Raw genomic sequence first — 57,356 nt, forward strand, 5'->3', positions numbered from 1 at the left:
ATGCCGGCGACGACGCCGGACACCAGATGCCTGGTCTTGGGATGCTCCGGGGCGCCGAACGACAGCGCGTTCAGGCAGGCGATCGGGCGCGCGCCCATGGTGAAGACGTCGCGCAGGATGCCGCCCACGCCCGTGGTGGCACCCTGGTACGGCTCGATGTAGCTCGGATGGTTGTGGCTCTCCATCTTGAACACGACGGCCTGGCCGTCGCCGATGTCGATCACGCCGGCATTCTCGCCCGGGCCCTGGATCACCCACGGCGCCTTGGTCGGCAACCCCTTGAGATGGATGCGCGACGACTTGTACGAGCAATGCTCGTTCCACATCGCCGAGAAGATGCCGAGCTCGGTGAAGGTCGGCTCCCGGCCGATCAGCTTCAGGATGCGCTCATATTCGTCGGGCTTCAGGCCGTGGGCGGCGACGAGCTCGGGGGTGATCTGCGGTTCATTGCGCATGGAGAAATGCCTTTGCCCCGTGGGCCGCTGGTCCCTTAAACCCTGCTTCATAGAAAGCCGGGCCTGATGCGAAAAGGCCTTTTACGGCCCTCATCCGCCCTGTCCAGAGCTTTGGCCCGGACCGCGTGGCGGGATATTTGCAGATTATGGATTGATCGGATTTAAGACGGTCAATCAACAGTTAAAGGCCCCGTCACGTGCACGATCTGTCCCGTTCCGCCTTCGAGAACCGCCCCGGCATCCACATCCCGACCGACGGCGAGTTCGCCGGCTGGCGCACCTGGATGCGCGACAGCTACGAATCCCACACCGGGCCGTTCTGGCACCGCATGGAGGACGACGGCTCGATCCGCTGCGCCTTCCGGGTCGAGAAGAAGCACCTGAACGGCGGCGGCAACGTCCATGGCGGCTGCCTGATGACCTTCGCCGACTATTGCCTGTTCGCGTTTGCCGCGCCGATCATGCAGGGACCGGGCGTGACCGTGTCGTTCTCGAGCGAGTTCCTCGATGCCGCGCGAGAGGGCGAGCTGATCGAAGCCACCGGCGAGGTCACCCGCGCCGGCGCCTCGCTGATCTTCCTGCGCGGCATGCTGCACTCAGGCCCGAAGCCGCTGTTCTCGTTTTCCGGGACGATCAAGCGGATCAAGCGGCGGACGCCGGAGACGGCGAGCTCGCCGTAGTCTCGGTGGAGAGGGGTTCGAGCATTCACCACGAAGGCGGTGCACTCCCTCTCCCCGTTCTTCACGGGGAGAGGGTTGGGGTAAGGGGCAGCCGATGCAATCCGGCCTCTCCCCGCTTGCGGGGAGAGGCGAAGACCTCGCTCGCTGCTCACGGTGTCCCGTACAACAGCTAACCCGCGATCTGCTTCTCGGCGATCGCGATCCACTCGGCCTGGGCCTTGCGGACGTGGCGGGGTGAGCGCTTCATCTGGATCAGGAGCTCGGTGAAGACGACCTTGGCCTCGTCGACGCGCCCGACCGATTTGAGCAAGGTGCCGTAGCGCGCCTTCACCTCGCTGCTCGGCGCGTAGTCCAACAGCGCCTGGTATTCCTCCAGCGCCTCCTCGGTACGGCCGGCGTCCTGCAAGGCCCGCGCATACAACAGATGCGCCTCAGTTGAATTGTAGTCCGGCCACGTCTTCTGCAGCTCATCGAGCGTCGCCAGTGCGTCGGCCGGACGGCGCCGCGCGAACTGCGCCTTGGCCTTACCGAGCGCGAAGATCGTCTCATGGCCCATCGGCAGGCTCAGGATGTGGTCGTAATGCTGCTCGGCCTCGTCATAGCGACCGACCACGACGCATTCCTCGGCGAGCGCGGCGCGGTTGGCGATCGTATCCGTCACCGCAACGCGGTCCGACAACTCGCGGTAGTACTTCTCGGGATCGAGCTTGTTGGCGACGCGCTTGCGCGCCTTCTGCACGTCGTGGCTCCCGAGCCACTCGGGCATCAGCTCGACGACGATATAGGCCAGCGCACCGATCATCGGGACCATCAGGATGATGAAAGCCCAGGGCTGCAAGCGGCCGGTGCGGGAGGCATGATAGATCAGGGAGATGTCGAGCAACAGAACGACAAGTGCAATCGGCACGGCAGACCCCCACCCCACAACCAACAACGCTACACGCCCGCGTTGATAGCGTGGCCATGCGCGATGGACAATCCTGCGGCCGGCGCCGGCTCACGCGTCCTGCTGGTTTGACGCATGACTGCAACGGCGGGTTCAAGCCGTCGCGGCAATCGCGTTCGCTGGGCGGACGGCGATCGCCTTCATCGCGAGGGCACAAGACAAAGGGCGGAAGCGCTCTGCGCTCCCGCCCTTCCGTCACGCACTTAGGGTCACAGCATTACTGCTGCTGCTGATCGATGACCTGCACCACCTTCTGGTCGCGCGGATCGACCAGGACGACCTGCTCGCCGATCGCCAGATACTGGTAGTTGGCAAGCTCCGGATTGGCGCGCGCGAGCTCATCGGGCACTCGGCGCAGGCTCAGGCAGCTCGAGCCGGATGAGGCCGAGGACGACGACGTCGTCGAACCGACCGTACCGCTCTCGGTCGCCGCACGGCGCAGAATCTGACGCTGGTCGTCCGACAGCACGATCCGCGTCGAGCTCACACCGTAGCCGCCGCGATCATAGCCGCGATCGGCACGCCGGCCGTCCGGCGAGATGACGTCGACGATCTCACGGCTGCGCGGATCGACAATGGCGATCTCGTCATGCACCACCGTATACTCGTAACCGCGATATTCCGGCACGACAGTGACGATGTCCGACGGCAGCGGACGCGGCCGCACGCGCTCCGGCAGGCGCTCGCCGACATTGACGTTGATGTTGATATCGGTGCGCGCGCGGTCGAAGTCGTGATCGCGGCGGAGCTGATCGACCACGCGGGTCTTCTGCTGCTCGTTGACCTGGACCTGCGCGTTGGTGCGGTTGCCATTGGGTTGGGTCTGGGTGCTGGCCTGTCCGGTCTGCTGACCAGTACCGGTCGGAGCGGTTTGCGGGTTCTGCTGCGCGGTCGAGCTCTTGGTGTCCGCGCCAGCCGGCTGGTTGGCCTGCTTGTTGCGATCGTTGTCCTGCTTGTCGCCGGTCTTGTCAGCCGCCGTGCCGGACGTACCGGACTTGCGCTCGTCCTGGCTCTGCCGGGTCTTGTCCTTGTCCGGGCTGTTGCGGTCGTTGCGATCCGCCTCGCGGTCGGACTTGCGATCCGTCGCGCCAGACTTGGACTCGGCGGCGCGATCCTGCTCCTGCTTGGACTCGGCCTTGTTGGTCGACTCGGCCTTGGCCTTGCTCTCCGACTGCTTGCTGTCCGTGGCCGACTTCGTCTCAGCGCTTTCCTTGGCGCTCTCTTTGGCATCGCGGCCGCGCTCGGCGGCGGCGCCGCCCTTGCTCTCGGCGCTCTGCTTGGCGTCATGCGCCGGCCGTTCAGCCGCGCGCTCCTGCGCCTGCTCGCGCCCGCCGGTTGCCGGCTCGCCGCGACGCTGCTCCTGCGCGCTTTGCTTGGCCTCGGACGCGCCGCGCTCAGCGGCCGCCGCGCCGCCCTTCACCTCGCTCTTGGCCTCGCCAGCAGGGCGTGTCGCCTCCCGCGCAGTCGGGGCAGCCGCCCCGCCTTCACGCTTCATGTCGCCCTGGGCCGATGCCGCACCTGATGCCGTGCCGATCGCCAGGATGATTGCGGCCGTTCCCAGCCAATGTTTCGTCGTCATGAGAGAACCTCCTTGGTTCCCTGCCCCATTCGCGGGCGGACAACGCAAACATCGGCCCGGCGTTGCCGGAGGCCGGATAAAAATCGCGCGGAACGATTTCGATGAACGGCCTCTTCATCGAAGCCGAGATGCACGGTCGGAAGGCGCGCGGCGGCGCCTCCTCAGAGCGCCGTCGCGCTCACAATCATTGTCGCGGCGGCAGCCCGAGCAGGACCATGACAGGGATCGCGAACTGCGCGAAGTTGGTGGTGCTGCCTTTCTCGCTATCCGCCGAGCTGATCAGGCTCGCACTGCCCTTCAGCCCGAACAGCACGCCACTGACCTGATATTCCTTGGTCCCATCAGGCGCCACCTTCAGGCGCCGCACGCGAAACACACGCGGCAACTTGGTGCCCTTGTCGCCGTCGACGCCCAGGATCGTGGTGGTCTGGCCGGGTACGCGTTGGTCCAGCAGCTTGACGGTCTGCTCTTGGGAGGCGCGAAATTGCTCGATCGTCATCGTCGTATTCGGCGGATACAGCCGATAACTGACCTTCGAGCCGGGACCGCATTTGGCGTCGTCGCACAGGAAGAAGGTCACGTCGGTGCCGTTCGGCCGCTGCGGCTTCCAGCCGCTCACCGAGAACGGCGCAGCGGCGGCCGGCGGCGCTGCCGCCGGTGTCTCGGCTCGCGCCGCGCCAACGCCCGGGATGACTGCGAGCAACGCGGACAAGAGCAGCCAACGCGGGGCGCGCCGAGTGAGAGGCAGCATCGACATCAAGGCACCGTCGGGATCGAGGCAAAAGCGGACGTCAGGGACGATCCGGGAGATGGAGGAACGTCCCAGACCCTCGATCGCCAATCGGTCGTTTATAGGTCCGGCCTATGAGTGGCCGAATGACACGTGATGGAGCGCTACCAGCCGATCAGGCGGCGCGGTCGAGATGGGCGACAAGGCCGGCGAATAGGCCGCGGCCGTCGGTGCAGCCCATGATGTCCTCGACGTGATTCTCGGGATGCGGCATCATGCCGAGCACATTCCCGCTCTCGTTGACGATGCCGGCGATCGAATGCGCAGCGCCATTGATGTTGCTGAGGTCGCCGACCTCGCCATCGGCGGAACAGTAGCGATACAGCACGCGCCCATCGCCGTTGAGCCGCTTCAAGGTCTCCTCGTCAGCCGCATAGTTACCCTCGCCATGGGCGACCGGCACGCGGATGACCTGGCCGGCATTGTAGCCGCGGGTGAATGGCGAATCCGAGCGCTCGACGCGCAGATGCACATCCTTGCAGATGAACTTCAGCCGGTCGTTGCGCATCAGCACGCCCGGCAGCAGGCCAGATTCGCACAGGATCTGGAAGCCGTTGCAGACGCCGAGCACGAGCCCGCCCTTGGCGGCATGATCGCGCACGGCGTCCATCACGGGGGCGCGGGCCGCGATCGCGCCACAGCGCAGGTAATCGCCATAGGAGAAGCCGCCGGGGACGACGACGAGATCGGTGCCCTTGGGCAGCGAGGTCTCGGCGTGCCAGACCATCGCCGGCTCATGGCCGGAGATCATGCGCAGCGCCCGCGCCATGTCGCGTTCGCGGTTGATGCCGGGGAAGACGAGGATGGCGGATTTCATAGCGAAGGCACATCGTTGAGTTCAAGGCGCCGGTCGATGCGATCGAGACGGCCCTCGTGGCGAACCAAGGTGGCGTGAATGCCGGAGAGCTCCTGGTGAATACCAGTGATCTCCTGACGAAGAGCGATCTGAGCAGTGCGGGAGGCTTGCTCCGCCAACTTGAGCTCGTCGATTTTTCCGTCGACCTGCGCGAGCCGCGCCTGGATCGACTTCAAAACCTCATACATCAGCTCGTTGGTGACAGCAGCCATTGCCCTACCCCAATAGCTCCAACTACCCCAGCAGCTCCACCCGGTAATTCTCGATCACCGTGTTGGCGAGCAGCTTGTCGGCGGCGGCCTTCAGGGCCGCCTCCGCCTGGGCCTTGTCGGCCCCGGCGAGCTCGATGTCGAACACCTTGCCCTGCCGGACCGACGCGACGCCGTCGACGCCGAGCGATTTGAGGGCGCCCTCGATCGCCTTGCCCTGGGGATCGAGGATGCCGGTTTTCAGTGTCACCGTGACACGCGCTTTCACGTCAGTATTCCCTTTAGCTCTTGACCAGGACGGGGCCGGAGCCCGCCGGACGCTCGTTCTCCATGAGAATGCCGAGCCGCTTGGCGACCTCGGTATAGGCCTCCAGCAGGCCGCCAAGATCACGACGGAAGCGGTCCTTGTCGAGCTTCTCGTTCGACTTGATGTCCCACAGCCGGCACGAATCGGGGGAAATCTCGTCGGCGACGATGATCCGCATCATCTCGTTCTCGAACAGCCGGCCGCATTCCATCTTGAAATCGACGAGGCGGATGCCAATGCCGAGGAAAAGGCCGGTCAGGAAGTCGTTGACGCGGATGGCGAGCGCCATGATGTCGTCGATCTCCTGGGGGGTCGCCCAGCCGAACGCGGTGATGTGCTCCTCCGACACCATGGGGTCGTTGAGCTGGTCGTTCTTGTAATAGAATTCGATGATCGAACGCGGCAGCTGGGTGCCCTCCTCGATGCCGAGGCGCTGCGAGAGCGAGCCCGCCGCCACGTTGCGCACCACGACCTCGAGCGGGACGATCTCGACCTCACGAATCAGCTGCTCGCGCATGTTGAGCCGGCGGATGAAGTGGGTCGGCACCCCGATGTCGTTGAGGTGCTGAAACAGGTACTCCGAGATCCGGTTGTTGAGGACGCCCTTGCCTTCGATCACCTGGTGCTTCTTGGCATTGAAGGCGGTGGCGTCGTCCTTGAAGTGCTGGATCAGGGTGCCCGGCTCCGGACCTTCGTAAAGGACCTTGGCCTTGCCTTCATAAATGCGACGCCGACGGCTCATTGGGATGTACCGTGTTTTGTTGAAATCCATGAAATGGTGGGCTCCGGATGACTTTGGACAGGACCACGACGGAGCTGCCGCGAGGGCCCGGGTCGACGGAAACAGAACAAGAACCGGGCCAATTTGAACCTATCCCATTGGGGTCCCGAGCACAATCGATCCGGACCTCCGGACCTTAGTTTTACCGGCCTTCCCTGCGGCCTCGTGCCCGTTGTATTGGCTTTGTGTTCCAATTATTTAGGCATGCGGAAACCGCCCCGCAACCGCCTGCGCGGTTAACCCTTTTCGGCAACACTGGAAGTTCCGGCCATGACCACGTTCGACAAGCGCGAGGACGCGTTCGAGAAGCAATTCGCCCATGACGAGGAATTGAAGTTCAAGGCGGAAGCCCGCCGTAACAAGCTCCTCGGCCTGTGGGCAGCCGACAAGCTCGGCAAGTCCGGCGCTGACGCCGACGCCTACGCGAAGGAGGTCATCGCCGCCGATTTCGAGGAGGCCGGCGACGCCGACGTCGTGCGCAAGGTGCTGGGCGATCTCTCGGCCAAGGGCGTCAGCGAGGCCGAGATCCGGGCCAAGATGAGCGAGCTGCTGGCGACGGCGGTCGCGCAGATCAAGGCCGGGCAGTAACAGCAGGCAAATAGCGGATTGGGAGTAGCGAACGGGGAGAGCCCTGTTCGCTACTCGCCCTCGTCTACTCTTCCTTGAATCCGTACTCCGGCACATTGCCGCTGGCGCCGTAATATTTGTACGGCAGGAACTTGCCCGACATCGAGATCTTGACGCGGTCGCCCTTCGGATTGGGCAGGCGCTCCATCACCATGTCGAAGTCGATCGCCGACATGATGCCGTCGCCGAACTCCTCCTGGATCAGCTCCTTCCAGGCCGGGCCGTTGATCATCACGAGCTCGTAGAAGCGGTAGATCAGCGGATCGGTCGGCGGCATCTGCACGCCCTCGCCGCGCATCGGCGTCTCGTTCAGCATCGAGATCTCGCTCTTGGAGAGACCGAACAGCTCGCCGGCATTCGCCGCCTGCGGCTTGGTCAGCTTCATCTGGCCGAGAATGGCGCCGACGATCAGCACCTCGGAATAGCCGCCGATCTTCTCGCAGATGTATTTCCAGCTCCAGCCCTTCTCGCGCTTGATGTCGAGCAGCTTCTCGGTGAGGTCGGATCGCTTCATGCTTGGTCTCCCTTGATGGGCCTTCGTTGAGGGTTTCTTCTGAGCGTCAGCGCGCGGCCGCCTGCGGCGTATCGCTGCCGGCCGAATTGGAGGCGACGATGGTCGGCTCAGTGCGACCGATCTTCACCACCGGCACCTTGCGCGGATCATGATCCGGAGTCTCGGCGGTGAAAGTCTTGCTGCGGCTGACCAGGAAGTCGATGATATGGTTGCGCAGCGCGTAGTACAGCGGGTGACGGTGCAGATCGCCGCGCAGCCGGTCCTTCGGCAGCGGGTTCTCGACGATCTCGGCCAGCACCGCACCGGGGCCGTTGGTCATCAGCACGATCTTGTCGGCGAGATAGATCGCCTCGTCGACGTCGTGGGTGATCATGAACACGGTCTGCCCGGTCTCGACGCAGATGCGCCGGACTTCGTCCTGCAGGGTGCCGCGGGTCAGCGCGTCCAGCGCCGAGAACGGCTCGTCCATCAGCATGATCTTCGGCGTGATCGACAGCGCCCGCGCAATGCCGACGCGCTGCTTCATGCCCCCGGAGAGCTCCGAGGGCCGCTTGTGCTCGGAGCCGGAGAGCCCAACCAGTTCGATGTATTTCAGCGCATGCGCCTTGACCTTGGCGCGATCCCATTTGCGCCATTTCGACGAGACCGCATAGGCGACGTTGCCGAGCACCGTCCGCCACGGCAGCAGCGCATGGCTCTGGAAGATCACGGCGCGATCGAGGCTCGGCCCCTCGATGGCCTGGCCATCGACGATCACCGCGCCCTCGCTCGGCACATCGAGCCCGGCGAGAATGTTGAGCACCGTCGTCTTGCCGCACCCGGAATGCCCGATCACGCAAACGAACTCTCCGCGCGCCATGCCGAGCCAGAGATTTTCGAAAATCGTCGTGCTCCGCGCGCCCTCATAACGCTTGGCGATACCCTCGATGGAGATGAACTTGTCAGCGGTCATGCTCGCTGTCTCCACGATTCCGGCGCGCTCCCTCTCCCCGTCCTTACGGGGAGAGGGCTGGGGTGAGGGGCAGCGGCACGGGAGGTGCGAGCCGCGGGCTGAGATAAGGGGCACGCGCGCGAGGAGTGAGTGTCGAGAGACCTGTACCCCCTCACCCGGATTGCATCTTCGACGCAATCCGACCTCTCAGCGCGAGCGAAGCTCGTCGCGCCCCCGCAAGCGGGGCGAGGTAAGAGGGCAGCGTCGCTCTTGATCAGCATCACCGCCCTACTCCGGAAACGTTACGAGCCACGACACGCGGGCGAGCAGTTGGTCCAGCACCATGCCGACCGCACCGATCAGCAGGATCGCAATGATCACATTGGTGATCGACAGGTTATTCCACTCGTTCCAGACGAAGTAGCCGATGCCGGTGCCGCCGACGAGCATCTCGGCCGCCACGATCACGAGCCAGGCGATGCCGATCGAGATCCGCATGCCCGTCAGGATCGTCGGCGCCGCCGCCGGCAGGATGACCGTGAAGGCACGGCGGAAATTCCCGACCTCCAAGGTGCGCGCGACGTTGATCCACTCCTTGCGCACACTGGCGACGCCGAACGCGGTGTTGATCAGCATCGGCCAGACCGAGCAGATGAAGATCACGAAGATCGCCGACAGGCTGGAATCCTTGATCGTGTAGAGCGCCAGCGGCATCCAGGCGAGCGGCGAGATGGGTTTAAGGATCTGGATGAACGGATCGAGCGCCTTGCTCATCAACGGCGACATGCCGATCAGGAAGCCGAGCGGGATCGCGAGCGCAACCGCGATCAGGTAGCCGAGCATCACCCGCCCGAGCGAAAAGGCGAGCTGGATTCCGAGGCCCTTGTCGTTCGGGCCGTTGTCGTAGAACGGCCGCCTGAGGTGCTCCCACAGCTTGGCGCCGACCGCGAGCGGCCCGGGCATGGCGGATTTGCCTTGCGTCGCCGTCATGCCCATCAGCTTGGCGTATTCGGGGCTCATGTTGGCAGCCGTGCCGGTGCTGCGCGTGGCGATATGCCAGGCGCCGAGGAACACGGCGAGCAGGACGATCGAGACGACGGCGGCGCGGAGACGGAGTGAGGTGGTCATCCCTCACCCCACCAACAGCTGTCGTCCCTGCGAACGCAGGGACCCATAACCACCGTCGGCAGCTGGTAAAAACGATTGGCGCTGCCATCCCTGGCCCACGCAAAGTCACGGCGTATGGGTCCCCGCGTTCGCGGGGACGACACCGGTATTTTGGCCAGCAGCGTCGCGTCCCTGGCCTTCATCACGACGCCTTCTTGATCTTGAAGCTCGCCACGTAGTCGTCCGGCTTGGTCGGATCGAAGCTCTTGCCCATCACCGAGAACGACTTGTACGAGTCTTTCGGCGGCGTCAGCCCCATCTCGGTCATGACCTTGCGGGTGTCGGTGGCAAGATAGATCTGCTCGGCGACCACCTTGTAGTCGACGTCGCCCTTGATCTGGCCCCAGCGCTTCATTTGGGTCAGCATCCACACTGCGAATGACTGCCACGGGAACGGATCGAAATCGACGCGCTTCGGGTCGGTCTTCACGCCGCCCAAGCCATCGGCATACGTGCCAGTCAGCACCTGCTCCAGCACCGTCACGGGCGCATTGATGTAGTTGGCCGGCGCGATCGCCTCCGCGATCTGCTTGCGGTTCTCCGCCTTCGACGCATAGGCGGTCGCATCGACGATGGCGCGGGTCAACGCGGCGAAGCTGTTGGGCGCCGCCGTGATGAACTCGCGGCTCGCGGCGAAGCTGCAGCAGGGATGACCGTCCCAGATCTCCTTGGAGAGGATGTGCAGGAAGCCGACGCCATCATAGATCGCGCGCTGGCAGATGTTGTCGGGCGCGAGGAAGCCGTCGATGTTGTCAGCCCTGAGATTGGCGACCATCTCCGGCGGCGGCACCGAGCGCAGCTGTACGTCAGTGTCCGGATCGATGCCATGCTCGGCGAGATAATAGCGCAGCAGATAATTGTGCATCGAATAGTCGAACGGAATGGCGAACTTCAGCCCCTTCCAGTCCTTCGGATCTCGCTTGTCCTTGTGCTTCATCGACAGCACGATGCCCTGCCCGTTGATGTTCTCGATCGCGGGCACGGTGAACGGAATCGGCTGCGCCCCGAGGCCCAGCGAGATCGCGATCGGCATCGGCGCCAGCATGTGCGAGGCGTCGTATTCCTTGTTGATGGTCTTGTCGCGGATCACGGCCCAGCCCGCTGTCTTCACGACCTCGACGTTCAGCCCGGCCTTGGAATAGAAGCCGAGCGGCGCGGCCATGATGATCGGCGTCGCGCATGTGATCGGGATGAAACCGACCTTGAGATCCTTCTTCTCCGGCGTGCCGGACTGCGCGAATGCTTCGGTTGCCGTCTTCAGCGGGAAGAACTGCGAGACGGCCGCGAGCGCGGTGGCGGCTCCAACGGTTTTGAGGAAAGCACGGCGCGTAGTCACTTCCGGGAACACGGCGCGCAGCACGGCGGACGCGACGACGTTCTCGTAGCGCTCCTCGTCGCTGTCGCCGACCGGCTCGCAGCGCAGCGCCAACATCGCGTGCTCATGTTCGGCCGGGCTCTGATGCTGCCCGCAAATACAACCGGCATTCACGCGAGACTCGGCATCGAACGGATCATCGAAAATCGACATGTGCTGCGCCCCTTTGTCACACCTGCGCTATCAGCGCCCTCAAACTGCTCGTCCGGCCGCAATTTTCAGCGGCCGGACGTGCATCTCATGCAGCTTCTATGCCGCTTTGCTGGTCAGCGCCGGCATCGGCAGGCCTTCCTCGATCGGCAGCGAGGGATCGCGCGACCACTCGTTCCACGAGCCAAAGTACATCCGCACATCCCTCACACCGGCGTTCTTCAGCGCGAGGAACGTGTTCGACGCGCGCGCCCCCTTGAAGCAATAGAGATAGACCGGCGTATCGACGGTGATGCCGACGGTGGCGCATTCGGCGAGGATCTCGTCCTTCGACTTGAAGCGCGGGCCTTCCGCGGTCGGCTTCATCATGCGGTACCACTCAAGCCAGACGGCGCCGGGGATGCGACCCTTGCGCGGGCAGAAATCCTTGCCGTAGGGCGAGGAGGAATCACCGATCCACTCGTCGACGTCGCGCACGTCGAGGATGGCGATCGCCGGATTGCCGACCGCCGACAGCATGGCCTTCGCATCGATCAGGATGCTGCCCGCCTCCGGCACGATGGTGAATGAGGCCTTGGCCGGCGACGGCACGTCCGTCGTAACCGGCATGCCGGCCGCGGCCCAGGCGTCGTAGCCGCCATGCAGCACCTTCACCTTGGGATAACCGAGCATGGTGAGCAGAAAGTAGCCGCGGCACGACTGGCCGAAGCCTGAATTCATGGACTGCTCGTAGACCACGGCGGTCTCCGCGCCTGACAGGCCGGCGGCGCCGAACGCGTCGGCGAACTTGGTCTTCAACTCCGCGATCCCTTCCGGCGTCGACGTCGCGAGATAGGTGAAGATCTCATGGACGTTCACGGCGCCCGGAAGATGGCCCGCAGCGTAGGCATCGGGATTGCGGGTGTCGATGACGACACACGGCTCGGTCTTGATGAAGTCAGCGAGTTCGCCGGCAGTAATCAGTACGTCCGTCATGGCAGGCCTCTCCTGGTCTAAACTTCGTTGTTTGCCGTTCTCGCCGGCGTCAGCCGTCGGCGAGCATCTTGCGGAGCTGCTTGGTCGCGGGGGTGACGATCGCGACGAAATAGGCCTCGCGCAGGCGACGTTCGGCGCGATTGCCCTTGATGTAGCCGCGCGCTCCGCAATGGAGCATCGCGGCGTGAGCCGCGGCGACGCTGGCCTCGCCGGCCCGCAGGCGCAGCGCAACGACCTTTCGCCAATAGGTCTCGTCCGTGTTGTAGGGATCACGGGCGATCTCGGCCGTCTCGCGGGCGAGCTCGTCGGCGAGCGCGCTGAAATCGACCGGCTGTTGCGGCAAATAGCGGTTGATGTGGCCGAGCGGCGCCTCGACCTCCTGCATGATCTTGATGCAGTCCTTGATCAGGCCGAGCGCCATGCCGGCCTGCAACAGGATGAAGCCGGCGCGGATTGTCTTGACGAACGGTCCCGCGGGATCGGCAAGGATCAGCTCGTTTGGTACGAACAGATCGCGAAACTGGATGCCGTAGGTGCCGGTGCCGTCCATCGCCAGGAACGGCTGGCAGGGCTGCAACGTCACCGCCGGATCCGCGCAGTCGGCCACGAACATCACGATCTCGCCGGGCGCATCCTCGCGCTCGAAGATCGTACCGAACATGTGGTCCGGCCCGAGATTGGAGACCCAGGGCAGCGCGCCGCGCACGACATAGCCGCCCTCGACCTTCTTCCCCTTGAGCTTGAGCTTCTCGATGCCGAAGAAGCTCTTCATCGGATTCGACAGCCCGGTGCCGCCGAGCAGCTTGCCGCTGGCGGCGTCATCGAGCAGGCGATCCTTCAACGCCTCATTGCTCGAATTGGCGATGTACCAGACCAGCGTGTTCTGGCACCACGCCATAAAGGCGGAGGCGCCGCAGACCTCGCCGATCGCTGCGATCGAGCCGATGGCGCAGTTGAGATCGGCCGCGCCATCCTCCGGCACATGGCTGCTCCACGCACCGACCTCGCCGAAGCGGCGGAGCACGTCAGCCGGGTACACCGTGCCGGCGTCGATGCCAGAGGCCAGCGGCGCGAGCTCGTTGCGCGCGATCGCCGCGACCTGCTCCACGGTCGACGGCACAGGCATCACGCCTGCACGATCGACCGCCAGATGCTGTCCGAGTGAACCCATGATGACGCCCTCCGCTGCGCGTGGTCAGATCAGATCCCGACTTCGAGATTGACCGGGCGCGTGAAGGTGTTGGCGACCGGCGACCACTTCTTGACGTGATCGATCAACGCCTGAACCTCCTCCTTGGAGATGCCCTCGCACTCCATGTCGACCTTGACGCGCACATCGGTGAAGCCGACCGGCTTCTCGGAGACGTCACCCGTGCCCCACACAGCGGTGATGTTGAGGTCGCCCTCGAGCTCCAGCTCGAGCTTGTTGACGATCCAGCCGCGATGCACCGCGTTGGCGTGCAGGCCGACCGCAAGGCACGAGCCGAGCGCGGCGAGCGAGGCTTCCGACGGATTCGGCGCGGTGTCGTCGCCGAGCAGCCCCGGCGGCTCGTCGACGATGTAGGGCGCGAGGTTGCGGATGTAGTTGGCGTGGCGGAACTTGCCTTCCGCGACGGTCTTGCACTTCAGGGTCTTGATGACCTTGGGGTTGGCCTTGCCGTTGACGATGAGCTGTTCGAGGCCGCCTCTGTCGATAGGCGCGAGGCAGCCCGTCAGCGCCGTCTTCTGAACCACAGCGGTCATCTCTTTTCTCTCCCTGGGATCGAGGATACCGAACGGTCTGTTTCCTGCACGAAGCGTGCCAGGGACCCAGGAAATCAAAAGGCGGAATGATCCTCGCGGCTTAGAAGAAGATGGCGGGATCTGGCCCGCCCTCGCCTGCTCACATGCGATGCAGGATGCTGCCATCAGCGATGAAATTGAGCGCAGCGCTGCCTCATCCGCATCAGCGGTCTTGCTGACTCACGCGCACCGCGATTAAGCTTGCGCGCATGGGCAAGAAAGAGATCAAGCCGGCCGCGGGCAAACAGTCAGCCAAGAAGCAGGCAGTCGCGCGACCGATCGCCGCTGCTGATGACGAGTCGGCGCGCGGCCGCCTGTTGGGTGCGGCGACGCATCTGTTCTGCAAGAACGGCATCAACGCCACCGGAATCGACGCGATCATCAGCGAGGCCGGCACGGCGAAGACCACGCTGTACAAACTCTTCGGGTCGAAGACCGCGCTCGTCACCGCCGTGCTGGAGAGCGAAGGCAAGCAGTGGCGCGAATGGTTCATCGGCGCGATGGAGAGCGGCGGCGGTGACGCCGAGACCAAGCTGTCACGCATCTTCCCGGCGCTGAAGAGCTGGTTCAGCGAGGAGCGCTTCTACGGCTGCCCCTTCATCAACGCGGTCGGCGAGCACGACAAGGACCAGAAGCAGTTCCGCACCATCGCGCTGCGCCACAAGAAGGTGGTGCTGGCGCATATCGAGAAGCTGGCGCGTGAGATGGGCGCAGCCGAGCCGGAGAGTTTTGCGCATCAGCTGGCCCTGCTGATCGACGGCGCGATCGTCGCCGCCATGGTGTCGCGCAATCCGGAGGTCGCGGATACGGCCGGCATCGCGGCGAGTGCGCTGTTCGAGCCGGCGAAGCACAAGACAGCCAAGCGCGCTGGAAAAGCGGATCCGCAGCTAGCGGCGGTGTGAGCCAGTCCCATTGTGGCTGTTACGTCACGTTTGTATCTGGTCGACGAACTCTTCGTTTGAGGGGAGCTATTTCCGCGCGTCATTGCGAGCGCAGCGAAGCAATCCAGAATTCCGCTCACCACCCTGGATTGCTTCGCTGCGCTCGCAATGACGAGGAGAGATCGTGCGTTGCTTGCGTGGATCGTGGGGACGCGCGGATCGCGATCCTAAAGCATGATCCGGAAAAGTGCGCAGCGGTTTTCCGAAAAGATCATGCGCAAACAATAACCTAAAGCGCGATGACGATTCATCCTGATCTCATCGCGCTTTAAGGACTCGTCCTGCTGCTCAGGTGAACACGCGGCGAGACCTACCGGAAATAATCCGCCACGCGCTGCAGATCCGCGTTGTCCGCCCCCACACCGTTCAAGCTCGCATCGATGATGCGGCGGCAGGCGGCGACGGTGGTTTCGTCGCCGAGCTCATTGGCGGCTTCGAGGACGTGCCAGGCGGCATCGACGGCGGCGCGGTCGGCCGCGGCGTTTCGGTTGCCCGGCCGCTGCGCGCTGTGGAGATGACGTCCCATGGCAGTCATTCGCGGTCACCTGTCTTGCTGCTGACCTCAATGAGCGACTGCGCGGGGCGCGTGCGCGCCAGCAGCCTTCCCGGCATTCTTGCGCGACTGATAGAATTCGAGCACGCTGCGCGATGTCTGCGTCTGCAGTCGGGCATAGTCGCGCTCGAGTTCGTCCAGCTCGCCGGCGGTGATCTTGTGATCGCGGGCGCCGAGGAAGGCGAGCGCCATCATCGTATCCCAGGAGAAGCCGAGCGCCTTGGCGAGCATCAGCAGCATCTCGCGGTTGCGGTCGAACAGCGCGCGGTCGACGACGTCGACCGGCAGTCCCGACAGCAGCGAGAGGCCGATCGTCACCTCATCGACCTTGTGCGCCGTCGCATAGCCCGCAATGGTGCTCTCGTGCAGATTGCCAAGGCGGTGCTGGATCGTCACGGTGCGCTTGGCGACGAAGTAGTTGCGCGAGCCGGGCCCGAACTTCGACTGCAGATCGCCGGCGATGTTCGCCACCGAGCTCTCGATCTCGCCGAGCAGCTCCGGGCGCTCGCTCGCCAGCCGCTTGCCGACATCGTCGGAGGCCTTGGCGATCAGCTGCTGGAACAGATGGCGGGGGATGTCGAGGCGGCGACCGAGATGCTCGGCCAGGATGGAGTCGTTCTCGGCGCGCTTCACCATGTGCAGGAAGCCCGCGCCGGAGAACTGCGCGCCGTGATTGCGCGCCACCGCGGTCGCGACATCGCGGTCGCCGCGCCGCGCCAGCACGTCCGTCACCTCCGGGCTCAGCGTCTTGCGCTCGGCGATGGCGAGCAGATGCGCCTGGCTCTTGGTGCTGGCATTCTCGACCAGCGCCGCGTCGTCGAGCCGCTCGGACTCGCGCAGCACCGGGCCGGCGACCCAGATCTCGTCGTCGAAGGCGAGCTTGCGAATGACGCTGGCCGGCGAGTACTCGATCCTGGCAAGACGGTCGGCGAGCTTGGCGCGGGCCTCGACCTCGATCTCGTCGGCGAGCCGGCCGATCACCTCGCCGAACGTCGAAATCTCGTCCTCGCAATAGCGGCCGGCCAACAGGAGATCGGTCGCATGCCACAGCGCGCGCTCGCGGCTGTCGGCCGTGCCCCGCGCAATCGCGTCTTCCAGGTCGCGCAACATCGATTTCGTCTCGTTCATGATGACAAGCCACAACACCGCAATGAGGAAAGCGAATGCTGACGAACATACCTCTCGAACGCCAGCGTTCCGTAAGCGAGCGCGTGCGGATTTGAGGTTACGTTTTTGCTCAAATGCACCGCAGGGCGTTAAGCATGGCGATCAGCGCTCGCGCATGGCGTCGTGGACGTGCTCGCGTAAGGACGCCAGCACGAAGTCGATGATGCGCCGCTTGCCGGTCAGGATCTCGGCCTTTACCGACATGCCCGGCACGAGCGTTGCCATGCGACCGTCGACGTCGAGCGTCGCACGGTCGAGCGCGATGTGCACCATGTAGCGAAGTCGCTCGCTCGCCTCGACGCGGTCGGTCTGATCCGCCTGCCGCTCGGCGCCTTGTACGCCGTTGGGATTGACCGGCGCCGCCTCGGCGTCGCGGTCGACCGAGGTCACCTTGCCGCCGAGCAGGCCGTAGCGCGTGAACGGGAAGGCGTCCACCTTGAGCTCGACGCGCTGGCCGGCTTCGACGAAGCCGACGTCGCGGTTCTCCACCACAGCCTCGACCTCGATCCGGTCGTCGTCGGGCACGACGGACAGCAACTGCTGCGCCGGTGTCACGACCGCGCCGGCGGCGGCGACGTGCATCTGCTGCACCGTGCCGTCGATCGGCGCGCGCAAGGTCTGCAGCTCGGCGCGACGCGTGGCCTTGGTCAGGGACTCGCCGGCGCCGCGGGCACGCTCACGCGCGGTGGCGAGATCGCGCATCGCCTTGTCGCGCATGTCGGCTTCCGTCGCGGCGATCTTCTGATCGAGGCCGGCGATGGTGGCATCCAGCGCAACGATCTTGGCCTTGTTGATCTCGAGCTCGGAGCGGGTCTCGACCAGCAGCTGCTGGCTCTCCAGACGGGCGATGATCGAGGCGTTGCCGATCTCGCTCGCCTTGGTGCGGATGTCGGCACGCTGCGTCACCATCGGCAGCGTCTGCTCATACTTGGCAACCGTCTGCTGCAGCGCTTCGCGCTCGGCGACGTGCTGCGCGCGCTCCTGCGCCAGCGCCGCCAGCTGGCTGGCCCGCATCGCCAGCTGCGCCGTGAGTTGCGCCTGCGCGCGGGCGCGATCGAGCGGCTCGGCGCCGACGACCAGGTCGAACGGTCCATTTGTCACGCGATCGAGGAAGGCGGCGAGCCGGACCTCGTCGAGCAGGCTCGCGATCAGGTCGCTGCGGGCGCGGTCGGCCTCCGCCGTCACTGCCGTCTTGTCGAGCTCGATCAGCGCGTCGCCGGCGCGCACGCGCTGGCCCGGCTGTACCAGCACGGCTTTCACGCTCGCAGTCTCGAATGGCTGCACCACTTGGGTGCGGGTATGCGAGATCACCTTGCCGCTGGCGACCGCGACGATATCGACCTTGCCGAGCACGGCCCAACCAAGCGCCGCAAAGGTCACGGTGCACAGCGCCAGCGCCGTGATGCGCCCGAGCGGATTGGGCGGCGTTTCCGTGATTTCGAGGGCTGCGGGCAGGAACTCGTGCTCGGAGGTCTTGCCACCCAAGGAGAAGCCACGCAGCAGGCTGGCAGGTTGAGACATCGCGCTCTCCTCAGAGTCCCGCGGACTGGATTCGGTGCAAGGTCGCATAGCGCCCGTCGCCGGCCACCAGTTGCTCATGCGTGCCGTCCTGGACGATCACGCCGTTCTCGATCGTCAGAATGCGGTCGGCGCTGCGCACCGTCGACAGCCGATGCGCGATGATCAGCACGGTGCGGCCGCGCACGATGTCGCGCATGTTGGCCTGGATGATGCTCTCGGACTCGTAGTCGAGCGCCGAGGTCGCCTCGTCGAAAATCAGGATGCGGGGATCGCCGACCAGCGCGCGCGCGATCGCGATGCGCTGGCGCTGGCCGCCGGACAGCGACACGCCGCGCTCGCCGATCACGGTGTCATAGCCCTGCGGCATCCGGCAGATGAACTCATGCGCGCCGGCGAGCTTCGCGGCCTCGACGATTCTCTCCATCGACAGCGCGGGATCGGCGAGCGCGATGTTGTCGCGCACCGAGCGGTTGAACAGCACGTTCTCCTGCAGCACCACGCCGATTTGGCGCCGCAGCCACGACGGATCGAGCACCGCGGTGTCGATGCCGTCGACCAGCACGCGCCCCGCTTCCGGCTGATACAGCCGCTGCGCCAGCTTGGCGATGGTGCTCTTGCCGGAGCCGGAGGGGCCGACGATGCCGACCACCTGCCCTGCCCCGATTCTGAGCGAGACCTCGCGCAGCACCGGCTGTGTGTTGAGGCCGTAGCGAAAGGTCACGCGCTCGAACTCGATGGCGCCGTCCAGCGGCGGCAGGTTCTGCTCGGCGCCGCCGCTCTGCGCCTCCACCGGCGTGTTGAGGATGTCGCCGAGCCGCTCGACCGACAGCCGCACCTGATGGAAATCCTGCCAGACCTGGACAAGGCGCAGCACCGGACCGGAGACCTGGTTGGCGAGCATGTTGAAGGCAACGAGCTCGCCGACCGTCATCCTGTTGGCGATCACGAGGCCCGCGCCGACGAACAGGGTCAGCGCACCGACGCCCTTGTTGAGCAGACTCGCGGCCTGGCTCGCCCAGTTGCCGATCTGCGACGCGGAGAACGACGCGCCGACATAGCTCGCGAGCTGCTCCTCCCAGCGCCGCTGCATCAGCGGCTCGACGGCCATCGCCTTGATGGTCTCGACGCCCGTGACGCTCTCGACCAGGAACGCCTGGTTTTCGGCACCGCGGCGGAATTTCTCGTCGAGCCGGGTGCGGAACGCCGGCGTCGTCGCGAGCGACAGCAGCGCATAGACTGGCAGCGTGGCGCAGACGATCCACGCCAAGGTCGAGCTGTACAGGAACATCACGCCGATGAAGACCGCGGCAAAGGCGAGATCGAGCACCAGGGTGATCGAGGACGAGGTGATGAACTGCCGGATCGTTTCGAGCTCGCGCACCCGCGCGACGCTGTCGCCGACGCGGCGGCTCTCGAAATAGGCCAGCGGCAGCCGCATCAGGTGCCGGAACAGCCGCGCGCCGAGCTCGACGTCGATACGGTTGGACGTATGGGTGAACAGATAAGTCCGCAAGCCTGACAGCACCGCCTCGAACAGCGCGATCAGAGCGAGACCCGCGACCATCACCTCGAGCGTCGACAGGCCGCGATGCACCAGCACCTTGTCGATCACGACCTGGAAGATCATCGGCGTCGCCAGGCCGAACAGTTGGATCACGAAGGACGCCAGCAGCACCTCGATCAGGATGCGGCGATATTTGCCGATCGCGGCGGCGAACCAGCTGAAATTGAAGCGGCGCGCCGTGTCCGACAGCTCCGCCCGCTTGGCGATCAGGATCAGCTGACCGGACCAGATCGTTTCGAACTCGGAGAAGGTGAGCAGCCGCGGCCCCGCGTCGTTCAGCCCCTGGATCAGCACGCCGGTCTCCGTCACTTTGCCGATTACCACGAAGCCGCCGTCCTTGAGCACGGCGAGCGTGGGCAGCGGCGTGGACTTCAGCCGTGCAATCTTGGACGAAACGAGCTTGGCCTTGACGGGAAAGCGCGCAGTGGCGCGCAAGAGATCATCGACCTCCAGCGCATCGCTGCGCCCGGCCTCGTGCTGGATGCGGCCGGGATCGGCGACGATCCCGAGCAGATGCAGCGACAGCGCCAGCGCCCATGCGCCCTGATCCGTACACGCCTGCATCGACTGATCCCGCCTCGTGGTTCGACGTCCCCGCCGACACCCTCCGGGACCTGCGTTCGCGTGGCGTTAAGTCGGATGCTTAACGGGGGATGCACGCGGCCCGGTGCGGCTTTGGCAAGCGAGCGAACTCGTAGCCCGGATGAGCGGCGGCCTTCGCCCGGAGGGCGGAGGCGGACGCGACATCCGGGTTCTCACGCGCTGCCGCCGGTGAACCCGGATGTCGCTATCGCCGACGTCGAAGAGGCGTCGGCTGGCGCTCATCCGGGCTACAGGAGCCGGCTCCGAAGGCGGCGCAGCAAACGAGCTGTCGCCCTGTGCAGACTGCAAACCCTCACCCTGAGGAGCCCGCCGGAGGCGGGCGTCTCGAAGGGCGAGGCCACCAGCGGGGCCTCATGGTTCGAGACGCGTCGCAAGGGCGACGCTCCTCACCATGAGGGGAAGTCGCCAAGCGCGGCGCTGCACACCGAACCGTGAGCAACCTGCTAACAGAGAGAGGCCAGATCGCACCTGCTCGGACGTTACGCCGCCAGCGGCATCGCCAGCGTATGCTGCTGCGAAACCAGACCTTGCGTGAACGCGACGTTCGACGAGCCGCCATCGGTCAGCGAGGCGATCGCCTGGACGAAGCCGGAGGCCGCGCCCGCAAGGTCGTTGACGTCTGCGGTGAGCTTCAGTCCCGATGACGTGGTGGTCGTCGTTGCCGCCAGCTTCTTCGCATCGCCGACATTGTCGATCGTGATCGTGTCGCCGGCCGCGAGCAAGGTCGCGAGGCTGACCTCGAAGGTGGTCTGCCAATACTGGCCGGCCGCCGAGCCCCAGGGATTGCGGACCTGCAGCATGCCAGTTGAGCTGTTATAGCCGTAGATCGACATTGCATGATTGGCGACCAGCGTGGTCTTGCCGGTCGAATCCTTCGCATTGGTGTAGGACGACAGGATGACGTCGTCGCCCGCCGCAAGACTGGCCGCGATGGTCGACAGCACGCCTGACGTCGAATTGCCCGTTGTATAGTTCGTCACACCAAACGACGAGTTGTAGACCACCTTGCCCCACGAGCCGCCCATGGCGCGGAAGTCGGTGATCTGGGTGGCGCCAGTGATCGCCTCCAGTGCGATCTCGGGTGCGCCGCCATTGCCGATCGTGGTGTAGGAATTGCCGTAATTGATCGAGTTGCCGGTGTAGACACCGCTGGCCTGCAGCTCGGCATAGCCCTTCTCGGCAAGGCTCGCCCAGATCGCGGCGCCGCCATTGTTGAAGATGTTGCCGCCATTGGCGAGCGCGGTATTGACGGTGACGTAGCGCGCAGTGCCGTTGACGTAGAAGCGCACGCCATAGGTGTTGTTGCCGTTCGCCGTGAACATCGAGGAGATGACGGACTGCTCCTTGTAGGCGACCTCGGCGAGGCCGGCGAGCAGGTAGCAGTCGCCCAGATAACCCTGGTTGATGTCGCTCATGCTGGCGCCGGCGGCGGAGAATAGCGGCTTGGTGGAGTTCGAATAGGACACCGAAAACTGTGTGCTGCCGAGGATGACTTTCGACGACGGCAGGTCGGTGCCGAGGAACCATTTGCCGATCAGCTCGGCGAATTGCAGCTCGGTCGAACCGCTGGCGAGGTTGCCGAGCGCAACCGAGCTCGCGGCGCCGCCGGTCCAGGTTGCGTTCGCGGCATTGCCGTTGACGAAGGCCTGGGTGATGTAGGTCAGGTAGCTCGAGGTCGACACACCATTGTTGAGATTGGCGGCGATGGTCTTGAGGTCGGCGAACTGGCTGGCGCTCAGCTTGGTCTTCGTCGCGGCGAGCGACGCATCAATGTCGGTGAAGACCTTCAGAAGGCCGGCATAGGTGACGGTGCCATTGGTAATCGCCGCCGTCATGTCGGTCTTGATCTGGGCGTTGGTGAGGGTGTTCACCCAGGCCGGCGCGGTGGTCTTGACGGTGGTCGACGTCGCGGAGACCGTCGAGGTGCTGGTCGTCGTTGCCGCTGTCTTGGTGGTAGTCGACGACGTGGTGAGGGTCGCTGCGACGCTGCAGAAATTGCCAAAGACCGCGATCGTCGCCGAGGAATCGGCGGCTGGGGCCGCAGCCGGCGTCGCGGTTGCAGCCGGAGCCTGCTGGGTCAGCCAGAGCTGCGTGAGCCCCGGTGGGAGCCAGCTGTCGTTGTCGAACAATGCGGTCTGGTCGCTGGTCTGGTCGGTCTGCGGCTTGCGTAGGCCCTGCGGCTGGATCGGCATTGGTCGAGGCTCTCCGTGAACGATGTGACTGTCCTGATCGTCGTCGCGATCGGCTTGCCATCGTTCGCATCAGCCGTTGCGGCAATGCTGCGCGATCCGTTCGAATTTTAGAAACTTGTCTCGATCAGCTGTATCCCAGGGCCGCTCGATCGGTAGGAATTTACGGATCGGCGGCAAATGATACGAAGGCCGTATTAGTACTGGGCTCGATGGGCTCACGTTCAGCGCGCGAATCCAGCCGTTTGAGTTCGCGCGCTGATACGGCCCTGCATGGTCCAGGATCAATCCTGGTCAAGGCATGACGCTGAGAACGCGCGCCTCCGCACTCGCGACCGATCGCAAGTCGGATCCGAGCGGGCATCCGGCGAGAGCCTGGTCGATCAGTCTGATCGCCTCGGCTTCACGATTCTGCTGCAGCATCAGCTCGCCGGCGAAGAAGCTTGCCTCGCAGCGCCGTGTCCTGCGCAGGGCTGAACCGCTGCCGTCGGCCGCTGCGAGCACGCCGTCGACCGTTTCCTGCCCGAGGAACAGGCGGACGAGCGGCGCCGGCCATTGGCGCATGTCGAGCCGCTTCGCGTGACTGGCGAGTTCGCTGGCCTGTCCGGCGCGCCGGCGAGCCAGATCGAGCCACAAGGCTGCGGCGGCATTGCCGGGCTCGATCGCGATCAGCCGCTTGAACTCGTCCTGCGATTGCTCCAGCAGGCCGGCCTGGAAGCTCGCGATGCCCAACCCGAGATAGGCTCGGGCGCGGTCGCCATCGCGTCTCAGCACCGGCTCGGCGCTGGATAGTGACAGAGGCTCCCCTGCGCGCAAGTCAGGCGCGCGATTATAGGCAGCAAGAGGATCGGCCGAAACATGGGCGATCACCCACTTGTAGTCATCGATCGCATGGTCCAGATCGCCGCGATGGAAATACGCGCTGGCGCGCGCCAGATGAGCTTTGATCACCTGCGGGGGCGCCGACCTTCTCTGCTCCATCACAGCAGTGCAGCCGGCGATGCGCGCCTCGACGTTTGACCCGCTCGTGCACCGTGCCGCGTCTGCCGGTGCAGCATCCGCTGATGAGTTGAAGATCAGTCCGATGATCAGCGCCTGACCTGCGAGCAGGCACCATCGTCGCATCGCCATGTGTGTCCCCCTGTTATCGTTGTGGTGCACTGATGTTACTGATGCCGGCCGGAGGGACCACAATCGGCAATTGCATTCGGGAATCATCGTTCAGCCGGTGTAAACGGAATCGCGGACTCGGCTGCTTTGAAAGGCACCTCGCCGTCGGCGTTATGAGCTGCAATCCGTTAGCGACCCAAGGCGTGTCAGGCCGATCCGACAGCTGCTGGTCGGCAGGAGAGCAGATCCTTCGGGGCGGTGTTGCGCCGCCGGGCACTCGCTGAGGACACTGGGACGACAAACCCCGCGTCCGCTGTCGAGGTGATCGAAATACACGATCGCTACTTCGTCTCCGCGATCAGCGCCTGCAACCTGACCAGCTCGGCTTCGAGGTTCGCCTCGACATCGGCGGCCTTCACTTCGGTGACGCGATAGTCGCGGCTCTCCAGCCAGGCGCGCCGCTGCGCGCGGTCCGTGACCACGCCCTCGCTCTCGTCGGGACCGACCAGCTCGATCGCCAGGCGATGAATGAAGGAGACGAAATCCGGGATGTGGCGGCCGACCGGGGTCTGGCGCTTGAACTGGCCGGCGAAGCGGCGATCGCGCGACAGCGCGTGCCACAGCGCGCGCTCGGCATCGGTCGGGTTGCGGCGGAGCAGCCGCGCCAACCCGCGCAGCGAGCCGCGCGAATCCGGCAGGTTCGCGATCGTGCCCTGCTCCGCGATCAAGGCGCGCAGCCGCGTTGCCTGCTCGCTGTCGAGCGCGCCGCCCTTGGCCGGGCCCTTCCGTCCCTCCGCGATCGCCATCACGATGCCGTGGAGAGTATGGATGTCCTGCCGCGTCGGCTCCATGCGGAAGAAGATGTTGCGCAGATTGACCAGCATGGTCTCGCGCTTCTCGGCGGGCCGGAGGAATTCGACCCGGTCGAGCTCGCGCACGAGGTTCTCGAAGAACGCCTCCATCTGGCCCTGGCTGGCGCGCTCGGAGCGCTCGGGCATCGCGAACGGCAGCGCGCCCGATGTCGCCAGCTTGAACCATTCATAGGCCATCAGCAGCACGGCCTGGGCGAGATTGAGCGAGGCGAAGCCCGGATTGACGGGATAGGTGATGATGCGGTTGGCGCGGGCGACCTCGTCGTTGGTCAGGCCCGCGCGCTCGCGGCCGAACAGGATGCCGGCGCGGCCGCCCGCCGCGATCTGGCTCTGCATTTCCTTCGCGGCCCCCTCCGGCCCCATCACCGGCTTGGCCTGGTCATGGGAGCGCGCGGTCGTCGCGAACACCAGATCAAGGTCGGCGACCGCCTCGGGCAGCGTGTCGAACAGCCGGACATGGTCGATGATGTGGTCGGCCCCGGCCGCCGCCCGCTGGGCCGCGATGTTCGGCCAGCCGTCGCGCGGGTTGACCAGGCGCAGCTCGGTCAGCGCGAAATTGCCCATGGCGCGCGCGGCCATGCCGATGTTCTCGCCGAGCTGCGGCTCGACCAGGATCACCACCGGCCCTGCGATCTCGATTCCTGCCTTGGTCTTGTCGGTCCCCGACACGATCGGTCCTCAACTTCCATGTCAGATGAAGCGCCGATGCAGCGCCCTGCCCGCTCCGTTGGCCCGGCTGGCGAGAATTCTCAAGCAAAATAATCGGCTTAAGCCGGAATTTTGCAGTTTGCGCGAAGCTGCAGGCGACCGGTCCCGCAGCCCATGCCCACCGCATGAGCGGGCTGCGAAAATCAGCACCGGGAGCCTACCGGGCACGCTTCCGCATGCGGTGCAGCAGTGCTATGACGCGCTTGATTTCACAAGCGCTTTCCATTCCTGGCGCGCTGTTCCCAAGAAGGCCCCATCAATCATGGCAAAAATCAAGGTGACCAATCCGGTCGTCGAACTCGACGGCGACGAGATGACCCGGATCATCTGGCAGTACATCAAGGACAAGCTGATCAACCCGTTCCTTGACATCGATCTGCAGTATTACGACCTGGGGATGGAGAGCCGCGACAAGACCAACGACCAGATCACGATCGACGCGGCCAACGCCATCAAGAAGGTCGGCGTCGGCGTCAAGTGCGCCACCATCACCCCGGACGAAGCCCGCGTGAAGGAATTCGGCCTCAAGGAGATGTGGAAGTCGCCGAACGGCACCATCCGCAACATCCTCGGCGGCGTCGTGTTCCGCGAGCCGATCATCTGCAAGAACGTGCCGCGCCTCGTCCCCGGCTGGACCAAGCCGATCATCATCGGCCGCCACGCCTATGGCGACCAGTACCGCGCCACCGACTTCAAATTCCCCGGCAAGGGCACGCTGTCGATGAAGTTCGTCGGCGAGGACGGCACCGTGATCGAGCGCGAGGTGTTCAAGGCGCCGGGTCCGGGCATCGCGATGGAGATGTACAATCTCGACGACTCCATCGTCGATTTCGCCCGCGCCTCGTTCAACATGGGCTTGGCCAAGAACTACTCGGTGTATCTGTCGACCAAGAACACCATCCTCAAGGTGTATGACGGCCGCTTCAAGGACCTGTTCCAGGAAGTGTTCGACAAGGAGTTCAAGGACAAGTTCGAGGCCAAGAAGATCACCTATGAGCACCGCCTGATCGACGACATGGTCGCCGCGGCGCTGAAGTGGTCGGGCGGCTACGTCTGGGCCTGTAAGAACTATGACGGCGACGTGCAGTCCGACACCGTGGCCCAGGGCTACGGCTCGCTCGGCCTGATGACCTCGGTGCTGCTGACGCCGGACGGCAACACGGTGGAAGCCGAGGCCGCCCACGGCACGGTGACCCGCCACTTCCGCGAGCACCAGAAGGGCAAGGAGACCTCGACCAACTCCATCGCCTCGATCTTCGCCTGGACCCGCGGCCTGTCGCACCGCGCCAAACTCGACAACAATGCCGAGCTGGCCAAGTTCGCCTCCACCCTGGAGAAGGTCTGCGTCGACACCGTCGAGGCCGGCTACATGACCAAGGACCTCGCGCTCCTGGTCGGCGCCGACCAGCGCTGGCTGTCGACCACCGGTTTCCTCGACAAGATCGCCGAGAACCTGACCAAGGCGATGGCGGCGTAAGTTTCGCCACTTTCGCCCGTCACATTCGTGACCTATCAACGGGCCGCGCCGCCAGCGCGGCCCGTTTCATGTCCGACGCCACCCTCGAGGACTTGACCATGCGCGTGATCCCGACCTTGTCGCTGCTCCTGCTGGGCGCCCTCTCCATCCCCGCCGGGGCCGCCGAGACCACGATCCCCGATGCTCTCGTGGCCGCCGGCGAGAAGCCGGTCCTGACGCTGCATGCCGAGGGCGCGCAGGTCTACGAATGCAAGATCGACAAGGATGGCAAGCTCGCCTGGACCTTCCGCGAACCGATCGCGACCTTGTTTGATGGCGGCAAGACCGTCGGCCGGCACTACGCCGGACCGAATTGGGAGCATCAGGACGGCTCGGGCGTGACCGGCCGCGTCGTCGGAACCGCCATCGGCGCCACCGAAGCGGACATCCCCTGGCTCAAGCTCGCGGCCACCGCGCACAAAGGCTCCGGCATCCTGGCCGATATCACCACCGTGCAGCGGATCAACACCGCCGGCGGCAAGCTGGAGGGTGCCTGCGAGACCGCGGGACAATTCCGCAGCGTCGCCTACGCGGCGGACTACGTGTTCCTGAAAAAGGAGTGAGGCCTCACGCCTCGCGATAGTCCAGCAGGATCAGCCCGACCAGCACGAAGGCCACCGGCCAGACCCAGGCGGCGGCGCGGCTGATCTTGCCGTCCATCCGCAGCTCCAGCCAGCGCGCCCAGCCGGCGGTGATGCCGCACAGCGCGAGCGGCGTGTGGCTCATCTCGATCAGCAGCTGGTCCTTGATGTTGGCGATGGCGTGCGAATGCGTCAGCAGCAGCGCGCCGCCGGCGGCCACCGTCAGCGGAAACACCAGCGCGGCGCGGCCCGCCTGCTGGCCGCGCAGCCGCACCCGCCATTCGAACAGGCCGAACAGGATGATCAGCACCACGAACAGCCGGTGCTGCGCCACTTCCGGATCGCGCCACGACGCCCAGAAGCCGATCGGGCCGAGCGGCCAGGCCATCTCGTCGGCGCGCAGGAACAGGAACGCCGCCATCAGCAGGAACAGCAGTGGCCAGTGCCGTGCCCAGCGGCCCCAGGAGAAGCGCTCGATCAATGCGAGCACGCCGATCAGCACGACGAAGATGCCGGCCCAATGGTGGTTGTATTCCGACCAGGCGATGTCGGCGGCGCTGCGCGGCAGGATCACGCCCTCGCCCGGGACACAGGCCTGCGGCGCGGTCACGCGCTGCGCATCGGCGGCGTCGATCCTGGCCTGCAGCTGCGAGACCGTGAGCTGATCGACCGAGGGGCTGGTCAGCCGCGGCCATTGCGGCGCGGCGCGCTCGACGATCTCCGCCCAGCTCAAGCGGTCCTGGCTGAGATCGATGCCGGGCGGCAGCGAGGTCAGCGAGCCCGCGGTCAACAGCACCGTCAGCCCGATGCCGAGTTCGACCTCGACGAAGCGCTTCATTCGCAGAAGTGGTGCTGCGGGATCGCCGTGGCGCAGCCGCTCGACGGCCAAGAAATTGGCGGCGCCGAGCGCGAGCAGCATCAGCAGCATCGCGACCTTGGCCGAGGCCATCACGCCATAGGCGGTGCCGTAGATCGCCTCGAACGAGCCGAGATAGGCGACCGCCATGATGGTGCCGCCCAGCACGATCGCCGCCACCGAGGCCATCGACATCAGCGAGTAGCGGCGGCCGATGCGGCGCTGGTCGTCCTCCGCCGTGCAGCCGTTCAGCGCCATCAGGAAATACGGCAGGCCGCCGATCCAGATTCCGGCGCCGAGCATGTGGAGAAAATCCGCCGCGAGCAGCGGCCAGCGCACGTCGAGCCGGCTCGCGGCATGCGTCAGATTGAGCTGCATCGCCAGCGCCAGCCCCATCAGTCCGACCAGCGCCGCGGCGCGCCAATTCACCCAGGTGCCGGTCCGCGCCAGCGCGGCGATGCCGAGCGCGCAGGCGGCAACCACCAGGCCCGAGCGGGCGAAATCCGCGCCAATGGCCTCGCGCAACGACAGATCGAGCGTGCCGGTCAGCGCCGCCATGTTGACGGCCAGCGAGATCGCGACCACCGCGAACCAGCCGTAAGCGCTGCGGCGCAGGAACCGCTGCGCCCGCTTCCCCACCACCAGCGCGTCGGCTGACAGATTGTCCTGCATCGGCCGCAGCAACAGGAGCTGGAACGCGATCCCGCCGATGGTAAACGACTGCGCCAGTAGAGTCAGCCCGCGCAGCACCACCGAGAGATAGCCGAAGATGTCGAGGAACAGCGCCATGAGGAACGACGGCTAGCGCACGTTGAACGGGATATCGCCGCGGGTGATGTGGCCGTCGACGCTGAGCACCTGCCATTGCAGGTGCCAGGCGCCGGGGCTGAGCGCCCTCGCCTGCGCGTCGATCTCATCGGCCGGCGCATCCGCGGCGGGCGTCAGCGCCTGCTCGGCGCCATCCGGCGCCTTCAGCTTCAGCCGCGACCTGGTGTGATCGATGCGGCTGTTGAAGCGCAGCCGGATCGCGAGCGCGTCCTTGTCGATGGTCGCCCCCGAGGCGGGCTGCGACGAGACGATGATGGCGTGGGCCGAGGCGGCGCCGGGCAAGGCGAGGACGGCCAAGGGCAGCAGGAGGCGGAGTTGCAGGGCGAGCATGGGACGATGGCCGACATCTGAGGATGCACAGCATCCCGCAAGCAAGAGCTGCGCCCAGAAAAGAACGATTCCGTTCTAATCTATGGCAGCCGCCCGTTCCACACCTCACCACAATGCCGTGAGCGGAGCTGTGGACAGCCAGTTTTGCGCGCACCGGCCGCCGCCTGCCCTGCCCCTCCCGCATCCCCGCTGCGGCGAAATTTAGGGTCGAATCGTCAAGGACTTCGCTGTATGCCTCCGGCATCTTTGCCGCCCGTCCGGCCCTCGCGGCCAGCCGCCCCGTCCGCCGGACCAACATTGCCGCTCCCCGAGGAACGCCGAAGGACACCGTCATGCCCGCCTACCGCTCCCGCACCTCCACCCATGGCCGCAACATGGCCGGCGCCCGCGGCCTGTGGCGCGCCACCGGCATGACCAACGAGGATTTCGGCAAGCCGATCATCGCCGTCGTCAACTCCTTCACCCAGTTCGTGCCCGGCCACGTTCACCTCAAGGACCTCGGCCAGCTGGTCGCGCGCGAGATCGAGAAGGCCGGCGGCGTCGCAAAGGAGTTCAACACCATCGCGGTCGACGACGGCATCGCAATGGGACATGACGGCATGCTCTACAGCCTGCCGTCGCGCGAGCTGATCGCCGACAGCACCGAATACATGGTCAACGCGCATTGCGCCGACGCCATGGTCTGCATCTCCAACTGCGACAAGATCACGCCCGGCATGCTGATGGCCGCGATGCGGCTCAACATCCCCGCCGTGTTCGTCTCCGGCGGGCCGATGGAGGCCGGCAAGGTCAACATCCAGGGCAAGCTGCGCAAGGTCGACCTGATCGATGCGATGATCGTCGCCGCCGACGACAAGGTGTCTGACGCCGATGTCGAGGTGATGGAGCGCTCGGCCTGCCCGACCTGCGGCTCCTGCTCCGGCATGTTCACGGCCAATTCGATGAACTGCCTGACCGAGGCGCTCGGCCTGTCGCTGCCCGGCAACGGCTCGGTGCTGGCGACGCATGCCGACCGCAAGGGCCTGTTCGTCGAGGCCGGTCATCTGATCGTCGATCTCGCCCGCCGCTACTACGAGCAGGACGATGCCTCGGTGCTGCCGCGCTCGATCGCCAACTTCAAGGCATTCGAGAACGCGATGAGCATGGACATCGCGATGGGCGGCTCGACCAACACCGTGCTGCATCTGCTCGCCGCCGCGCATGAGGGCGAGATCCCGTTCACGATGACCGACATCGATCGTCTCTCGCGCAAGGTGCCCTGCCTGTGCAAGGTCGCGCCCGCCGTGGCCGACGTGCACATGGAGGACGTGCATCGCGCCGGCGGCGTGATGGGCATCCTCGGCGAACTCGCCCGCGCCGGCCTGCTGCACACGGAGTTGCCGAGCGTGCATTCGGCCTCGCTCGCATCAGCGCTGGAGCGCTGGGACATCCGCCAGACGTCCAGCGAAAGCGTGAAGAACTTCTACATGGCCGCACCGGGTGGCGTGCCGACCCAGGTCGCGTTCAGCCAGGACCGCCGCTATCAGGAGCTCGATCTCGACCGCGAGAAGGGCTGCATCCGCGACCTCGACCACGCCTATTCGAAGGACGGCGGCCTCGCGGTGCTGACTGGCAACATCGCGCTCGACGGCTGCATCGTGAAGACCGCCGGCGTCGATGCCTCGATCCTGAAATTCTCCGGCCCCGCGCGCGTGATGGAGAGCCAGGACGCCGCGGTCGAGGCGATCCTCACCAACAAGATCAAGGAAGGCGACATCGTCGTCATCATCTATGAAGGCCCGCGCGGCGGCCCCGGCATGCAGGAGATGCTGTATCCGACCAGCTACCTGAAATCGAAGGGCCTCGGCAAAGCCTGTGCGCTGATCACCGACGGCCGCTTCTCCGGCGGCACCTCGGGCCTCTCGATCGGCCACGTCTCGCCTGAGGCCGCCGAAGGCGGCCTGATCGGCCTGGTGCAGGACGGCGACCGCATCGAGATCGACATTCCGAATCGCACCATCCATCTCGCAGTGTCGGATGCCGAGCTCGCGCAGCGCCGCGCCGCGATGGAGGCCAAGGGCGACCAGGCCTGGAAGCCAAAGACTCGCGCCCGCAAGGTCTCGACCGCGCTGAAGGCCTACGCGGCCTTTGCGAGCAGCGCGGCCAAGGGCGCAGTGCGGATCGTGAAGTAAGTGAGGCTGCCCCTCACCCAACCCATCTCCCCGTGAAGAACGGGGAGAGGCAGCGCAGCGTTCGTATGGAGATGCCTCGTATCGCGTCGGCGATGCGAAGCTCATCATGAACGGCAAGCTCATTCTCTTGAGGCAGTAATCTTAGGCGTCGGCAGTGCGACCTCTCCCCGCCCTTTGCGGGGAGAGGTTGGATTGCGCAGCAATCCGGGTGAGGGGCATGGCACTGACGAAGCCTCATCGCAGCTCCATCGGATTCGCAAGGCGTCCTTCTATCGCAGCACCACCCCTGAGGCTGCCCCTCACCCCGACCCTCTCCCCGTGAAGAACGGGGAGAGGGAGCGCACCGCTTGCGCTGCCATTCATCGAGCCTCAGCTAACAAACGGCTTGGTAGATTTCCTTCTGTTCATCCCCTCAATACGCCTTCGGATCCCCGCTGTCGTTCGGCTGCGCGAAGGCCTTCTGCAGCACCGCCGTCATCGGGAAGTTGAAGTTGACGCCCTTCGGCGGCACCGGGGCCATGAACCATTTCGCGTAGAGCGTCGCGATCTCGGGGCTGGTGTAGAGCTTCGCCGTGGCGCGGTCGACGACGGTCTTGAAGGCGGGATCGTCCTTGCGCAGCATGATGCCGTAGGGCTCCGGCATCGAGAACTGGTCGGTCGAGATCGCGTAGTCCGACGGCGTCTTGGCGCTGGCGACGAGCCCGGCGAGCAGGATGTCGTCCATCACATAGGCGTCGGCGCGGCCGTTCTCGACCATCAGGAAGCCCTCGGCATTGTCCTTGGCGGCGACGATGTTCAGGCCGAGCTGGCGAGATGTATTGGCCTCGTAGAGCTGCTTGATGTTGGTGGTGCCCGATGTCGAGGCCACCGTCTTGCCCTTGAGATCGTCGATCGTCTTCAGGCCGCTCGCCGCCTTGGCGACGAAGCGGTTCGCGGTCAGGAAATAAGTGTGGGAGAAGGACACCAGCCGCTGCCGGTCGAGATTGTTGGTGGTCGAGGCGCATTCGAGATCGATGGTGCCGTTGGCCATCAGCGGAATGCGGGTCGCCGACGACACCGGCGTCAGCTTCACGTCGAGCTTGTCGAGCTTCAGCGTCGTCTTGATCTCGTCGACGATCCGGCCGCAGATGTCGAGTGCGAAGCCGAGCGGCTTCTGGTTGTCATCGATGTAGGAGAACGGCAGCGAGGTTTCGCGGTAGCCGATCGTGATCGTGCCGGTCTCCTTGACCTTCTGCAAGGTCCCGGTGAGCTCCTCGGCAACCGCAGGTGCGACCAGCACCGTTGCGACCAGAGCATACGCGACGAGACGTGCCTTGTTCATTCGTTTCCCTTGCCTTTGGATGCGGGTCACTCGGCAAAAGCAAGGAGCGGGCCACGGCGGCTATACCCGTCCCTTCAGGTTTGGCTGTGGCAACATCAGCGACGGCGCTGCCACCCTTGCGGCTGGCGCGACGGCGCGGCCTGGCTCATAATACCGGGCGTATCGAGATGAGGCGCGCATGCTGTTCATGGTCATCGAACGTTTCAAGGACCGCGATCCGATCCCCGTCTACCGCCGCGTCCGCGACCCCGGCATCACCTTCCCCGAGGGGCTCAAATATCTCGGCAGCTGGATCGAGCCGAATTTCGACCGCTGCTTCCAACTGATGGAATGCGACGACGCGCGTCTGCTGCAGCAATGGATCCTGGCCAATGCTCGCGACACCGGCATGACGTTCGAGATCGTGCCCGTGGTGACCAGCGCGGAGACGCGCGAGGTGGTGGCGCCGTATCTCGATCAGGCGTGAGCGCGGAAGGAGCAATCGTGGATTGGTTCGAGAGGCTCACCGGATTCAAGGAAATCGATTATGCCTCCACGCGAGCCAAACTGAAGGTCGAGAACGGACGCCTGACATCTCTCGTCAATAGGAGGAGCTACGGCATTGGGCGGCTCGAGCTGCCGAAATTGTCGGAGCTTCGGCGACAAGCACAGCAGTCACCGCGCAGACCAGGGAAGCGTCGCGTGAACCTCGTCAGCGGCGATGTCCGCACGCTTCATCTGGTCCCGGAGTTTGCCGGCGCCCTCTTCCAGGTTGCCTCGCAGTTCAATCTGCTGGAGATGATCGGTCCCCACGCAACGCCGGAAGACGGCGTGACGATCTACCAGTCCGATCCGACGCAGGGGCCTGCCTGCGCCATTGCCGCGGGTGCCGCGACGATCTACCGGAACTACTTTGCTCCGCTTCCCGGTCAATCAGGTCAGACCCGCCACCGGCAGCTCGACGCGCTCGCCGATGTCGAGGCCGCTCTGAGACGCCGTCTGCCACGCGGCGGCGAGCTTTGGGCGATGACGAACGGCTATGCCCTGTGTACGCGGAGCGGGCTCGACTCCATCACGGCCATCCTCGATGCGAGCGATGAGGGTGAGATCGATGCGCTGCGCGGACAGCTTCGGATCGGCCTGCATTCCGACGTCGAGCTGACCGACGCGGACGAGCCGCGGCCGACGGTGTCGCAGGCCTTCTGCTCTGCTCTGCCCGTCGCCTACTGCTCGCCCGCGCCCCGCTATTGGGAGCCATTCGCTCGCCTCGTCCTGGAGGCCAGTTACGAGGCCACGATTTGGGCGGCCGTACTCAACGCCATCAGCGGCTCGAACATCGTCCTGCTCACCAGCGTCGGCGGCGGCGCATTCGGCAATGAAGACAGCTGGATCGAAGACGCGCTTCGTCGGGCGCTGCTGCTGGCCTCCGGATTCGACCTCGACGTCAGGCTCGTCAGCTATGACCGTCCGACCGAGGCGTTCCTGCGGCTGCAGCGGGAGTTTGGCTAGCGCCGCTCACGGCACGATCCCTCACCTCCGTCCCTGCCCGCACGCGCTCGTCCCAACCGTTCCGCCGGTCGTCCCACGACGCTGGCCCGGACTAGCCGGCCGTGGCCCCTGCGTGGCCGACCGCACCATGACGGTTCTGCCGTCGCAACCCTTGCGGTCCGTTCACGTCAGGAGGTCAAAATGTCGTCTCATATCCATTTCCTGAGCATTCCCGCGCTCGTGCTGATTGCGACGCTGTCGGCATCATCGGCACACGCCGCTGATGCAGCTCCGGTCGGGGGCAGGTTCATGTGCAAGACCGACGAAGAGCACAAGAACCGGGTGGAAGGCGATCCCGCCCACGAGCTCATTCTGCTGAGATCGAAATGCGACGGCCGCGCCTCCGGCGCATCCGCCCGCTTCGACGGCGGCCAGGTCATCATGCTTGAGCTCGACGATCTCGTCCGCGGCAACGGCACGCTGCGCGGTTACGACCACATCAAATACCCTGATGGCAGCGTGCAGATGGACAGCTATATCGGCCAGCAGACCACCACCGTGGTGAACGGCAAGCAGGAATGGACGGCCGTCGGCACCTGGGAGCAGACCGCCGGAACGCGGGGCCTCGCCACGTCGCATCTGCGCGGCACGTGGACCGCGAAATCGACATCCGACACCGAGTACGTCATCGATTGGGAGGGCGCGTCCGCCGAGACCGGTCCATGACTTGCGGACGCTGTTTCGCCAGCGAACGCCAAGCCGCCACTTGTAGTTCGTAGGGTGGGCAAAGGCGCTCCTCCGCTATCTCCGCGCAGAGGATGCCAGAGCGCCGTGCCCACCATCTTGCTGATGCCGATTCCGATCAACGGTGGGCACGCTGCAGCCTGTCGGCTGCCGCTTTGCCCACCCTCCACCGTAACCCCTACCCCTCGAACGCAAACAGCTCGATCGGGTCGCTGAAGCCGCGCACCGGAAATTCGCCGACGCGCTCCAGCGCGAAGGGTCCTTCGACGAGCTCGGCAAAAGCGCGGGACATCAGCACGGGGCGGCCCACCTGCTTGGTCAGCGCCTCCATGCGCGAGGCCATGTTGACCGCCGGTCCGATGACGGTGAAATCCAGCCGCGTGCGCGAGCCGATATTGCCGTACATCACGTCGCCGACATGGATGCCGATGCCGTAACGCAGCGGTTCGCGGCCGGTCTCCGCATGGCGCGTGTTCAGCTCCGCCATGGCTTGCCTGGCGCCGGTCACCGCATACAGCAGGTTCTCGCAGGCGCCGGGCTGGCTGAGCGGAAAGATCGCCAGCAGGCCGTCGCCGATGAACTTCAGGATCTCGCCGCCATGTTGCGTGATCGGCTCGACCATCGCGTCGAAATAGCCGTTGAGCAGATCGATCACGTCGTCGCGCGGCCAGTTGTCGGAGATCTTGGTGAAGTCACGAAGATCGCAGATCATGATCGCGGCGCGCACGGTCTCGCCGCTGCCGCGGCGCGTCGCGCCCGCCAGGACCATCTCGCCAGCATGCGGCCCGACATAGGTTTCGAGCAAGGTGCGCGCCAGCCGGTTCTTGATGCGGATCTCGCTGACCAGCGCCAGCACCGGCATGAGCCGCAGCAGCGCATCGATATGCTCCTGATGGAAGCCGCCGCGCCGGTCGGTCGCGAAGGTCACGATGTGGCGCTTGCCGAGCGTATGATACATCGGCCAGGCGACATAGTCGGTCAGACCCATGGCACGCATATCGTCATAGACCGCGTGCTGGCGGCCGAGCTTCGGGTCGCGTGCGAGATTCTCGCGGATCTCGTCGGCACCGTCATAGATCTCGCTGGCAGGGCTGCCGATATATTCCGAGCGCTCGCGCACGTCGTAATCGACCCGCGCGATCTCCGCGCCCTCCATGCCGTCGCTCCACAGGATGCGGGCGCCGAGCCATTGCGGATGGTTGATCTGGACATGCAGCGAGGCGCGCATCACGGGAATGCCGGCCCGCTGCAGCCGGATGCACATCTGGCCGAAGATGTTGTCGATGAAGCGCTCGTCGCGGGTGCCGTTGGTGAGCCAGTCCACGACCTCGTCGCCGAGGCGCTGGCCGGGGACGTGATGGGCGTCTGCTGCGGTCATGGCGATCTCCTGCGGCTTGTCGGTCCGGGAGATGTCGTGCGGCAGTGCGAAAGAGTCAATCGACGTCTTGGTCTGGCAGGCTGCCCGGATGGGCAGGCTTCGTCCATCCTCATGGTGCGGTCGATCGGCCTTGGCCAGCCGACCAGATCATTGGCGTCTTGTGTCACGGGCGGATGACGCGCATCCGCCCGCTCCAGCCTCCTAAGGCCTCAGAAGTGCACCACCGTGCGCAGGCCGAGGACCACGGCGTTGCCGGTCTTCACGCCGGCGGCGTTGAAGCCGCGTCCGCCGGGGTTGATGACGTACTGGGCGTCAAACTTCAGGTTCATCCAGCCAGTCGCCTGCCAACCGTACCAGGCCTCCAGCGGAATTTCGTTGCCGCCGGCATTCGGCGTCAGCGCAGCCGAGTTCACGTGAGTGGTGCCGACCGCGAAGCCGACCTCGTCCTCCGGCCGGAACGAGAAGGTTCCGGTGTGCTTGATGCCCCAGGAGACCTGGTAGTCCTGATAGGCGGTGCGGTGATCAGCCACGCTGGTGTTGAGGAAGGTGTACCAGCCCTGCGCCTTCGGCCCCTCGACGGTCAGGCGCTGCAGGATCGATTCGTAGATCCCGTAGCGGCCGCGCGAGCTGCTGAGGTTCTGGTCGCCCACGCCCGGGCCTCCGGCGACGGCGCCGATGATGCCGGGGAGACCGCCATCGATCGTCGATGCGCTGTCGTACCAGCCGCCGAAGCGCCAGGTGCCGTTGAGCGGACCGCTCGGCTCATACACCACCTCGACCGGCACCAACACGCCCGAAGCCGGATTGGAGCGCGGAATGCCCGGCGCGAGATAGACGCCGGCATCCGACGTGGTCAGGTAGTTCGGGTTGGCATCGTAGACGCCGACCGACAGCTTCCATTCCTTGGTGAAGTTGTAGTGCGCCACGCCGGCCCACTGGCTCACCGGCCAGTTGTAGATGTAGCCACCCTGGATGTTGCCCGGTTGGCCGCCGCAGAAGGTCAGGTTGATGAACTCGCACTGGCCGAAGAAGAAGTCCGAACCGACCGGCAGCCGGCCGCCCTTCAGCACGAGGCGATCATCGAACAGCTTCTGCTGATAGTAGAGTTCGGTGAGGCGCAGGATGTTGCCGCGGCCGAACACCTCGTTGGTCAGCATCAACGCCGGAATGCCGGCTTCGCTGTTGAGGTTCTTGCCGAAGCGATCGACCAGCGTGACGCCGATCAGACCGCCCGGGATGCCGGCGAGCTTGGCCATGTCGAACTTGGCCTCGAACCACAATTGTCCGGCATTCGCGGACGTCTTGCGCGATCCGCCCGACAGGTTGGTGACAGCTTCGTCACCCAGCGTGAGCGCGAGCGAGATGCCCTGCTCCTTCAGCTTGGTCCGGCCGAGATCGCCGAACAGATACGGCCGCGTCCAAAAATCATCGGTATAGGGGACCGGTGCGGGTGCCTTCATCGGCAGATCTGCCGCGACAGCCCCACTCCCCATCAAACAAGACAAAGCGACCCCTGCGCCGCACATGCGCGCGGTCGTCACAAACCCACTCATTTTTCCTGCTCCTCGCAGCGCCCCAGGCTCTGGCTGTTATCTGACGCGTCCGGCCCAGAGCCTCCGTCCCGGCGCGCGCTTCCCCACGGCTCAACCCCGGCCGCCGCCCATTTGTTGGGCGAATTCGTCAACCTGAGATTGGACGGTCAGCCTAGCAAGCGCTGGGGTGCCTTTGAATAGTCATATTATATCTTGGAGTCGGTATATGCGTAACTGTGACATGAGTGTCACATACCGCATTGCGAAATATACACTGATGCGCGAGGCATTCGTTGCCTGCAATTGCGGCACACCCTTAGGCATGAGGTCCACAAGGCTTAAGCCCCTGCGTGTGGGCATGCTGACGCCCATCGCTCCGATTCCGGCCGACAACGGCAACGGAGAGAGTCGCCGTCGTGGCGCGCCTAGTTTCGACGTCCTTGGCTGAGGCTCGTTGATTTGCCCGACGAGCAGCGTTCGCGACGTAGACGCGGGCCGACGGCCATCATCCTGTTATCGAAGTCGCCTGCGCCAAAACACTCAATTCGCCATCAGCCTCAGTCACATCGCTGCTTTCAAGAGGATCGCGCAAAACAAAAGGCTTCCGAAAATCAGCAAATCATGTCTATTCTCTCCCCGTTCCGGTCCGGATGAGGGACGTACGCGTCGTCACGACACGTTGGGCCGGCAATGCGGTGGACGTGAGGGCATCAGCGCGCTTTACGGCGCGGACGAATGATGTGCTCGCGGACGTGAAGTCGCGTGGTCCTGACACCCCGAAGCCGGTGTCCCCCGCGCAATGTGCGCAAGCGCATTGTCGCGACACGGTGGCCAACAAGCCGGTGCACCGAGGAGATCGCGTATAAGCGTTAAAACCATCGCGCAGGGAATGCCGGGTCGAATCGGCTGCACCTGTGGTGACTGCCGCCTGCTTTTCTTGCTGCAGGCGGGCCATGGGTGAGGCCTTCACCCGGCATTCCCTGCGCCCTCATCATCGTTCGAGGGCGACGCCTTCCGCATCCTCCGGGCGCGATCGCGCCGCGGATGCGTTGTGACGTGCTTTGCTGTTTGACCGGTTGAAGATGATGGACGGAGCATGCCGATGTCGCACGCATCGAAAGTGAGCGCCGCTTTCGATGCAGCGGTCAGCCTTCGAGCAGCGCCGTGAACACCCGCCGCACCTCGCTCTGCGTCTCGCGCACGCGCGCCTCCAGCGCCGAGAAATCCGGCGCGTCGCCGGCCCGCGCCAGCACCCGCAACAGGTCCTCGCCGGCCTGGTCTGGCTTGAACTTGTCGCTGACGCACAGGCGCAGGATCTGCGTGAGGTCATGATAGAGCCGCGCCGCCTGGCGCAGGATCACGGCTTCCGCGCGCGCCAACACGCCGAGCCGTTCGGCATTGTCGAGCACCGTCAGCGAGCTGACGTCGAGAATCTCGGGCGTCGTCGCCGCATGGACGAGTTGCAGATATTGCGCGACGAAATCGATGTCGACCATGCCGCCGGCGGCGTGCTTGAGGTCCCACAGGTCGGTCTCGCCCTTCTCGGCAGCGATGGCGCGGCGCATGTCCGCGACATCGCGCGCGATCGCCTGGGCATCGCGGCTGCGGCGCAGCGCGGTCTGGATGATCTCCTCGATGCGAGCGCGGAACGCCGGCGAGGCCGAGATCACGCGCGCGCGTGTCAGCGCCATGTGCTCCCAGGTCCAGGCCTCCTGCTCCTGATAATGCGCGAAGGAATCGATGTGCGACGCGAGCGGACCCGCACGCCCCGACGGACGCAGCCGCATGTCGATGTCGTAGAGCACGCCGTAATTGGTGCGCGAGGTGAAAGCGGAGATCAGCCGCTGTGTGAAACGGGCGAAGTAATGCGCGCCCTGCAGCGGCCGCTCGCCGTCGGAGTCGGGCTCGTTGGCGTCGAAGTCATAGAGCAGGATCAGATCGAGATCCGACGACGCGGTCATCTCACGCGCCCCGAGCCGGCCCATGGCGATGATCGCCGTCTCCTGGCCCTTGATGCGGCCGTGCTGCGCGGCGAAGCGATCGGTGACGAGGCCGTGCACCGTGTGCGCGATGCCCTCGGCAACGTCGGCGAACGCCGTGCCGGCCTGCTGGGCCGACACCGTGCCCGAGAGGATGCGCGTGCCGATCAGGAACAGGCTCTCCTGGCCGAACAGCCGGAGGCGGTCGAGAAACTCCTCATAGGTGCCGGCATCCTGCAGGGTCGTGGCCAGACGTTCCGACAATTCGCGCTTGTCGGGAATCGCGCCGAAGAAGCGCGGATCGATCAGGCCGTCCATAAGCCGCGGCTGCCGCGCCAGCATGTCCCCGAGACGGGGGGCTGCGCCGAGCACGAGGGCTACGAGCGCGACGAGATCGCGGTTCTGCCCGAGCAGGGTGATGAGCCGGCCGCCGAGCTGCAACGCCTGCAGGAAGCGGTCGAACGCGACGACGGCGCGATCGGGCTCGTCGGCGTGAGCAAGCCCGACGATCAGCGCCGGCAGGAATTCGTTGAACGCGGTGCGCGTCGTGTCGGTGCGGAAGACGCGGTACTCGCCCGCGAGCCATTGCTGCAGCGTCTTGGCGACCATCACCGGATCGCGGAAGCCGAGGCCGGCGAGATGCTCCATCAGGCGCGGCTCGTCGGGACCGGCGCCGTAGTTCACCGGCGGCAGGCTCACGGTGCCGGTGGGATCGCCCTCGAACAGCCGGGCATAGTGGCCTTGGACGATGTTGAGGTGGAACAGCAGGTCGGTCGCAAAGCGCTCGCGACTGTCATAGCCGAAGAAGCAGGCGAAGCGGCTCACGCCTTCGACGTCGTCTGGAAGGCTGTGGATCTGCTCGTCGGCCATCATCTGCAGCCGGTGCTCGACGCGGCGCAGGAACTCATAAGCCGTGGTGAGCTCGTCGCGGGCCTGCTCGGTGATCCACTTGCTCGCGGTGAGCACGTCGAGCGCCTGCAAGGTCGGGCGCACGCGCAGCTCCGGGTGACGGCCGCCGGCGATCAGCTGCTGGGTCTGGGCGAAGAACTCGATCTCGCGGATGCCGCCGCGCCCGACCTTGACGTTGTGGCCCTCGACCGCAATCTCGCTCTGGCCGCGATAGACCTGCATCTGCCGCTTCATATCGTGGACGTCGGTCAGCGCCTGGAAGTCGAGATGCTTGCGCCAGACGAACGGCGACAGCTCGGCCAGCATCGCCTCGCCCGCCGCGACGTCGCCGGCGCAGATGCGGGCCTTGATCATCGCGGCGCGTTCCCAGGTGCGGCCCTCGCGCTCGTAGTAATGCAGCGCCGCCTCGGTCGACATCGCCACCTGCGTCGAGGCCGGGTCCGGCCGCAGCCGGAGGTCGACGCGGAACACATAGCCGTCCGCGGTGCGGCTCTGCAGCAGCCGCGCCATGGCCTGGGTGACGCGGACGAAGAACGGCTGCGGCTCGATGTCGCGCGCGAGGGAATTCGCCTCGGGATCGAAGAACACGATCAGGTCAATGTCGCTCGAATAGTTCAGCTCGCCCGCGCCCATCTTGCCCATCGCCAGCACGAACAGCCCGCTGCCCTGCTCCGGCTGCTCGGCATCGGGAGGAGCGAGCCGGCCGCGCGCGGTCTCCTGCCGCAGCAGATAGCGCAGCGCCATCTGCACCGAGGAGACGGCAACGTCGGTCAGCCCCGCTGTCACCTGCATGACGGGCCAGACGCCGCCGATGTCGCACAGCGCGATCAGCAGCGCCGCCTCCGCCTTCAACTGCCGCAGCAGCCGCATGACATCCGCTTCGCTGCTACAGGCGAACACCTCGCGGCCGGTGCGGGCGATCAGCTCGGTGAGATGCGCCTGCGGCTCGCAGCGCAAGAGACGGTCAAGGCGATGCGCGTCGGCGCGGACGAGATCGTAGAGATAGGGCGAGGATTCGGCGATGCCGAGCAGGATGGTGCGCGGCCAGCCTTCTGCGAGCAGCGCGCCGAGCGAGGCGGCCAGGGAGGGCTCGAGCTCGGCGAGCCAGTCTTGCAGACGGTGTTCGGCTTTATCGGGCGCACGGACATGCGGGCCGGCAACAAAACGCCCGGCCAGATTCTGCCCGTCCGCGTTTCCCGGCGCGGAGGAGGTCATGCTGCCTTCTGTGGCACATCCTGTGTCGGCGCCGCAAGCTTCGCGGGCACGCCTGCGCCGGCGGGCAGAACGAGCGTCGCGATCAGCCCGGGTTTGGCATCGCCGAGCCGGAGCTCGCCGCCATGCAACGTGGCCACCGCCGAGGCGAGACTGAGGCCGAGGCCGGAACCGGGCAAAGTCCGGCTCGCCTCCAGCCGCACGAACCGCTCGACGGCGTGCTTGCGCTCGGCTTCGGGAATGCCCTCGCCATGGTCGGTGACGCTGAGCAGCACCTGGCCGCCCTCGCGCCGCGCCTCGATCAGGATCTCGCGGCTCGCCGCCGCCGCATGGGCATCGAGCGGCAGCGCGGCCGGCTTGCCGTATTTGATCGCGTTCTCGACGAGGTTGGCGAGCGCCTGGCTGATCAGCTCGCGATTGCCATGCACCGGCGCCGCCGCGGCGTTGACGCGCAGGGTCATGTCGTTGTCCTCGGCGAGCGGCTCGTACAATTCATGGATGCCGCCGGCAACCTCGGCGGCATCGAACTCCACCATGTCGCCCCGCGCCTGCCCCGACTCCGCCCGCGCGATCATCAGCAGCGCATTGAAGGTGCGAATGAGGCCATCGGATTCCTCGATCGTGCGCTCCAGCGCGCCGCGATACTCCTCCTCCGAGCGCGACTTCGACAGCGCCTCCTCGGCGCGGTTGCGCAGCCGCGTCAGCGGTGTCTTCAGATCATGCGCGATGTTGTCGGAGACCTCCTTGAGGCCGGTCATCAGCGCCTCGATGCGCTCCAGCATCGCATTGAGGTTCTCCGCCAGACGATCGAGCTCGTCGCCGCTGCGCCCGACCGGCAGGCGGCCGGACAAATCGCCGTCCATGATCCGCCGCGTCGTGCCGGTCATCGCATCGATCCGGTGCAGCACGCGGCGCGCGACGAAGATGCCGCCGCCGATGCCGAGCACGACGACCACCAGCACCGACCATTGCGCCGCCTTGGCGACGATGCCGAACAGCCGCCGGCGCTCCTCGAGGTCGCGGCCGATCAACAAGCGAAAGCCGCTCGACAGCTGCGTGACATAGACCAGCGCGCGATGGTTCTGCTCGCTGGTGTCGTCGAGCCTTCGATAGAACGTCTCCGACCAGCCCGACGAGCCCATCACGCCAGGCGCGAGCGAGCCGACATTGCCGGCGATCGCCTGCCCCGTCGGCGTAGTGATCAGATAGAGATTGGCACCCGGACGCAGCGCGCGGTTCTCGATGTTGAAGACCAGCCCGCGCAGGCCGCGATGCGAGAAGATGTCGGTCATCTCGCTGATCTCGGCGGTCACCGTGGTCGAGATCTGCTCGGTGATCAGGCGGCGGGTGTTCCAGGCGAAATAGCCGAGCAGCGAGGCGGCGAACAGCGCAAACAACAACAGATAGACCAGCGTCAGCCGGAACGCCGTGGTGCGGATCAGCTTGCCGAAGGCCGTCACGGAAACGTCCTCGCCGGCCTGCCGCGCACGGCCTTCGAGGACGAGAATTGCTTCACCGGACCACCTGCGCCGCTCTCTATCTCAAGGTGCATAGCCAGCCTCACGAACGTTTGAAGTGCCGACCACCGGCTTTGTGAACGGGCTCACCGACGGCGCTGGAGCCAACGTCTACTAAGTTCACGTCCGACGCAAACGTTGGACATTCATTGTCGCGAACCATCATTTCAGAAGGGAAGAATTGAAAATGACGACCAAGATCGCCGACATCAACAATCAATCCGCGGCCCCGGTCGCTTACGTCGGCAAGGACGGCAGCACGTCCACGGGCTGGGCCGCCTGGGGCTTCGCGCCCAACGCCGACCAGGGCTTCGGCTGGGACGTCACGGCCAACTTCAAGGACCAGGCGCTCCTCACGTCGGCCGGTGAGTGGTGGGTCTGGGATAACAACTGGACGATCTATTTCCAGAACGTGCAGACCGGACAGCAGGTCTCGGTGCCGGTGAGCGGCAGCGGCATCCTGTCCATCCAGGTCACGGTCGACGCGGCCGGCATGGTCTCCGGCAAGCAGCTCAAGTCCGAGACGGCCGACGCGCAGCTCAAGCGCGCCAGCTAAGGCGCTCCTATCAGCAAGGCTGGCGGCCGACCCTGTGGTCGGTCGCCATGATCTAGCGAAGCCCGTCACGGATCATGTACCCCGCGCCGCGGATGGTGTGGAGCAAGGGCCGGTCAAAACCCTTGTCGATCTTGGAGCGCAGCCGCGAGATGTGGACGTCGATCACGTTGGTCTGCGGATCGAAGTGATAGTCCCAGACATTCTCCAGCAGCATGGTGCGCGTCACCACCTGTCCCGCATGCTTCATCAGATATTCGAGCAGGCGAAACTCGCGCGGCTGCAAGGTCAGCTCGTCCTTGCCGCGCGCGACGCGATGCGAGAGACGGTCGAGCTCGAGATCGCCGACCTTGTAGGTCGTCTCCTCGGCCGGCCCGCCATGGCGGCGCGACAGCACCTCGACGCGGGCGAGCAGTTCGGCAAAAGCGTAGGGCTTCGGCAGATAATCGTCGCCGCCGGCGCGCAGGCCCTTGATGCGGTCATCGACCTGGCCGAGCGCGGATAGAATCAAAACCGGCGTGCGGTTGCCGTTGTCGCGCAGCGCGCCGATCAGCGACAGGCCATCGCGCTTGGGCAGCATGCGGTCGACCACCAGCACGTCGTAATCGCCGCTCTCCGCCATGGCGAGCCCCTCCTCGCCGTCACTGGCGAGGTCTGCGACATGGCCGACCTCGCGGAACGCCTTGACCAGATAGTCGGCGGACTCGCGGTCGTCTTCGATGATCAGGAGGCGCATTGCGGAAACGGGGGCGACGGTCACGGTTGGATGTCCATCTACATGGCCCGGCTGCCGTTTCCGTGCAAGGCGGCGTCAGCGCGGGGGTGATCGACAGGAAAGTGGGCGGCGAGGCTGGGGGACCTCACCGCCCGAGTTCCTTCCGACGGAGGGGGGCATTGTTCCTGACGGAAGGTGTGAGGGAGCGGGACTTGAAGCCCGCCCCCAGGAAGAGCCGCCAGCGCGGGGGCAACAGGCCGGCGACCCTCCATCTCGTGAACGCCTTTAGCCTTTGGCCAGCGGCACCGCGACGAAGCGCGACTGGCCGCCGCTCTTCACGCGCATCAGCACGCTGTTCTTGTTGTCGGCCTTGGCGGCATTGATCGCCTCGCGCACGTCACCGGCCGAGGTCACCGACTTGCCGGCGACTTCGAGGATCACGTCGCCTTCCTTGAAGCCGCGATCGGCCGCAGCGCTCTTGGGGTCGACCTGGGTGACGATGACGCCGTCCTTGCCGGCGCCGGCCACGCTCGACGCCGGAGCGACGGTCATACCGAGCCGCGGCACGTCGGCGCCGCGTGTCGGGTTGGCGCTATCGTTGTCGCCGCCGGTGTCGGCCTTGGCCTCGACGGTGTTCGGCAGCTTGCCGAGCGTCAGGTTGATGGTCTTCTCCTGGCCCTTCGACAGCACGTTGAGCTTGACCGCGGCGCCCGGCGCGATGCCGCCGATGGTGCGGGCGAGCTCACGCGCGTCCTTCACCGGCTCGCCATTCACGGCCGTGATGACGTCGCCGGACACGATGCCCGCCTTCGCCGCCGGACCATTGGCCTGCGGCTCGGCAACCAGCGCGCCCTCGGCCTTCTTCATGCCCAGGCTGTCGGCGATGTCCTGCGTCACCGGCTGGATCTGCACGCCGATCCAGCCGCGGCTGACCGAGCCGTTGTCCTTGAGCTGCGCCACCACGCTCTTCACCGTCGAGGCGGGGATCGAGAACGCGATGCCGACGCTGCCGCCGGACGGCGAATAGATCGCGGTGTTCACGCCGACGACGTTGCCGTCGACATCGAACGCCGGGCCACCCGAGTTGCCCTTGTTCACGGGCGCGTCGATCTGGATGAAATCGTCATAGGGGCCGTTGCCGATGTCGCGGCCGACGGCCGAGACGATGCCCGCCGTCACCGTGCCGCCGAGACCAAAGGGATTGCCGACCGCCAGCACCCAGTCGCCGATGCGCGGCTTGCCGTCGGCGAGCTTGGCGAACGGGAAGTTCGAGCCGCCCTCGACCTTGATCAGCGCAAGATCGGTGCGCTGGTCGGTGCCGATCACCTTGGCGCTGTAGGTCTTGCCGTCGTCGGTCGTCACCTCGACCTTGTCGGCGCCGTCGACCACGTGATTGTTGGTCACGGCATAGCCGTCGGCGGAGATGAAGAAGCCGGAGCCCTGCCCGGTCACGGCGCGACCACCGCCACGGCCACCGCGGCCCGGCATGCCGGGAATGCCGTTCTCACCGCCGAAGCGGCGGAAGAAGCGCTCCATCGGCGAGCCCGGCTGGAACGGCGTGTCCTCGTCACTGTCGTTCTTGGCCACCTTCTCGGCGATGTTGACCTTGACCGAAATCACCGACGGCTTCACCCGCTCCACGATGTCGGCAAAGCCGACCGGGCGCGCGACCTTGCTGACCTCGTTGGCGACCTGCGCATGCGCCGAGGTCGAAAACAGGTCGAGCGGCGCGCCCTGCGGCGACAGCCCATAGGCGGCGACGCCGAGGCCCGCGACGACGGAGGCCATCAGCGCGAACTTGCGCGCCGAGAACAGGCCACGCCGGGGCTGGCGATAGGAGGGAAGCGAGGACAGGTCGGTCGGACGGTCAGTCATACGGTTTTCTCCGCAAGTGATTTTGGTCAAGGTCTCTAAACGTGTGTCCCGGGCTGTTCGCCCCGTTCGCCAGTGAACATGGGCCTCGCCGCCTTACGGCGTGCTGGCTGCGGCGTTAAACTTCTGTAATGGATGGACACACAGACTGCGGCAGAATGGCGCAGATGCGGGAGTGCGGCGGAAAAGCCCTGTAGGGCCAGTGGCTTGCCTGCATCCCGGCCGCCCCGCAGCGGCCATCATTTTGACCGGTCCGACCAAAGTCGTGATCCCCTCGTAGGGCCGGTTAGCCGCAGGCGTAACCCGCCGCCTTTCAACGGCCCTCGAATCGGCCGCAATCCGCCCGCACCGGAGCCGGCCCGCGGCGGATGGCAGCGGAGAGCGTGGCACGCCGCCCGCCCCAAACTCCGTCATTGCGAGCGCAGCGAAGCAATCCAGGATGGTGGGCGGGACCCTGGATTGCTTCGCTGCGCTCGCAATGACGCGCGGAGACATCACGATCCACATTGTCAAACAGCACGCGGAGAAACCTATTAGCAACCCGAGCACCAACCTCCTCGCGACGCATCCCGCGCCCGAGTCATGCCCGACAGTTCACCCTCAGCTAACAGAGGGCGCAGGGAAGGCCGGGAGCTTGCCGCCCCCATGGCCCCCGTGCGAACAAAAAGCACGGGGTAGGAACCACAGGTTCGGCTGAGACATCCCAGCCCTCCCTGCGCGACGGTTTTAACATTTATACGTGCTCTCCCCGGGGACCGGCTCATTGACCCCGTCGCCGGCGGATCATCACCACCAGCTTGACCTCGGCACCGGGAGGCCAGGACGACACGATTTCCTGTCCGCAGTCAGCCGTTCGTCGGCGAGGCCAAAGCCCCGCTTGCAGCCGCCCGCATCCATCGCATTCCGCAACCCGCGTCCGTGACGATCGCGATACGCTCCCTCAGCGGTACGGAACGAGGCGGAGGATAAGGGTGATTTGGGGTGGGAGGCAAGAGTATTTTTGATTTTCGGAAATATTCGACGGATAACTGGTATCGACAAACTGCACCGCGCCTGAAGCAGTATCGGCTCGACCAGAATATCTATAGTGCGACTGCTACGCCAATCAGGCTGACGCACTAACCCATCACATATTCGACAACCCAAGTCTCAAGATCAGACGCCTTGCAGGTCATTGATTTGTAAACTGACACCTGTGCGGGCGAAGTGACAATCGGGCAATTTTTTGAGAACGCAATAGAGGCTGTAAAGAGCTCTACGCTGTCATCGTAGGCTCCCCGCGGGAACCCTGAATTTAGCCGGTCTGCAATGCGAGCGGCACCGGCATAGTAAGCTCGTTTCATCGTAATGCGAACAGATACAAACGGCTTTAATGCCTCTGCTTTATCGGGATAAAGGTCTTCAAACTCTTTCCAGGCACAGGCAGGAACCCCGATGTGACCACTCTTGAGGTGATCGAGAAGAACCGTCTTGAGATTGCCCGATGCTGCAGCGATGCAGTACAGCCCGTCTGTGTCAGCGACGCACAAAAACTCTGCACCGCCGCCCTCACTCATCATCTAGCTCCAACGTTTGGAGCTGATCGCTAGTAAGAGATTTCACATAATCGAAGTACTGCCTCTGGTACTTTGGCTTCAGACCCGTCGCCCGATAAAGGTTTATCTCACTGATAAGACCCTGACGAAGCAGGGAATCGAACGCTCGGGCAAACGAGAAACCAAACTTCGACAGCTTGATCTTCTCCTGAGGAGGAGGTTCTCTGCCCGGTGGACCACCGCGCTTTTCGAAGTAATCTGGATTGCGACCGCGCACGAGCACTTTCCAGTGATCGTAGCTTCCAGGACGGTAAAAGCCGAGCTGCTCAAGCCTCAGAACAGTCGCCTCTTGACTGATCTTAAGTCGACGAGCCGCCCATTTCACATCTTCATCGTCGGGCTCTGAAGTGATCGCCCCGTTTAGCAGCGCGCGGACGTAGGACCTTGGGACAAGAAAGCTGCCTGCAAAGCGATTACATACGCGCTCGACGGCGTTCTTCCTTATGAACGGATCCGAAATTCCCGTTGATCGCCGCAGAACATGGGCTAGCTCGTGAACAAGAGTAAAGAGCCTACGTCCTCTTGTTTGTTTTCGGGTATTGACCACAATTACTGGATGGCGGTGCGACAGGCAAAAGCCACTCCCATCTTCTTCAGGAAAACTATCGTGGAGGACAAAAATTCCGCGATCTTCGATCTTCTTTCTGCAAATTAAATAGAACGCGTTTGCGTCCTTCGACTCTAGCTGATCTTCGAGAGTAATATTGAATTGCTGCCGCACAGCAAAAGCGAATGCATCAATCTCAGCATTTGTATTTGCTTCAAACTGCGGCAGCTCACCCCGCCCGGGCAGCGCAACGAGGGTACGCTGCACGCCTTCTGCAAATTGAATGGATTGAATCGTTTCTTTCGTCTTAGCTGACGGACGCGCTGCCGAGGATCGAAAATCGGGCAACACATCATGAAGCGCGGGCGCTCGCTCCATGAAAAAAGCATAAGACGGAACACCTAACTCCTTCGCAATCCGGTTGAGGATGCCTTGTCCCGGCTCCGGTTCTCGATCAAGTTCGCGAGACAACTCTGCAGGCTCAATGCGAAGACGATTCGAGAGCTGCTCCTCAGTAAGAGACCGAGCGCTCAGTATCGTCGAAAGAACATCAGGGTTGTAAGCCACGAAAAATCCTTGAAGGGCAGGCCGATGAAGTATGCTGATTTCTCAAGCGTAGTGCAACTAGGAGTTGGCCTCCACGTTGGGACAGCCGTACTCCAGCTTTATGGTGAACTAGGGCTTCAACCTCTAAATCGCGCATTGGCAAGGATAAATAGCCTGTTCTTGGCACCCGAGCATGAGCGTCCTGCGAAGGAACTGGAGGATGAACTACTGAGCCTCGAGGGGAAGTACGAGATATTCAAGATCCGCTTATCGAAGGAGTTCGAGAAATACATTCTGGGGAATTCATTCGTTGCGATTACTTTAGCCGTTATACTTGTCGTTCTCGCCTACAAGGCAGACGATCCCATATCGGAAGGCTGGGAAGCGATCTCTCTCTTGTTCGTGGGCCTCTCCCTGTTACCTGCACCGGTCAGCCTCGGAGTGTTTTGGTTTGACGCCGACCGCCAAGTGAAGCCTCTTCGAGAAGAGGCAGATGCGTTGGAAAGAAAAGCCCAGAGCCCGTAAACGGGTAATTCGGGCGCTGAACTTTAGCGCTGGTGTTCCGATTCTGAAATCAAGAGACCGGGTCGTGGAGCAAAATTAACTCTGATGAGCCCAGCGTGCGTGAGCCCCGGATGTCGCTGCGCTCTCTGGCTACGTGGGCTCCCGCCCGATCGGCGGTGCGTAGGGCGGCTTAGCCGAAGGCGTAAGCCGCCGCGCTTTGTCGGGTGGGGATGGCGGATTACGCTGCGCTAATCCGCCCTACTGGCCTGGTCTTGTAGCTACACCTCACGCCCAATCACGCCGCCTGCAACGACCCCAGGAACCGGCTCACCTCGCGCTTCAACCGCCCGCTCTCCGCCGACAGCGAGCGTGCCGCCGTCAGCACCTGGGCCGATGCTGACCCCGTCTCCGACGCACCCCGCTGGACGTCGTCGATATTCCGCGACACGCGCTGGGTGCCGTTGGCGGCGTGCTGGACGTTGCGGGAGATTTCCTGCGTGGCGGCGCCCTGCTCTTCCACGGCCGCGGAGACGGCGGCGGAGATTTCGGACAGGCGGCCGATGGTTGAGCCGATCTCCTTGATCGAGCCGACCGACTCCTCGGTGGCGGCCTGGATGCCGGAGACCTGCTGGGCGATCTCGCCGGTGGCTTTCGCCGTCTGCTCGGCCAGCGCCTTGACCTCGGCGGCGACCACCGCGAAGCCGCGGCCGGCTTCGCCCGCGCGCGCCGCCTCGATGGTGGCGTTGAGCGCCAGCAGGTTGGTCTGGCCGGCGATGCTCGAGATCAGCTCGAGCACGTCGCCGATGCGCGCGGCCTGCTTCGACAGGGTGCCGACGCGCTCATTGGTGCGGTTGGCCTGCGCCACGGCTTCGCTGGCGATGCGCGCGGATTCCTGCACCTGGCGGGAGATCTCGCTCACTGACGAGGACAGCTCCTCGGCGGCGGAGGCCACCGTCTGCACGTTGGACGAGGCCTCCTGCGACGCGGCGGCGACCTCGGTCGACAGATCCTGGCCGCGCGCGGCGGTGCTGGTCAGCGTGCCGGCGGAGGCTTCGAGCTCGCTGGAAGCATGGGACACCGCGTCGATGATTTCGCCGACGGCCTGCTCGAACTGGTGCGCGAGCCGGGCCATGTCGGCCTTGCGCTCGTGCTCCTGCCGCGCCTCGACATCCGCATGCTCTCTACGGAGGCGCTCGGTCTCGGCCATGTTGTCCTTGAACACCTGGATCGCCGTGGCCATGGCGCCGATCTCGTCACGGGCGCCGCGGCCGGGGATCTCGACGGCGACGTCGCCGCTGGCCAGCCGGCCCATCGCCCGCGTCATCGACGTGAGTGGGCCGACGATGCCACGCGCGATCAGGAACGCGACGAGGCAGCCGAACAGCACGGCGGCGGCGCCGACCTGCATCTGCAGCGAGATGGTGTGGCCGATGGCGCCCTCCGCGGTCGTGCGCGCGGCGTGATAGTCGGCATTGATGCTTGCTTCGGCGGCTTTGAGGGTCTCGATGCTCCGAGCGATCAGCGGCTCGATCGCGTTGGCGTAGACCTCCTCGGACTTCAAGGTCGCGGCGGCAGTGGCCTCGAACGCGGTCTTGTTGAGATCGAGCGAGGCTTTCACCGGCGCGATCGCGGCGAGCACGCTGGCGGGCGGCGAGTTGCCCTCGAGGGTGGCGAGGCGCTGCTCGACATTGTCGACGCCGGCGCGGAAGGCGGAGGCGGCCTTGGCGTCGCGCAGCGCCAGGAAGCGCCAGGTCGCGATGCGCACCAGTTGCAGGCGGGTGTCGATATCGGCGACCGCCGTCATCACCTCAGGCTCTTTGCTGATGCGCGCGGAGATCGAGAGCTTGGCGGTCTTGGCGGCCAAGTCCTCGCCGCCCGGCAGCAGCGCGGCGCGGCCGGTCTTGATCTGCCTGACGGCGTCCTGCAACTGATCGCGCAAGGTTCGCATCTGCGCGATGTCGGAGAGCAGATCGGCATAGGCCTTGCGGCGCTCGGCGGACAGCGGGCCGTTGCCGGCGGCCTGCAGCAGCTCGGTCGCCGCCGTCTCGCGGTCGGCGGCCTCCTTCAGCGCGGGCTCGTTGGCATCATGGATGTAGCGCAAATTGGCGCGCTGGATCGCCTGGAGATGGTTGGAGATCTGGAGGATGCGCGCGGTCGCGTCCGACAGCGCCGACATGTTCGCGACCTGGTCGCTCACGGCGCGCAGGTTCCAGACGGCCACCGCCGCCATGACCATGCCCACCGCCACCAGCGCCGCGAACCCGGCGTAGAGACGCCCCCTGATCTTCAACCCGAAGCTCATCATTCCCGTTGGCCCCTTCCCTTGTGCGGTCAGCGGACGGTCTCGTCCCGCGCCGCACAGTACCCGCCGCTCGCGCGACGACTCCTCCCAGCAGAGCGGGTGCACGATGAGCGGTATTTGCTAATAGCCGGTTAGAGCGGTGGGCAGAGTTCCGCAACATCGTGGCGTAGGTGAGCTACGTAGTTCCGATGAGTTGCGTGGTGCACCATCGCAACTCGCGATTCCGGCGCGTCGCAATGGCGGAATTACGCTGCGCTCATCCGCCCTACTCTCTGCCCGTGTCGCGCAAGCCGCATCGACAATCACCACTGTCGTCCCTGCGAACGCCGGGACCCATACGCCGCGGCGGTTGTGGTGACACACGACTGGGCCGGCATCTCGCCCGACAACATCTCGCTGGGGTTATGGGTCCCGGCTCAAGGCCGGGACGACAGCGGAGAGCTGGGCGAGGACTGCGCGTCATGGCGGAGGAATTCGGCTGGCTGAGGAGCCGTTCCTGTCCTCAGCTCGCCTTCACGCTGACGATGAACGCATCGACCTCGCGCTTCAGGGTCTCGGCCTGTTGCGACAGATCGCCGGCGGCGTCGCGGGCATCGGTGGCGAGGCGGCCGGTTTCGGCCGAGGTGGAGGTGATCTGGGCGATGTGGTTGGAGACGTCGAGGGTGCCGCGCGCGGCTTCCTGGACGCTCTTGGAGATGTCCTGGGTGGCGTTGCGCTGCTGCGAGGTGTCGACCTCGATGCCGGACATGATGGCGCTGATCTCGCTCAGTGTGGTCGAGATGCCGTCGATGGCGCCGCGGGTCTCCGCGGTGATGCCCTGGATGCTGGCGACATGCGCCGAGATCTCGTCGGTGGCCTTGCTGGTCTGGTCGGCGAGGTTCTTCACCTCCGACGCCACGACCGAGAAGCCCTTGCCGGCTTCGCCGGCGCGCGCGGCCTCGATGGTGGCGTTGAGCGCGAGCAGATTGGTCTGGGCTGCGATCGCCTGCACCAGCTGCACGACGGTGCCGATCTTCTCGGCAGCGTCCGACAGCGAATGAATAGTGTTCTTGCTCTTCTCGGCCTGCGACGCGGCGCCCTCGGCACGCTGGGTGGCGTCGGAAACGCGGCGGCTGATGGTGCCGATCGAACTTGTCATCTCTTCCGCCGAGCCGGCCACCGTCTGCACGCTGCGATTGGCGTGGGCGGCGGCGGCCTCCACCGCATTCGCCTTCGCCGAGGTGTCGTTGGCGGCGCGCGACAGGGTCTCGGCATTGCTCTTCAGGCGGACGGCCGAGGAGGCCACGCTGCTGACGACGCTGGCGACGAGCTCGTTGAAGGAGTGGATGCGGCCGTCGAGGAAGCGCGAGCGCTCGCCCTGGCGCTGCGCCTCCTGCAATTCACGCTCGGTGAGGCGCTGGCGCTCGATGCCGTTGGTCTTGAACACTTCGAGCGCGCCCGCGAGCTGGCCGATCTCGTTGCTAAGGCCAAGGCCGGGGATGCGGGTGTCATACTTCTGGCCGGCGACGTCGCGCATGGCCGAGACCATCGCGGCGAGCGGACGCAAGATGCCGTTCTGCACGGCGGCATAGGTCATCAGGCAGACGGCGCTGGCGAACACGGCGATCGCGACGCAGGCGATCAGGAACCAGGAGAACGCCGACTGGGCCTGCTGATAGATCAAGGTCGCATGGTCGCGCGCCGGGCCGCTGAGGCTGGCGAAGTCCTGCGACAGGCTGGTGATCTGGTTGTTGAGATACAGCACGGCGATGAAGCCGGTGCCGCCGCCGATCGCCAGCAACAGGAGCAGAGACGCCACGACGCCCCCCACGAGAAAGCGGATCGTCAGATTGCTGTTGGAGAACATCGGCTTTGCCCGGGTACGTCAGACGGAATGTCAACGCACATTTCCAGACAATGGTAAAATAAGATGAAAGCCGGCGGGCGGGCGGAGCACGGGAGAGTGCGGGGGTTTTTGGCGACAATGGCGGTGCGCCCCCTCTCCTCGTTCTTCACGGGGAGAGGGTTGGGGTGAGGGGCAGCGGAACGGGTGGTGCTCGCTTGGGGCACACAAGGGCCGAGCTTGCGGCGCTCTCACTATCGGCACCTCCCGTGCGGCTGCCCCTCACCCCGACCCTCTCCCCGTGAAGAACGGGGAGAGGGAGCGCAGCGCCGCCGGGGTTGGTTCGACTCCAAATTTCAGAGATCAATGAGTCTCGAGTGGAACGACGGGGTTTGGCGCAACGCGCCTTACGTCGCCGGCGGCTGCTGCTCTGCCGCCATCAGCGCGGCCAGCCGCGCCTCCTCCTCCGCCGTCAGCTTCGGCACAGCCTCCACACCGCGCTGGCCGCGGCGGCGGACCTGCCACCACAGCGCCAGCCCGCCGCCGAGCAGCAGCACCGGCGGCAGCAGCCAGAGCAGCAGGGTCTGGCGCTCGAAGCGCGGCTTGAGCAGCACGAACTGGCCGTAGCGGGCGACCAGGAAGTCGAGCACCTGATTATCGCTGTCACCTGCCGCGAGACGCTCGCGCACCAGCAGGCGCAGGTCGCGCGCCAAGGGGGCGTCGGAATCGTCGATCGACTGGTTCTGGCAGACCATGCAGCGCAGCTCGCGCGACAGCGCGCGGGCGCGCTGCTCCTTGGCGGTGTCCGACATCACCTCGTCGGGCTGCACGGCGTGCGCCACGGGCGCGCCGATGAGCAGCAGCAGCGCGAGTGCGAGCGAGCTGAAATTGCGTCGCATCCGCCCTACTCCGCCGGCTGCAGCGCGCGCACCGCTCGCGCCGGGCGCGGAGCGCCGACGCGCAGGCGGCGATCGGACAGCGACAGCAGTCCGCCGAACGCCATCAGCACCGGGCCGAACCAGATCAGCAGCACCAGCGGCTTGTGATAGATGCGCACCGCGAGGCCGCCATCGGCGGTGGTGTCGCCGAGCGAGACATAGAGCTGGCTGACGCCGCGGGTGAGCAGCGCCGCTTCCGTGGTCGACATGCCGCGCGTCGCAAAGCTGCGCTTGCTCGGCGTCATGACCGCGAGCTGCCTGCCGTCCTCGCTGATCACGAAGGTGCTGACGACCTCGGTGAAGTTCGGACCCTGGCGCTGGGTCATGCCGTCGAAGGTGATCTGATAACCGGCGAGGTTGCGCATGTCGCCGGGACGCAAGGTCGAGATCAGCTCGCTGTTCCAGGTGGTCTCGCAGACGATGCCGAGCAGGGCCACGCCGAGGCCGGCATGCGCGAACGCCGTGCCCCACACCGAGCGCGGCAGGCCGCGCGTCCGGTGCAGTGCGGTCTTGAACGGCACGCGGGTGATGCCGCTACGCTCGACCAGATCGACGATGGCGCCTGATATGACGAACACGCCGAGGCCGATGCCAATAGGCGCCAGCGCGCTGCCGCCGCGCGCCCAGGCCCACGCGATCGCGATCGCCACCAGCGAGGCGACGCCGGCCGCGAGCAGCCGCTGCGTGGCCGCCAAGAGATCACCGCGCTTCCACGCCAGCATCGGGCCGAACGGCACCATCAGCAGGAGCAGCGCGAACAACGGGCCGAAGGTGAGATTGTAGAAGGGCGCGCCGACCGAGAGCTTGAAGTCGAGCGCTTCCATGATGACGGGATAGAGCGTGCCGAACAGCACGGTGGCACAGGACACGGTGAGCAGCAGGTTGTTCAGCACCAGCGCGCCCTCGCGCGAGATCGGCGCGAACAGCCCGCCCTGCTTCAGCGCGGTGGCGCGGCCGGCGAACAAGGTCAGGCTGCCGCCGATGAACAGCACGAGGATGCCGAGGATGAAGACGCCGCGCGTCGGGTCGCTGGCGAAGGCATGCACCGAGGTGATGACGCCGGAGCGCACCAGGAAGGTGCCGAGCAAGGACAGCGAGAAGGTCAGGATCGAGAGCAGGATGGTCCAGACCTTGAGCGCGTTGCGCTTCTCCATGACGAGCGCGGAGTGCAGCAGTGCGGTGCCGGCGAGCCAGGGCATCAGCGAGGCGTTCTCCACGGGGTCCCAGAACCACCAGCCGCCCCAGCCGAGCTCGTAGTAAGCCCAGTACGAGCCCATGGCGATGCCGAGCGTCAGGAAGATCCAGGCCATCAGGGTCCACGGCCGCACCCAGCGCGCCCAGGCCGCATCGATGCGGCCCTCGATCAGGGCTGCGATGGCGAAGGAGAACGAGATCGAGAAGCCGACATAGCCGAGATAGAGCATCGGCGGATGCACGGCCAGCCCGATGTCCTGCAGCACCGGATTGAGGTCGCGGCCTTCGATCGGCGGCGTGGCGAGACGCGCGAACGGGTTCGAGGTGGTCAGGATGAACAGATAGAACGCGCTCGCGACCCAGGCCTGCACGGACAGAACGCGCGCGCGGAGCGAGAGCGGCAGGTTGTTGCCGAAGGCCGCGACCATGGCGCCGAACAGCGCCAGGATCGACACCCACAACAGCATCGAGCCTTCATGGTTTCCCCAGACGCCGGTGATCTTGTAGAGCAGCGGCTTCATCGAGTGCGAGTTCTCGAACACGTTGGCGACGGAGAAATCCGAGGTCACGTGCAGGGTGATCAGCGCGATGAAGGACAGCCCGGCGAACACGAGCTGCGCCAGCGCGGCGGAACGGCCGACATTCATCAGCGCGACGTCATGCCTGGCCGCGCCGAGCATCGGCACCGTCGACTGGATCAGCGCCAGCGCGAGCGCCAGCACCAGGGCATAATGTCCGCTCTCTGCAATCACTGCGTCGCTCCTGCGGCCGTCTTCTCAGCCCCCTCGCGCATCGACACCGGTCCGGGTTTCGCGGCGCCTTGCGGCTTGCCGTAATCGTCCTTCCAATGGCCCTGCTTCTTCAGGCTGTCGGCGACTTCCTTCGGCATGTAGGTCTCGTCGTGCTTGGCGAGCACCGTGTCGGCCTTGAACACGCCGGAGGCATCGAGCGCGCCCTCGGCGACGACGCCCTGCCCTTCGCGGAACAGGTCCGGCAGAATGCCCTTGTAAGCGACCGGGAGTTTCGCGCCGCCGTCTGCGACTTCGAAGGTGACCGCGAGATCGTCCCCGCGCTT

At 65.3% G+C, this 57,356-nt stretch carries 49 protein-coding genes (2 of these 49 running past the window's edge); 11 read left to right on the plus strand and 38 right to left on the minus strand.

Translation table 11 applies throughout. The features are described from left to right. A protein-coding gene (gene purL, locus BRAD285_RS20260; protein WP_006609197.1) for a phosphoribosylformylglycinamidine synthase subunit PurL crosses the window boundary here: on the minus strand, window positions 1-455 show its beginning. The gene continues 1,756 nt to the left of window position 1, outside the view; only the first 455 of its 2,211 coding nucleotides appear in the window; its start codon is at window positions 453-455; its stop codon lies beyond the left edge, outside the window. A 197-nt stretch (window positions 456-652) separates the two neighbouring features. Between purL and BRAD285_RS20265 the strand changes: the two genes are divergently transcribed. Then, entirely contained in the window at window positions 653-1,135 is a 483-nt protein-coding gene (locus BRAD285_RS20265) for a PaaI family thioesterase (RefSeq protein ID WP_006609198.1), read from the plus strand. A 169-nt stretch (window positions 1,136-1,304) separates the two neighbouring features. Here the strand turns inward: BRAD285_RS20265 and BRAD285_RS20270 are convergent, their stop codons facing one another. The 7 genes from BRAD285_RS20270 to purC all read right to left on the minus strand — a co-directional run bounded on the left by BRAD285_RS20270 (window position 1,305) and on the right by purC (window position 6,564). Then, the gene (locus BRAD285_RS20270; protein WP_006614494.1) at window positions 1,305-2,042 is read right to left on the minus strand and encodes a tetratricopeptide repeat protein; all 738 of its coding nucleotides are present in this window, start codon (window positions 2,040-2,042) and stop codon (window positions 1,305-1,307) included. A 256-nt stretch (window positions 2,043-2,298) separates the two neighbouring features. Further along, window positions 2,299-3,576 (minus strand): DUF1236 domain-containing protein, encoded by a 1,278-nt coding sequence (locus BRAD285_RS20275; RefSeq protein ID WP_006614495.1) that lies wholly within the window; start codon window positions 3,574-3,576, stop codon window positions 2,299-2,301. A 268-nt stretch (window positions 3,577-3,844) separates the two neighbouring features. Continuing rightward, entirely contained in the window at window positions 3,845-4,417 is a 573-nt protein-coding gene (locus tag BRAD285_RS20280; RefSeq protein WP_244422353.1) for a hypothetical protein, read from the minus strand. Between the two features lie 148 nt (window positions 4,418-4,565). After that, window positions 4,566-5,267 (minus strand): phosphoribosylformylglycinamidine synthase subunit PurQ, encoded by a 702-nt coding sequence (purQ, locus tag BRAD285_RS20285; protein WP_006614497.1) that lies wholly within the window; start codon window positions 5,265-5,267, stop codon window positions 4,566-4,568. Next, window positions 5,264-5,518 (minus strand): hypothetical protein, encoded by a 255-nt coding sequence (locus BRAD285_RS20290; RefSeq protein ID WP_006614498.1) that lies wholly within the window; start codon window positions 5,516-5,518, stop codon window positions 5,264-5,266. The genes purQ and BRAD285_RS20290 overlap by 4 nt, the downstream gene beginning before the upstream one ends. 22 nt (window positions 5,519-5,540) lie before the next feature. Continuing rightward, window positions 5,541-5,783, minus strand: a complete 243-nt coding sequence (gene purS / locus BRAD285_RS20295) for a phosphoribosylformylglycinamidine synthase subunit PurS (protein WP_006614499.1) — start codon at window positions 5,781-5,783, stop codon at window positions 5,541-5,543. 13 nt (window positions 5,784-5,796) lie between these two features. Further along, window positions 5,797-6,564: a phosphoribosylaminoimidazolesuccinocarboxamide synthase gene (purC, locus tag BRAD285_RS20300; RefSeq protein ID WP_008974302.1), complete on the minus strand. Its 768-nt coding sequence runs from the start codon at window positions 6,562-6,564 to the stop codon at window positions 5,797-5,799. A 309-nt stretch (window positions 6,565-6,873) separates the two neighbouring features. On the opposite strand from purC, the gene BRAD285_RS20305 reads away from it, so the two are divergent. Continuing rightward, the gene (locus BRAD285_RS20305) at window positions 6,874-7,191 is read left to right on the plus strand and encodes a DUF1476 domain-containing protein (RefSeq protein WP_006614501.1); all 318 of its coding nucleotides are present in this window, start codon (window positions 6,874-6,876) and stop codon (window positions 7,189-7,191) included. A 64-nt stretch (window positions 7,192-7,255) separates the two neighbouring features. On the opposite strand, the gene cynS is transcribed toward BRAD285_RS20305, so the two are convergent. The 7 genes from cynS to BRAD285_RS20340 all read right to left on the minus strand — a co-directional run bounded on the left by cynS (window position 7,256) and on the right by BRAD285_RS20340 (window position 14,085). Continuing rightward, window positions 7,256-7,744, minus strand: a complete 489-nt coding sequence (gene cynS / locus BRAD285_RS20310) for a cyanase (protein ID WP_006614502.1) — start codon at window positions 7,742-7,744, stop codon at window positions 7,256-7,258. Between the two features lie 46 nt (window positions 7,745-7,790). Further along, window positions 7,791-8,696 carry an ABC transporter ATP-binding protein gene (locus BRAD285_RS20315; protein ID WP_006614503.1) on the minus strand — a complete coding sequence of 302 codons (906 nt, stop codon included), beginning with the start codon at window positions 8,694-8,696 and terminating at the stop codon, window positions 7,791-7,793. A 267-nt stretch (window positions 8,697-8,963) separates the two neighbouring features. Beyond that, the gene (gene ntrB, locus BRAD285_RS20320) at window positions 8,964-9,803 is read right to left on the minus strand and encodes a nitrate ABC transporter permease (RefSeq protein WP_006614504.1); all 840 of its coding nucleotides are present in this window, start codon (window positions 9,801-9,803) and stop codon (window positions 8,964-8,966) included. 181 nt (window positions 9,804-9,984) lie between these two features. Further along, window positions 9,985-11,370 carry an ABC transporter substrate-binding protein gene (locus BRAD285_RS20325; protein ID WP_006614505.1) on the minus strand — a complete coding sequence of 462 codons (1,386 nt, stop codon included), beginning with the start codon at window positions 11,368-11,370 and terminating at the stop codon, window positions 9,985-9,987. Between the two features lie 96 nt (window positions 11,371-11,466). Next, complete coding sequence (locus BRAD285_RS20330) at window positions 11,467-12,342, minus strand: sulfurtransferase (RefSeq protein ID WP_006614506.1); 876 nt, start codon at window positions 12,340-12,342, stop codon at window positions 11,467-11,469. 49 nt (window positions 12,343-12,391) lie between these two features. Further along, window positions 12,392-13,513, minus strand: a complete 1,122-nt coding sequence (locus BRAD285_RS20335; RefSeq protein ID WP_006614507.1) for an acyl-CoA dehydrogenase family protein — start codon at window positions 13,511-13,513, stop codon at window positions 12,392-12,394. Between the two features lie 29 nt (window positions 13,514-13,542). Then, window positions 13,543-14,085: an OsmC family protein gene (locus BRAD285_RS20340; RefSeq protein ID WP_006614508.1), complete on the minus strand. Its 543-nt coding sequence runs from the start codon at window positions 14,083-14,085 to the stop codon at window positions 13,543-13,545. 248 nt (window positions 14,086-14,333) lie between these two features. Here BRAD285_RS20340 and BRAD285_RS20345 point away from each other — a divergent pair, with 248 nt between their 5' ends. Further along, complete coding sequence (locus BRAD285_RS20345; protein ID WP_006614509.1) at window positions 14,334-15,026, plus strand: TetR/AcrR family transcriptional regulator; 693 nt, start codon at window positions 14,334-14,336, stop codon at window positions 15,024-15,026. A 349-nt stretch (window positions 15,027-15,375) separates the two neighbouring features. Here BRAD285_RS20345 and BRAD285_RS20350 read toward each other — a convergent pair whose 3' ends face one another. The 7 genes from BRAD285_RS20350 to BRAD285_RS20385 all read right to left on the minus strand — a co-directional run bounded on the left by BRAD285_RS20350 (window position 15,376) and on the right by BRAD285_RS20385 (window position 25,313). Then, window positions 15,376-15,600, minus strand: a complete 225-nt coding sequence (locus tag BRAD285_RS20350) for a hypothetical protein (protein ID WP_006614510.1) — start codon at window positions 15,598-15,600, stop codon at window positions 15,376-15,378. Window positions 15,601-15,627: 27 nt separating this feature from the next. Beyond that, window positions 15,628-16,746, minus strand: a complete 1,119-nt coding sequence (locus BRAD285_RS20355; protein ID WP_006614511.1) for a DUF2336 domain-containing protein — start codon at window positions 16,744-16,746, stop codon at window positions 15,628-15,630. Between the two features lie 141 nt (window positions 16,747-16,887). Further along, window positions 16,888-18,306, minus strand: a complete 1,419-nt coding sequence (locus BRAD285_RS20360; RefSeq protein ID WP_006614512.1) for an HlyD family type I secretion periplasmic adaptor subunit — start codon at window positions 18,304-18,306, stop codon at window positions 16,888-16,890. Between the two features lie 10 nt (window positions 18,307-18,316). Next, a complete protein-coding gene (locus BRAD285_RS20365) occupies window positions 18,317-20,434 on the minus strand; it encodes a type I secretion system permease/ATPase (protein WP_006614513.1) in 2,118 nt (705 codons plus the stop codon). 518 nt (window positions 20,435-20,952) lie between these two features. After that, a complete protein-coding gene (locus BRAD285_RS20375; RefSeq protein WP_006614514.1) occupies window positions 20,953-22,665 on the minus strand; it encodes a C2 family cysteine protease in 1,713 nt (570 codons plus the stop codon). Window positions 22,666-22,956: 291 nt separating this feature from the next. Continuing rightward, on the minus strand, window positions 22,957-23,793 hold the full coding sequence (locus BRAD285_RS20380; protein ID WP_035648292.1) for a lipopolysaccharide assembly protein LapB: 837 nt from the start codon (window positions 23,791-23,793) through the stop codon (window positions 22,957-22,959). A gap of 320 nt (window positions 23,794-24,113) precedes the next feature. Further along, window positions 24,114-25,313 carry a TrmJ/YjtD family RNA methyltransferase gene (locus BRAD285_RS20385; RefSeq protein WP_006614517.1) on the minus strand — a complete coding sequence of 400 codons (1,200 nt, stop codon included), beginning with the start codon at window positions 25,311-25,313 and terminating at the stop codon, window positions 24,114-24,116. A gap of 301 nt (window positions 25,314-25,614) precedes the next feature. Here BRAD285_RS20385 and BRAD285_RS20390 point away from each other — a divergent pair, with 301 nt between their 5' ends. Continuing rightward, window positions 25,615-26,829 carry an NADP-dependent isocitrate dehydrogenase gene (locus BRAD285_RS20390; protein ID WP_006614518.1) on the plus strand — a complete coding sequence of 405 codons (1,215 nt, stop codon included), beginning with the start codon at window positions 25,615-25,617 and terminating at the stop codon, window positions 26,827-26,829. A 98-nt stretch (window positions 26,830-26,927) separates the two neighbouring features. Continuing rightward, the gene (locus BRAD285_RS20395; protein ID WP_006614519.1) at window positions 26,928-27,431 is read left to right on the plus strand and encodes a DUF3455 domain-containing protein; all 504 of its coding nucleotides are present in this window, start codon (window positions 26,928-26,930) and stop codon (window positions 27,429-27,431) included. Between the two features lie 4 nt (window positions 27,432-27,435). Here BRAD285_RS20395 and BRAD285_RS20400 read toward each other — a convergent pair whose 3' ends face one another. Together BRAD285_RS20400 and BRAD285_RS20405 are read right to left on the minus strand one after the other, a co-directional pair. Continuing rightward, window positions 27,436-29,094, minus strand: a complete 1,659-nt coding sequence (locus BRAD285_RS20400) for a copper resistance D family protein (RefSeq protein ID WP_006614520.1) — start codon at window positions 29,092-29,094, stop codon at window positions 27,436-27,438. 12 nt (window positions 29,095-29,106) lie between these two features. Continuing rightward, window positions 29,107-29,463, minus strand: coding sequence for a copper resistance CopC family protein (locus BRAD285_RS20405; protein WP_006614521.1), 357 nt, complete (start codon window positions 29,461-29,463; stop codon window positions 29,107-29,109). 332 nt (window positions 29,464-29,795) lie between these two features. Here BRAD285_RS20405 and ilvD point away from each other — a divergent pair, with 332 nt between their 5' ends. Further along, window positions 29,796-31,634 carry a dihydroxy-acid dehydratase gene (ilvD, locus tag BRAD285_RS20410; protein ID WP_006614522.1) on the plus strand — a complete coding sequence of 613 codons (1,839 nt, stop codon included), beginning with the start codon at window positions 29,796-29,798 and terminating at the stop codon, window positions 31,632-31,634. A 412-nt stretch (window positions 31,635-32,046) separates the two neighbouring features. Here the strand turns inward: ilvD and BRAD285_RS20420 are convergent, their stop codons facing one another. Then, window positions 32,047-32,955 carry an amino acid ABC transporter substrate-binding protein gene (locus tag BRAD285_RS20420; RefSeq protein ID WP_006614523.1) on the minus strand — a complete coding sequence of 303 codons (909 nt, stop codon included), beginning with the start codon at window positions 32,953-32,955 and terminating at the stop codon, window positions 32,047-32,049. A gap of 178 nt (window positions 32,956-33,133) precedes the next feature. Here BRAD285_RS20420 and BRAD285_RS20425 point away from each other — a divergent pair, with 178 nt between their 5' ends. From BRAD285_RS20425 to BRAD285_RS20435, 3 genes are all read left to right on the plus strand, one after another. Further along, complete coding sequence (locus BRAD285_RS20425) at window positions 33,134-33,421, plus strand: DUF3303 domain-containing protein (RefSeq protein ID WP_006614524.1); 288 nt, start codon at window positions 33,134-33,136, stop codon at window positions 33,419-33,421. 17 nt (window positions 33,422-33,438) lie between these two features. Beyond that, entirely contained in the window at window positions 33,439-34,443 is a 1,005-nt protein-coding gene (locus tag BRAD285_RS20430; RefSeq protein ID WP_006614525.1) for a hypothetical protein, read from the plus strand. 180 nt (window positions 34,444-34,623) lie between these two features. Continuing rightward, window positions 34,624-35,148, plus strand: a complete 525-nt coding sequence (locus BRAD285_RS20435) for a hypothetical protein (protein ID WP_006614526.1) — start codon at window positions 34,624-34,626, stop codon at window positions 35,146-35,148. A 196-nt stretch (window positions 35,149-35,344) separates the two neighbouring features. On the opposite strand, the gene BRAD285_RS20440 is transcribed toward BRAD285_RS20435, so the two are convergent. The 4 genes from BRAD285_RS20440 to BRAD285_RS20460 all read right to left on the minus strand — a co-directional run bounded on the left by BRAD285_RS20440 (window position 35,345) and on the right by BRAD285_RS20460 (window position 43,636). Further along, window positions 35,345-36,544 (minus strand): adenylate/guanylate cyclase domain-containing protein, encoded by a 1,200-nt coding sequence (locus BRAD285_RS20440; RefSeq protein ID WP_006614527.1) that lies wholly within the window; start codon window positions 36,542-36,544, stop codon window positions 35,345-35,347. Window positions 36,545-36,753: 209 nt separating this feature from the next. Next, a complete protein-coding gene (locus tag BRAD285_RS20445; protein WP_006614528.1) occupies window positions 36,754-38,097 on the minus strand; it encodes a carbohydrate porin in 1,344 nt (447 codons plus the stop codon). 1,124 nt (window positions 38,098-39,221) lie between these two features. Next, window positions 39,222-42,179 (minus strand): bifunctional [glutamine synthetase] adenylyltransferase/[glutamine synthetase]-adenylyl-L-tyrosine phosphorylase, encoded by a 2,958-nt coding sequence (locus tag BRAD285_RS20455; protein WP_006614529.1) that lies wholly within the window; start codon window positions 42,177-42,179, stop codon window positions 39,222-39,224. After that, a complete protein-coding gene (locus BRAD285_RS20460; protein ID WP_006614530.1) occupies window positions 42,176-43,636 on the minus strand; it encodes an ATP-binding protein in 1,461 nt (486 codons plus the stop codon). The genes BRAD285_RS20455 and BRAD285_RS20460 overlap by 4 nt, the downstream gene beginning before the upstream one ends. Before the next feature lie 244 nt (window positions 43,637-43,880). Between BRAD285_RS20460 and BRAD285_RS20465 the strand changes: the two genes are divergently transcribed. Beyond that, window positions 43,881-44,249 carry a hypothetical protein gene (locus tag BRAD285_RS20465; protein ID WP_035648295.1) on the plus strand — a complete coding sequence of 123 codons (369 nt, stop codon included), beginning with the start codon at window positions 43,881-43,883 and terminating at the stop codon, window positions 44,247-44,249. Window positions 44,250-44,301: 52 nt separating this feature from the next. Here BRAD285_RS20465 and BRAD285_RS20470 read toward each other — a convergent pair whose 3' ends face one another. The 4 genes from BRAD285_RS20470 to BRAD285_RS20485 all read right to left on the minus strand — a co-directional run bounded on the left by BRAD285_RS20470 (window position 44,302) and on the right by BRAD285_RS20485 (window position 49,542). Then, entirely contained in the window at window positions 44,302-44,982 is a 681-nt protein-coding gene (locus BRAD285_RS20470) for a response regulator transcription factor (protein WP_035648298.1), read from the minus strand. Between the two features lie 264 nt (window positions 44,983-45,246). Continuing rightward, on the minus strand, window positions 45,247-46,836 hold the full coding sequence (locus tag BRAD285_RS20475) for a Do family serine endopeptidase (protein WP_006614533.1): 1,590 nt from the start codon (window positions 46,834-46,836) through the stop codon (window positions 45,247-45,249). A gap of 1,115 nt (window positions 46,837-47,951) precedes the next feature. Continuing rightward, window positions 47,952-48,389 carry a hypothetical protein gene (locus BRAD285_RS35450; RefSeq protein ID WP_139020700.1) on the minus strand — a complete coding sequence of 146 codons (438 nt, stop codon included), beginning with the start codon at window positions 48,387-48,389 and terminating at the stop codon, window positions 47,952-47,954. Further along, window positions 48,382-49,542, minus strand: a complete 1,161-nt coding sequence (locus tag BRAD285_RS20485) for an ImmA/IrrE family metallo-endopeptidase (RefSeq protein WP_006614536.1) — start codon at window positions 49,540-49,542, stop codon at window positions 48,382-48,384. Before BRAD285_RS20485 ends, BRAD285_RS35450 begins: the two co-directional genes overlap by 8 nt. Before the next feature lie 24 nt (window positions 49,543-49,566). Here BRAD285_RS20485 and BRAD285_RS20490 point away from each other — a divergent pair, with 24 nt between their 5' ends. After that, window positions 49,567-50,046 (plus strand): hypothetical protein, encoded by a 480-nt coding sequence (locus BRAD285_RS20490; RefSeq protein WP_006614537.1) that lies wholly within the window; start codon window positions 49,567-49,569, stop codon window positions 50,044-50,046. 274 nt (window positions 50,047-50,320) lie between these two features. Here BRAD285_RS20490 and BRAD285_RS20495 read toward each other — a convergent pair whose 3' ends face one another. From BRAD285_RS20495 to ccmE, 5 genes are all read right to left on the minus strand, one after another. Continuing rightward, window positions 50,321-52,330, minus strand: a complete 2,010-nt coding sequence (locus tag BRAD285_RS20495; RefSeq protein WP_006614538.1) for a methyl-accepting chemotaxis protein — start codon at window positions 52,328-52,330, stop codon at window positions 50,321-50,323. A 499-nt stretch (window positions 52,331-52,829) separates the two neighbouring features. Next, the gene (locus BRAD285_RS20500) at window positions 52,830-54,173 is read right to left on the minus strand and encodes a methyl-accepting chemotaxis protein (RefSeq protein ID WP_006614539.1); all 1,344 of its coding nucleotides are present in this window, start codon (window positions 54,171-54,173) and stop codon (window positions 52,830-52,832) included. A gap of 383 nt (window positions 54,174-54,556) precedes the next feature. Then, entirely contained in the window at window positions 54,557-55,048 is a 492-nt protein-coding gene (locus BRAD285_RS20505) for a cytochrome c-type biogenesis protein (protein ID WP_006614540.1), read from the minus strand. A gap of 5 nt (window positions 55,049-55,053) precedes the next feature. Continuing rightward, a complete protein-coding gene (locus tag BRAD285_RS20510; RefSeq protein ID WP_006614541.1) occupies window positions 55,054-57,033 on the minus strand; it encodes a heme lyase CcmF/NrfE family subunit in 1,980 nt (659 codons plus the stop codon). Continuing rightward, window positions 57,030-57,356: the 3' portion of a cytochrome c maturation protein CcmE gene (gene ccmE, locus BRAD285_RS20515; RefSeq protein ID WP_006614542.1), read on the minus strand. The gene runs 192 nt beyond the window's last position; the window shows 327 of its 519 coding nt (coding positions 193-519); its start codon lies beyond the right edge, outside the window; its stop codon occupies window positions 57,030-57,032. The genes BRAD285_RS20510 and ccmE overlap by 4 nt, the downstream gene beginning before the upstream one ends.

Source organism: Bradyrhizobium sp. ORS 285 (genome assembly GCF_900176205.1).
In the GTDB taxonomy this organism is placed as follows: Bacteria; Pseudomonadota; Alphaproteobacteria; order Rhizobiales; family Xanthobacteraceae; genus Bradyrhizobium.

Bases quoted from the DNA above. Each gene is read 5' to 3' on its own strand.
- BRAD285_RS20275 (WP_006614495.1), bottom strand. From the start codon at position 3,576: ATGAAGCGTGAAGGCGGGGCGGCTGCCCCGACTGCGCGGGAGGCGACA.
- BRAD285_RS20280 (WP_244422353.1), bottom strand. From the start codon at position 4,417: ATGTCGATGCTGCCTCTCACTCGGCGCGCCCCGCGTTGGCTGCTCTTG.
- purQ (WP_006614497.1), bottom strand. From the start codon at position 5,267: ATGAAATCCGCCATCCTCGTCTTCCCCGGCATCAACCGCGAACGCGAC.
- BRAD285_RS20290 (WP_006614498.1), bottom strand. From the start codon at position 5,518: ATGGCTGCTGTCACCAACGAGCTGATGTATGAGGTTTTGAAGTCGATC.
- purC (WP_008974302.1), bottom strand. From the start codon at position 6,564: ATGAGCCGTCGGCGTCGCATTTATGAAGGCAAGGCCAAGGTCCTTTAC.
- BRAD285_RS20305 (WP_006614501.1), top strand. From the start codon at position 6,874: ATGACCACGTTCGACAAGCGCGAGGACGCGTTCGAGAAGCAATTCGCC.
- cynS (WP_006614502.1), bottom strand. From the start codon at position 7,744: ATGAAGCGATCCGACCTCACCGAGAAGCTGCTCGACATCAAGCGCGAG.
- BRAD285_RS20315 (WP_006614503.1), bottom strand. From the start codon at position 8,696: ATGACCGCTGACAAGTTCATCTCCATCGAGGGTATCGCCAAGCGTTAT.
- ntrB (WP_006614504.1), bottom strand. From the start codon at position 9,803: ATGACCACCTCACTCCGTCTCCGCGCCGCCGTCGTCTCGATCGTCCTG.
- BRAD285_RS20325 (WP_006614505.1), bottom strand. From the start codon at position 11,370: ATGTCGATTTTCGATGATCCGTTCGATGCCGAGTCTCGCGTGAATGCC.
- BRAD285_RS20330 (WP_006614506.1), bottom strand. From the start codon at position 12,342: ATGACGGACGTACTGATTACTGCCGGCGAACTCGCTGACTTCATCAAG.
- BRAD285_RS20335 (WP_006614507.1), bottom strand. From the start codon at position 13,513: ATGGGTTCACTCGGACAGCATCTGGCGGTCGATCGTGCAGGCGTGATG.
- BRAD285_RS20340 (WP_006614508.1), bottom strand. From the start codon at position 14,085: ATGACCGCTGTGGTTCAGAAGACGGCGCTGACGGGCTGCCTCGCGCCT.
- BRAD285_RS20345 (WP_006614509.1), top strand. From the start codon at position 14,334: ATGGGCAAGAAAGAGATCAAGCCGGCCGCGGGCAAACAGTCAGCCAAG.
- BRAD285_RS20350 (WP_006614510.1), bottom strand. From the start codon at position 15,600: ATGACTGCCATGGGACGTCATCTCCACAGCGCGCAGCGGCCGGGCAAC.
- BRAD285_RS20355 (WP_006614511.1), bottom strand. From the start codon at position 16,746: ATGAACGAGACGAAATCGATGTTGCGCGACCTGGAAGACGCGATTGCG.
- BRAD285_RS20360 (WP_006614512.1), bottom strand. From the start codon at position 18,306: ATGTCTCAACCTGCCAGCCTGCTGCGTGGCTTCTCCTTGGGTGGCAAG.
- BRAD285_RS20365 (WP_006614513.1), bottom strand. From the start codon at position 20,434: ATGCAGGCGTGTACGGATCAGGGCGCATGGGCGCTGGCGCTGTCGCTG.
- BRAD285_RS20375 (WP_006614514.1), bottom strand. From the start codon at position 22,665: ATGCCGATCCAGCCGCAGGGCCTACGCAAGCCGCAGACCGACCAGACC.
- BRAD285_RS20380 (WP_035648292.1), bottom strand. From the start codon at position 23,793: ATGGCGATGCGACGATGGTGCCTGCTCGCAGGTCAGGCGCTGATCATC.
- BRAD285_RS20390 (WP_006614518.1), top strand. From the start codon at position 25,615: ATGGCAAAAATCAAGGTGACCAATCCGGTCGTCGAACTCGACGGCGAC.
- BRAD285_RS20395 (WP_006614519.1), top strand. From the start codon at position 26,928: ATGCGCGTGATCCCGACCTTGTCGCTGCTCCTGCTGGGCGCCCTCTCC.
- BRAD285_RS20400 (WP_006614520.1), bottom strand. From the start codon at position 29,094: ATGGCGCTGTTCCTCGACATCTTCGGCTATCTCTCGGTGGTGCTGCGC.
- BRAD285_RS20405 (WP_006614521.1), bottom strand. From the start codon at position 29,463: ATGCTCGCCCTGCAACTCCGCCTCCTGCTGCCCTTGGCCGTCCTCGCC.
- ilvD (WP_006614522.1), top strand. From the start codon at position 29,796: ATGCCCGCCTACCGCTCCCGCACCTCCACCCATGGCCGCAACATGGCC.
- BRAD285_RS20420 (WP_006614523.1), bottom strand. From the start codon at position 32,955: ATGAACAAGGCACGTCTCGTCGCGTATGCTCTGGTCGCAACGGTGCTG.
- BRAD285_RS20425 (WP_006614524.1), top strand. From the start codon at position 33,134: ATGCTGTTCATGGTCATCGAACGTTTCAAGGACCGCGATCCGATCCCC.
- BRAD285_RS20435 (WP_006614526.1), top strand. From the start codon at position 34,624: ATGTCGTCTCATATCCATTTCCTGAGCATTCCCGCGCTCGTGCTGATT.
- BRAD285_RS20440 (WP_006614527.1), bottom strand. From the start codon at position 36,544: ATGACCGCAGCAGACGCCCATCACGTCCCCGGCCAGCGCCTCGGCGAC.
- BRAD285_RS20445 (WP_006614528.1), bottom strand. From the start codon at position 38,097: ATGAGTGGGTTTGTGACGACCGCGCGCATGTGCGGCGCAGGGGTCGCT.
- BRAD285_RS20455 (WP_006614529.1), bottom strand. From the start codon at position 42,179: ATGACCTCCTCCGCGCCGGGAAACGCGGACGGGCAGAATCTGGCCGGG.
- BRAD285_RS20465 (WP_035648295.1), top strand. From the start codon at position 43,881: ATGACGACCAAGATCGCCGACATCAACAATCAATCCGCGGCCCCGGTC.
- BRAD285_RS20470 (WP_035648298.1), bottom strand. From the start codon at position 44,982: ATGCGCCTCCTGATCATCGAAGACGACCGCGAGTCCGCCGACTATCTG.
- BRAD285_RS20475 (WP_006614533.1), bottom strand. From the start codon at position 46,836: ATGACTGACCGTCCGACCGACCTGTCCTCGCTTCCCTCCTATCGCCAG.
- BRAD285_RS35450 (WP_139020700.1), bottom strand. From the start codon at position 48,389: ATGAGTGAGGGCGGCGGTGCAGAGTTTTTGTGCGTCGCTGACACAGAC.
- BRAD285_RS20490 (WP_006614537.1), top strand. From the start codon at position 49,567: ATGAAGTATGCTGATTTCTCAAGCGTAGTGCAACTAGGAGTTGGCCTC.
- BRAD285_RS20495 (WP_006614538.1), bottom strand. From the start codon at position 52,330: ATGATGAGCTTCGGGTTGAAGATCAGGGGGCGTCTCTACGCCGGGTTC.
- BRAD285_RS20500 (WP_006614539.1), bottom strand. From the start codon at position 54,173: ATGTTCTCCAACAGCAATCTGACGATCCGCTTTCTCGTGGGGGGCGTC.
- BRAD285_RS20505 (WP_006614540.1), bottom strand. From the start codon at position 55,048: ATGCGACGCAATTTCAGCTCGCTCGCACTCGCGCTGCTGCTGCTCATC.